This window comes from Paenibacillus sp. GCM10027629 (assembly GCF_042676425.1).
Taxonomy (GTDB): Bacteria; Bacillota; Bacilli; order Paenibacillales; family Paenibacillaceae; genus Paenibacillus_K; species Paenibacillus_K terrigena.
The window spans coordinates 2,105,781-2,152,456 of the sequence record NZ_JBHTGZ010000009.1 but is presented as its reverse complement, the minus strand read 5'-3'; the positions used below and the strand labels follow the sequence as shown (position 1 = coordinate 2,152,456).

Annotated in this window: 36 protein-coding genes and 1 pseudogene; 29 read left to right on the top strand and 8 right to left on the bottom strand. The window is 43.7% G+C overall.

What is annotated here, in order from left to right; genetic code table 11:
- The 6 genes from ACFQZR_RS19470 to ACFQZR_RS19445 form a co-directional block, all read left to right on the top strand.
- Positions 1-453 (top strand): hypothetical protein (locus ACFQZR_RS19470; RefSeq protein ID WP_379348776.1); only part of this gene is annotated, 453 nt, incomplete at its 5' end.
- A gap of 437 nt (positions 454-890) precedes the next feature.
- Positions 891-1,058: a hypothetical protein gene (locus ACFQZR_RS19465; protein WP_379348774.1), complete on the top strand. Its 168-nt coding sequence runs from the start codon at positions 891-893 to the stop codon at positions 1,056-1,058.
- 252 nt (positions 1,059-1,310) lie between these two features.
- A complete protein-coding gene (locus tag ACFQZR_RS19460) occupies positions 1,311-2,393 on the top strand; it encodes a nucleotidyltransferase domain-containing protein (RefSeq protein ID WP_379348772.1) in 1,083 nt (360 codons plus the stop codon).
- A 57-nt stretch (positions 2,394-2,450) separates the two neighbouring features.
- Positions 2,451-3,239 (top strand): class I SAM-dependent methyltransferase, encoded by a 789-nt coding sequence (locus tag ACFQZR_RS19455; protein WP_379348770.1) that lies wholly within the window; start codon positions 2,451-2,453, stop codon positions 3,237-3,239.
- Positions 3,240-3,790: 551 nt separating this feature from the next.
- Entirely contained in the window at positions 3,791-4,648 is an 858-nt protein-coding gene (locus tag ACFQZR_RS19450; RefSeq protein WP_379348768.1) for a copper amine oxidase N-terminal domain-containing protein, read from the top strand.
- A gap of 408 nt (positions 4,649-5,056) precedes the next feature.
- The gene (locus ACFQZR_RS19445; protein ID WP_379348766.1) at positions 5,057-5,569 is read left to right on the top strand and encodes a DUF3231 family protein; all 513 of its coding nucleotides are present in this window, start codon (positions 5,057-5,059) and stop codon (positions 5,567-5,569) included.
- A 220-nt stretch (positions 5,570-5,789) separates the two neighbouring features.
- Here the strand turns inward: ACFQZR_RS19445 and ACFQZR_RS19440 are convergent, their stop codons facing one another.
- Both ACFQZR_RS19440 and ACFQZR_RS19435 read right to left on the bottom strand, forming a co-directional pair.
- Positions 5,790-7,139, bottom strand: coding sequence for a sensor histidine kinase (locus tag ACFQZR_RS19440; RefSeq protein ID WP_379348764.1), 1,350 nt, complete (start codon positions 7,137-7,139; stop codon positions 5,790-5,792).
- On the bottom strand, positions 7,129-7,827 hold the full coding sequence (locus ACFQZR_RS19435) for a response regulator (RefSeq protein ID WP_379348762.1): 699 nt from the start codon (positions 7,825-7,827) through the stop codon (positions 7,129-7,131). The genes ACFQZR_RS19440 and ACFQZR_RS19435 overlap by 11 nt, the downstream gene beginning before the upstream one ends.
- A 144-nt stretch (positions 7,828-7,971) precedes the next feature.
- Here ACFQZR_RS19435 and ACFQZR_RS19430 point away from each other — a divergent pair, with 144 nt between their 5' ends.
- Positions 7,972-8,508 (top strand): hypothetical protein, encoded by a 537-nt coding sequence (locus tag ACFQZR_RS19430; RefSeq protein ID WP_379348760.1) that lies wholly within the window; start codon positions 7,972-7,974, stop codon positions 8,506-8,508.
- 30 nt (positions 8,509-8,538) lie between these two features.
- Entirely contained in the window at positions 8,539-10,659 is a 2,121-nt protein-coding gene (locus ACFQZR_RS19425) for a multicopper oxidase family protein (RefSeq protein ID WP_379348758.1), read from the top strand.
- 149 nt (positions 10,660-10,808) lie between these two features.
- Here ACFQZR_RS19425 and ACFQZR_RS19420 read toward each other — a convergent pair whose 3' ends face one another.
- Positions 10,809-11,558: a MerR family DNA-binding transcriptional regulator gene (locus tag ACFQZR_RS19420; RefSeq protein WP_379348756.1), complete on the bottom strand. Its 750-nt coding sequence runs from the start codon at positions 11,556-11,558 to the stop codon at positions 10,809-10,811.
- 166 nt (positions 11,559-11,724) lie between these two features.
- Between ACFQZR_RS19420 and ACFQZR_RS19415 the strand changes: the two genes are divergently transcribed.
- From ACFQZR_RS19415 to ACFQZR_RS19390, 6 genes are all read left to right on the top strand, one after another.
- The gene (locus tag ACFQZR_RS19415; protein ID WP_379348754.1) at positions 11,725-12,219 is read left to right on the top strand and encodes a DUF6022 family protein; all 495 of its coding nucleotides are present in this window, start codon (positions 11,725-11,727) and stop codon (positions 12,217-12,219) included.
- 281 nt (positions 12,220-12,500) lie between these two features.
- Positions 12,501-12,809: a PadR family transcriptional regulator gene (locus ACFQZR_RS19410; protein ID WP_379348940.1), complete on the top strand. Its 309-nt coding sequence runs from the start codon at positions 12,501-12,503 to the stop codon at positions 12,807-12,809.
- Positions 12,806-13,153 (top strand): DUF1048 domain-containing protein, encoded by a 348-nt coding sequence (locus ACFQZR_RS19405; protein ID WP_379348752.1) that lies wholly within the window; start codon positions 12,806-12,808, stop codon positions 13,151-13,153. Before ACFQZR_RS19410 ends, ACFQZR_RS19405 begins: the two co-directional genes overlap by 4 nt.
- 12 nt (positions 13,154-13,165) lie before the next feature.
- Positions 13,166-13,516, top strand: coding sequence for a DUF1048 domain-containing protein (locus ACFQZR_RS19400; protein WP_152394222.1), 351 nt, complete (start codon positions 13,166-13,168; stop codon positions 13,514-13,516).
- Between the two features lie 15 nt (positions 13,517-13,531).
- A complete protein-coding gene (locus tag ACFQZR_RS19395) occupies positions 13,532-14,290 on the top strand; it encodes an ABC transporter ATP-binding protein (protein WP_379348749.1) in 759 nt (252 codons plus the stop codon).
- Positions 14,291-15,061: an ABC transporter permease gene (locus ACFQZR_RS19390; protein ID WP_379348747.1), complete on the top strand. Its 771-nt coding sequence runs from the start codon at positions 14,291-14,293 to the stop codon at positions 15,059-15,061.
- A 146-nt stretch (positions 15,062-15,207) separates the two neighbouring features.
- Here ACFQZR_RS19390 and ACFQZR_RS19385 read toward each other — a convergent pair whose 3' ends face one another.
- Positions 15,208-15,948, bottom strand: coding sequence for a glycosyltransferase family 2 protein (locus ACFQZR_RS19385; protein ID WP_379348745.1), 741 nt, complete (start codon positions 15,946-15,948; stop codon positions 15,208-15,210).
- 257 nt (positions 15,949-16,205) lie between these two features.
- Between ACFQZR_RS19385 and ACFQZR_RS19380 the strand changes: the two genes are divergently transcribed.
- From ACFQZR_RS19380 to ACFQZR_RS19360, 5 genes are all read left to right on the top strand, one after another.
- Positions 16,206-18,830 carry a glycoside hydrolase family 3 protein gene (locus ACFQZR_RS19380; protein ID WP_379348743.1) on the top strand — a complete coding sequence of 875 codons (2,625 nt, stop codon included), beginning with the start codon at positions 16,206-16,208 and terminating at the stop codon, positions 18,828-18,830.
- A gap of 135 nt (positions 18,831-18,965) precedes the next feature.
- Entirely contained in the window at positions 18,966-19,520 is a 555-nt protein-coding gene (locus tag ACFQZR_RS19375) for a cupin domain-containing protein (protein ID WP_379348741.1), read from the top strand.
- 406 nt (positions 19,521-19,926) lie between these two features.
- Positions 19,927-20,301, top strand: coding sequence for a RidA family protein (locus ACFQZR_RS19370; protein ID WP_379348739.1), 375 nt, complete (start codon positions 19,927-19,929; stop codon positions 20,299-20,301).
- A 54-nt stretch (positions 20,302-20,355) separates the two neighbouring features.
- The gene (locus tag ACFQZR_RS19365) at positions 20,356-21,708 is read left to right on the top strand and encodes a D-serine ammonia-lyase (RefSeq protein WP_379348737.1); all 1,353 of its coding nucleotides are present in this window, start codon (positions 20,356-20,358) and stop codon (positions 21,706-21,708) included.
- Positions 21,709-21,740: 32 nt separating this feature from the next.
- Positions 21,741-23,078: a GntT/GntP/DsdX family permease gene (locus ACFQZR_RS19360; RefSeq protein ID WP_379348735.1), complete on the top strand. Its 1,338-nt coding sequence runs from the start codon at positions 21,741-21,743 to the stop codon at positions 23,076-23,078.
- A 193-nt stretch (positions 23,079-23,271) separates the two neighbouring features.
- Here ACFQZR_RS19360 and ACFQZR_RS19355 read toward each other — a convergent pair whose 3' ends face one another.
- Positions 23,272-24,156, bottom strand: a complete 885-nt coding sequence (locus ACFQZR_RS19355; protein ID WP_379348733.1) for a helix-turn-helix domain-containing protein — start codon at positions 24,154-24,156, stop codon at positions 23,272-23,274.
- Between the two features lie 195 nt (positions 24,157-24,351).
- Between ACFQZR_RS19355 and ACFQZR_RS19350 the strand changes: the two genes are divergently transcribed.
- The 5 genes from ACFQZR_RS19350 (at position 24,352) to ACFQZR_RS19330 (ending at position 36,072) form a co-directional block, all read left to right on the top strand.
- Positions 24,352-25,485, top strand: coding sequence for a fatty acid desaturase family protein (locus ACFQZR_RS19350; protein WP_379348731.1), 1,134 nt, complete (start codon positions 24,352-24,354; stop codon positions 25,483-25,485).
- Positions 25,475-25,795 (top strand): MocE family 2Fe-2S type ferredoxin, encoded by a 321-nt coding sequence (locus ACFQZR_RS19345; protein WP_379348729.1) that lies wholly within the window; start codon positions 25,475-25,477, stop codon positions 25,793-25,795. Before ACFQZR_RS19350 ends, ACFQZR_RS19345 begins: the two co-directional genes overlap by 11 nt.
- Positions 25,796-26,009: 214 nt before the next feature.
- Positions 26,010-26,831 carry an aldose epimerase family protein gene (locus ACFQZR_RS19340; RefSeq protein ID WP_379348727.1) on the top strand — a complete coding sequence of 274 codons (822 nt, stop codon included), beginning with the start codon at positions 26,010-26,012 and terminating at the stop codon, positions 26,829-26,831.
- 491 nt (positions 26,832-27,322) lie between these two features.
- Positions 27,323-35,320, top strand: coding sequence for a discoidin domain-containing protein (locus ACFQZR_RS19335; protein ID WP_379348725.1), 7,998 nt, complete (start codon positions 27,323-27,325; stop codon positions 35,318-35,320).
- Positions 35,321-35,688: 368 nt separating this feature from the next.
- A complete protein-coding gene (locus tag ACFQZR_RS19330; RefSeq protein WP_379348723.1) occupies positions 35,689-36,072 on the top strand; it encodes a dockerin type I domain-containing protein in 384 nt (127 codons plus the stop codon).
- A gap of 207 nt (positions 36,073-36,279) precedes the next feature.
- Here ACFQZR_RS19330 and ACFQZR_RS19325 read toward each other — a convergent pair whose 3' ends face one another.
- From ACFQZR_RS19325 to ACFQZR_RS19315, 3 genes are all read right to left on the bottom strand, one after another.
- Positions 36,280-37,833 (bottom strand): ABC transporter substrate-binding protein, encoded by a 1,554-nt coding sequence (locus ACFQZR_RS19325; RefSeq protein ID WP_379348721.1) that lies wholly within the window; start codon positions 37,831-37,833, stop codon positions 36,280-36,282.
- A gap of 65 nt (positions 37,834-37,898) precedes the next feature.
- Positions 37,899-38,780, bottom strand: a complete 882-nt coding sequence (locus ACFQZR_RS19320) for a carbohydrate ABC transporter permease (protein ID WP_379348719.1) — start codon at positions 38,778-38,780, stop codon at positions 37,899-37,901.
- 19 nt (positions 38,781-38,799) lie between these two features.
- A complete protein-coding gene (locus tag ACFQZR_RS19315; protein WP_379348717.1) occupies positions 38,800-39,717 on the bottom strand; it encodes an ABC transporter permease in 918 nt (305 codons plus the stop codon).
- A 385-nt stretch (positions 39,718-40,102) separates the two neighbouring features.
- Between ACFQZR_RS19315 and ACFQZR_RS19310 the strand changes: the two genes are divergently transcribed.
- The 5 genes and pseudogenes from ACFQZR_RS19310 to ACFQZR_RS19290 form a co-directional block, all read left to right on the top strand.
- Positions 40,103-42,217 carry an AraC family transcriptional regulator gene (locus ACFQZR_RS19310; RefSeq protein ID WP_379348715.1) on the top strand — a complete coding sequence of 705 codons (2,115 nt, stop codon included), beginning with the start codon at positions 40,103-40,105 and terminating at the stop codon, positions 42,215-42,217.
- A gap of 224 nt (positions 42,218-42,441) precedes the next feature.
- Positions 42,442-43,341 carry an aldo/keto reductase gene (locus ACFQZR_RS19305; protein ID WP_379348713.1) on the top strand — a complete coding sequence of 300 codons (900 nt, stop codon included), beginning with the start codon at positions 42,442-42,444 and terminating at the stop codon, positions 43,339-43,341.
- Between the two features lie 33 nt (positions 43,342-43,374).
- Positions 43,375-45,309 carry a DUF8034 domain-containing protein gene (locus ACFQZR_RS19300; RefSeq protein ID WP_379348711.1) on the top strand — a complete coding sequence of 645 codons (1,935 nt, stop codon included), beginning with the start codon at positions 43,375-43,377 and terminating at the stop codon, positions 45,307-45,309.
- The gene (locus ACFQZR_RS19295; protein WP_379348709.1) at positions 45,306-46,148 is read left to right on the top strand and encodes an amidohydrolase family protein; all 843 of its coding nucleotides are present in this window, start codon (positions 45,306-45,308) and stop codon (positions 46,146-46,148) included. The genes ACFQZR_RS19300 and ACFQZR_RS19295 overlap by 4 nt, the downstream gene beginning before the upstream one ends.
- Positions 46,149-46,152: 4 nt before the next feature.
- A pseudogene (locus tag ACFQZR_RS19290) lies at positions 46,153-46,676 on the top strand (SDR family NAD(P)-dependent oxidoreductase); the annotation flags it as partial.

Below are 46,676 nucleotides of genomic sequence, written 5' to 3'. Positions count from 1 at the left end.
TGGAATATTCAGTATATGAATTGGGATTTCTCTCATCTGAAGCCTGGCACGTTATATGATGTCTACGTGAAGGTTAAGGTGAAGCATGCAGCATCCAATCCGTCAGGCGATGCTTTCAAAATAGGTGTTTACGATATCACAGATCAGAATTTTACGATTTCGGAGCAAACGATCACTGCGTCGGAAACGGAGGATAACGTATGGACGGATGTGAAGATCGGCATGTTCAAGCCGAACGCCTCTGTAAACTGGTTAAGCTTTTATGTATCGGGAACCGCCAATCTAACGCAAATATCGGATATTTATGTTGACGCTTTCATATTTATAGAACATGAAACTTATACGATTGAGGACAATCTCTTCTTTAAATTTAACGATGCGGCTGCAGTTGTCGACCCTATGGCGGTCGATAATAGCAATTGTAATAGCAGTAATATCTTTGACCTCGAGTAGTAATTCAGCTTTCGGCAATGGAACATTACCTAAATCAAATACAACTTTTCTGCAAGAAGCCTTATTTACAGAACTTCATCCAAAAATAATGAGCATTCTAACGGAAAAGTATCATACTGATTTTATTTTCGATAAGCCCGAATACTCCCCCTCGCGAAATCGGATGTACGTGAATTCATGATACAAGGAAATGTGACCAACCGTACTAAGGCTGATACTGTTCAGATTACATTTAAGAACGACAGAACAAATGGCTATAAGGTGGTTGGCTTTACTGTTATTCTCTCGAAAAAAAGTAACTGGAACTAAATTCGTTTGTTGAACTAACGGGACACGATAGCTCAATAAAAGGAACAATCACATTGCCAACGACGAATCGTAATATTCTTCTAACTGGCTTTGCAACTTATTGATTTATTAAATAAGGAGTGAGGCACGTGAAATATTCAAAAGCCGAGTTTATTTTTCCGGAAGAATTGCTTCGTATCATTCAAGAATACGTTCAAGGCGAATTGGTTTATATCCCAAAACCCAAAGAGGCACACTTAAAATGGGGCGAGAAAACACTCAGCAAGAGTATGGTCTCTTCAAAACGCCGAGATTAAATCCCTATTCCGCAATGGAGTCAGCATAAGGGAGTTGGCGGATCGGTATTTCTTGTCCTGCGAAAGCATAAAGAAAATTATTTATAAAAGAACTAATGAAATCCGCTATATCGTCATATCGACGGTTTAGCGGATTTTGTGCAAAGATGAATTAATTCAACTTATACATAGCAACCGCACCTCTAAATCGATAGACTCTAGTTGAGGTTTTTGTGATGAAGGACGGCCGGCTCATACGAAGGGGTGTAACGAATGAACGAAATCATAAAGAAGAAGCTGCTGGACAAAAATGAACTGCTGATCAACATGGTGATCGAACGCTCAAGAAGAGATTTTCTAGACGATATCGCAATTATTGGGCTTACTGGTTCGTTTAGCACCGGGGACTTTCACGAGAAGAGCGATCTTGATTTAATTATCATTAATAATACAGAAAGGGGATGGGGAATATCCGATTGCTTCATCTTAGATGACGTTGGATATGACATCTATTGCACGCCATGGGATACAAGAATACACGCGCAATCCACCTTAGAGAGTCCCAACGTATCGAGCCTAACCGAGCTCAAAATTCTCTATTATGCAAAGCCTGAGGATTTGGAGAAATTGACCGACTTAAGGCAAAAAGCTCTTGATGCGCTTGCGGAGCCGATAGGAGAAGCGTGTCTTAATCGAGCAAAAAAATGGATCGATCTGGCTAAGCAAGCATACAGCGATACGATGCTGGGTGAAGATATCGGTTCAGTGCGACATGCATCTGCTGGCGTTCTGTACAATCTGGTCAATGCCTTGGTCAGCATGAATAATACTTGCATCAAACGAGGAATCAAGCGATATTTGGAAGAAATACGCTCGTATCGCTATGTTCCGGATGATCTCCAATCCTTATACATGTCAGTCATCGAAGCTCATACCATTGAAGATATCCGAATTGCATCTTTTAATATGTTGAATAGCGTTACGAGGTTACATAGTAAGATGTGTGATAACTTCATTGTTAAACCTGCTCCGACTTTTGATAATCTGAGGGGAACTTACGAAGAATTGTGGTGCAACTACCGCAATAAAATCTTGAACAGTGTTAAAACGAACGATGCCTCCTATGCCTTTCTTTCGGCCTTTGGAGCACAAGGATATCTTGATGAAATGGCTGCGGAGAAAGGAACCAAGAAATTTGATCTCATGCAGTACTATGATGCAAGTGATTTACCAGTAATTAAAGAGAAGTTCCTTGAAATGATGGATGAATATGTAGTCGAATATGGTAAGGTCGGCAGAGAAGTCGAACGTTTTACAACCTTCGAGCAATTATATGCCCATTATATGAATCATTGATCTTATATCCCAGTTCGTAATAAGTCCGCTTTTCGGCAAGATATGGAGGTTTGATTAGTGGAATCTACACAACAAAATAAAAAAGCATGGAACAACGGTACTTACGAATCTTGGGTTAATAGGTTTGGAACGCCGAAGGAAGCTATTGAGAAAATAAAGCAAGACCCCATAAAGAGAGTCGGAACGGCTTTCAAATTCATGGGTGAAAACATTGAGGGTAGGAGCATAATCAATTTACTTGGCTCAAACGGAAATAAAGCAGTAGCGTTAGCACTTTTAGGAGCAAATGTAACGGTTGTTGATTTCTCTTCTGAAAACGAGCGTTATGCAACAGAATTAGCTAATCATGCAGGTGTTGAATTAAAATACATCGTCTCAGATGTACTGAATTTACCTTCAGATGATTTAACAAATCAATATGACCTTGTATTTATTGAATTTGGCATCCTTCACTATTTCACTGATATATACCCTTTATTTATTTTGGTTCATAGCCTTCTTAATGATGGAGGAATGATGATTTTGCAAGACTTTCACCCTGTATCCACTAAGCTGATAACCTCAAAGGGAACAACAGCAAACATTAGGAAACATAAGGTTACAGGTGACTATTTTGATACATCGCTTATTGAAAAAGATGTATCCCATTCTAAGTATTCAGATTCGGAACATATCGATGAAACTTCTCACAAGGTTTATCTACGTAATTGGACACTTGGCGAAATCGTCACATCCATTGCGAGAGAAGGCTTAACGATTAAAGTGCTGGAGGAACTCCCCAATCTTTCTTCCGAGGTGTTCGACAAAGGGATACCTAAAACATTTACAATAGTAGCGAAAAAATAAGGATAACCCATATGAATAGAAAATAAGTTCTAATAAGAAACCACTCCATTATTGAAGTGCCCCCAATTGTTAGATGGTGTCTAACTTTATGGGGTCACTTCATATCAGGAGTGGCTTTGCTTTATACGTGGATGTATATTTTGTGATCGAATCGATGTTTGTGCTTGGATGCACTACGGTGAACCGTATTACAAATAGTGGTAAAGCGGAGAGTCGAATTAATGGCGAGTTTAAAATAGTAAAAAGGATAATACCGGAGGGCAATAAAGTAAATCCGGTCTTATCTTTGTAACAATCATTCAGCTAACGGACAATTTGCACAACAAAATCATCAATTTTTGCGTATTAGTTTTGTGGAAGAATATGGTAGCGGTAATTTTTTGGGATTTTATGTGCGGAGTATAGAAAAATGGTGCAGTTAGGAAGCTTATCATTTAATTCATTATGGCAGTTGTCGTGATGAGTGGTCTCGTAATTAACGGTAAGGAAGTATCAGCATGCGATTTTAAGCGCACGTTTCAAAATCTTTATATATGAGGAGAATTCACCCAATGAAAAAAATTATTCTTAGCACTGCACTAGCTCTATGCCTCATTGCTGCATCGTCGCCTGCTTATGCGGCAGAGAGTCATCCGATTATCATGGATGGCGTAGCAATTACATCCGATGTACAGCCTGAGATGAAGAACGGTCGGACAATGGTGCCTTTACGCGTGATCAGCGAAAATCTGGGGGCTACCGTTGATTGGTCGGGATCGGAAGTGACGATTACGAGAAATGACATGATAGTAACGTTGCAACTGAACAGCAGCACCGCAGTGAAAGATGGAAAGACACTGCAGTTGGATGCGCAGCCGTACATTCACAATAATCGCACCTTCGTTCCGCTTCGCTTTCTAGCGGAAACATTCGGCTGTACAGTCTATTACAGCAACGGTACGGTTACGGTCGATGCCGCGCCCTTGATGATCAATGGCGTGAAAGTGACAACATTGCAGTATGAATACCACATGATAATAGGCGGCTACAGGCAGCAGTTCAGTGGCAAGCGTTATAACGAAGAGGTTTATGCGCTCTTTGAGTCGAATAAAGGTGCCAAGGTGGATGCTCCGACGAATTATGGGTGGCATGACAATTATGATATTCTTGGGTGGTATACGAAAATCGGGCAATATGATTTTCTAGATACTGCAGGAAAAAGTGCCCAACGATTTGATCCTTATATTTTGAGTGGTCCATCTGGACTCAACGGATTTACGGAAGAACAGTTGGCAGACTATCCGAAAGAGCTACTTTTTGACGCTGTGGAGGGGCAATGGTATAAGTTCAGCGAGACTGCGCTGGAATCCATTGCTAAATTGATGGAGACAGCTGAACAAAACGGTTTGATGAAGAGTACGGAAATGTAAATGGTACTGGGGAAGCGTACAGTTATCGCTCCGGTCATTGAACTAACGGGACACGATAGCTCAATAAAAAAGTTGGCCGTAGATAAGCTACTGGCCAACTTTTTTGTAACCTCTTTAGGTAGTCGTCAAGAGCTTTCCCATACAACCGCACATATAACTTCTTCCTTCTAGGAAAACATTTTTTCATTTCTCCGTTCTCTTTTCTTGGTTTTGCCCCTACTTAATCAAAATTTATGAATACTTACAATTAGTATGGTTATCATATTGTAGGGCATGCAACGATTCCTTTTAAGGGTTATAACAAGAGTAAATCGTTGTATTGTCTTGCTCTCGCTTTCTCGCCAAACAATTCCCCTGTATTTGTTAGGCGACTTGTTTGTACAAAAAACAACAAAAGGAGTTAGATTAATGGGTATTCTAAGTGGAAATCCAAAAGATGAACCAATGCATTTCGGTGAAATCTATAATGTATGGATGGCTTCTGTAGCAGCGCGCGGCGCTGTGTCTTGCTACCAAGCATTCTCTTATCATGCTGGGGACAAAGATCTTAAAAAAATATTGGAAGATCTCATCAATCAAGCAGAGCTGGAAATCAAAGAATGTGATAAATTACTTACTGATAACGGAATTGCGCCTGCACCTGTTTTGCCTGATAGACCACCAGCTAAACTTGAAGATATTCCAGTTGGTGCAAGATTCACTGACCCAGAAATTGCAGCGAAGATAGCGGCTGACTCTTCTTTGGGTATTGTTGCTTGTAGTACAGTAATGGGGCAATCAATTAGAGAAGACATTGGCGCTTTATTTGCCAAATATCATCTCACCAAAACTGCCTTAGGCGGTCGTATTCTACAAATGAACAAAGAAAAAGGTTGGCTTATTCCTCCTCCTTTACAAATCAAAAGACCAGAAGATCAATAGTAACCTTACTAACACCGAACAATAATCCCTAGGGAGTGTTGTTCGGTGCTGCTTTGGGAGTAATAACGAGTTGTAATTCATTTGCTATTGAGCTAACGGGACACGATAGTTCAATCATGATACGACGGCAGCCGGCCAAAATGTCTAAGCCTGCCGCTGTTTCTATATTCGAATCAGTCTATCTTGAGATAACTTCATTTCATCATCTGATAGTGCCACGTTAGCGGCATGGCACGTCGCATATCGGCAAATAGACGGTGAAGACCGAACCTTCACCCATCACGCTTTGCACCTCAATCCAGCTCCGGTGAGCAAGGAGGTTTTGCCGCGCGATCGCGAGTCCAAGACCGGTCCCGCCACTCGGACGAGCCCTGGAATGATCCGCTCTATAAAATCGGTTGAAGATATGGGTCAAATCCTCTTCGGATATGCCAACTCCACTGTCTTCAACTCGGATACGGGCATATGGCTGGAGTTGGTCTGGCAGGTGTACTGTTTCCACAAGGACTCGGATTTGTCCACCAGGATTCGTATAGTAGATGGCATTCGTCAGGATGTTGTACAGCGCTTGAAGAATGCGGGATTTTTCCACCGAAACGAGAATAACCTCCTCTTCGGCGTACATGGACAGCTGTATTTGCTTATCCTCCACCATAAACCGGGTCTTCGTCGTTAAATTCTCTAGCAGCGCAACCAGGTTCTCCGTTCGCGGACGCAGCTCCGTCATGCCGGCTTCAAGCCTGGACAATTCCAGTACATCATGAACCAAACGCGACAACCGCAATACTTCATCGTGAATTGAAGCTTGCTTAGCTGCAGAGAGGGAGACTCCCGTCTCATGAGCCAGCTCCAATTCACCTTGAATGATCATAAGTGGAGTTTTCAATTCATGAGCGACATCGGACATCAGCTGCTTTCGGGTTCGTTCCGCGTCGGCTAGCGAATCGTTCATCTCTCGAAGAGCCCTGGAAATCGCTCCGAATTCATCTTTCCTTTGTTCGGGAAAGACTGCTGCAGCGTCACCTTTTTTGATAATCTCGATCCCTTTAATAATTTTGCGAATAGGGCTTGTCAGTCTCCATGACAATAAAAAGATAGTCAGCAGAGCCGCAATGCAGGTGAAAAGCAGAGAAGCTAGGCCGATATTGGGCAGCATGCCGTACCACATCGTTTTAAACTCATAGATCTTGTACTGCCTATCGTTCATCACGTACAGTCTGCCGATCCTCCGGTCCTCCTCGTTAAGCGCGAGCATGTAGCCGTCGCTGCGAAGTTCGTCCGCGCTTAATTTTCCTTGCTGATACAAGGATTTTCCATCCGTGGACAAAACGATTTCGGCAAAGGAGCCGGAATATTCAAACCTTGCGCTGCCGACATTTTCCCAAGAATCACCGTGATTCCTGTAATAGTGTTCGAACTCCTTCCTCAATGATTCAAAAGTATCTTTTTTCTCAAGATAAGCAAAGTCGCGGGAAATGTAAAACTGAACATGTATGACGGCAAGCAGAAAAAGCATGATAAATACGATTAAAACGCTCATCGACAGGATCAGCTTGGTTCTAATTTTCATGTTCCGCTCCGAAACGGTAGCCGAATCCGTAGACCGTTTGAATGTAGTCGGTGGTCCGACAGTCGCTCTCGATCTTCTTGCGAAGCTTGCTGATATGGGAATCCACTGTCCGTTCGTCGACGATAAACTCTTCCTCGAAAGCGTGCTGCAGAAGCTGCATTCGGCTGTATACCCGCCCAGGCTTTGACGCCAGCAGGTGCAGGAGCTTGAATTCGGTCGGCGTGAGATGCAGCTCCTCAACCCCTTTAAATACCTGCAGACTTTCCTCGTGAATCGCAAGATCGCCTCTTCGCAGTACGCTGCCGTGCCCTTCAGTATCGTTTCTGTTCATACGTCTCAATAATGAGCGGATGCGTGCGGAAAGCTCCCTCAAGCTGAAAGGCTTCGTCAGATAATCGTCCGCTCCCATTTCGAGGCCGACGATTTTGTCGGTTTCCTCGGATTTGGCCGTGACCATGATGATACCGGGAGAACCTATCTGTCTGAGTTGTCGGCACGTGTCAAGTCCGTTCATATGGGGAAGCATCCAGTCTAGGATAACGATATCCGGTTTATGTTTAGTATAAAGCTGCAAGGCAGTTTTGCCGTCCATCGCTGTCAGGACATCGTATCCTTCGGATTGAAGAAACGATTCCATGAGTGATGCGATTTTGATTTCATCCTCTACGATCAGAACCTTGATTCCCATTTCCATGCCCCCAGACCTATCCATTCTTATTTCCACTTTATAGGATATTGGTAGCCCCCACAACCTGTAAATAGTTTCACCACAAGTTCGCAACATTTCGCTGGTAGTATAGCTAACAAAGAAACCGTTAGGGAGGATTTGAATATGATTTACAAATTGTCTATCAAGAAAAAGCAGTTGATCATCGTCATCCATGTACTTTCGGTGGTCTGCTGGCTTGGCGGAGCGATGTGCATGCTGCTGCTCGGCACGTATATGTTGAACGCAGAGAACGGCGAGCAGTTATATTACACCTTAGACAATATGCATTTGATCGATGTCGTCTTTATCCGGTACACGGCGCTTGTTGCGCTGCTCACCGGTATTGTATTGTCCGTCTGGACAAATTGGGGGCTATTCAAGCATTATTGGATCTTGATCAAGCTGATCCTTACCCTATCGTTGATTGGTTTCGGCATCGAGTATATGGGGGACTGGTTATCACATATCGTTCGCATTGCCAAACAGGAGAGATTCGATGCGCTAAGTGACGCAGCCTTTCTGAATTCAAGTTATTCATTAATTGGAGGTGCCATTGCCAATATCGTCTCGTTGATCTTTATGACGGCGATCTCTTATTTCAAACCGTTCGGTAAAATAAACAATAAGGTTCAGAAATCGAAACCGGGGGCGGCAGTCTGACGAATCATCTGATCACGAGGAGTGGAAACCATGTTCGAAACCATAGCCAGCATCATTTTAACGGTCAGTATGACCCTGTTTTGGGGGATCGCGAGCATTGCAGCAGCAGGCCTTCCCTACTCTAAGAGCAACCAAAGCTTGAAAAATAGAATAAACTTCTCGATCTGGACGGGAGGCGCGGCGCTTCTTCTGAGTGCAATGTGGTACGCGACGATCATCGGCCAACTCGTTATGAGTGGCTGTCTGTTTGCGGAGGGCACGATCAAAACGCTCATACCGTTGACATTGGTTCCTCAATTGTATTTGGCGGTAACGATATTACCTCGGTTAAAAAGTTTGCGGGAATCCGGAGGGGAACCGCCGACGCAGGCAGCGCTGCGCACTGTGGCTCATCCTTCCGTACCGCTATCCTTTTATGCGGCAGCGCTTGCCTCCGTCATTTCTGCCTTCAGCACCGTCTTTGCCCAGCCGATCCTACCCAGCCCGTTTGAGATCGCTCAACGATTCATGCTGGTTGCGCTCATTTTGCTTGTGCCTGCGATTTTTGCAAGAAGAAGGTACCTTAAGGTTATACGGGGAGAGCAGCTTCAGTGCGGGTTTGTCGTTAGGCTGCTAAACCTCGCTGTTGCGGGTATTCTCACAGCCGTGGTAGCCATCGCCATCCTCGTATCAAATGTGCTGGTAGGAGTCAATGCCTCCAAACTGCCGGAAGCATCTGACATGATGAATCATGAAAGGATTGACGAAGGGGGCGGCTCGGCTACCCAGATATCCGGATACTCCGATCATCATAATCATCAACAGCATTATGTGAATAATCAAACCGGTACAGTTGAAGTGGCCGCTCTGACAGGAAATATTTCGGATCCTGCCGATGTGAAATTTGAGCTGGTGGCACAGCGGAAGAAGATAACGCTTGCTTCCGGAGCCGTCATCGATGCCTGGACATTTAACGGAGAAATCGCTCCCGAGCTCAGGGTGAAGCATGGCGATATGGTCGAAGTGAAGCTGATCAATAAAGATATCGATAGTGGGGCTACCATTCATTGGCATGGCTATAACGTGCCGAATGCGATGGATGGCGTTCCGGGGATGACCCAAAATGTCGTGAAACCGGGACAGTCGTTCACTTACAAATTTCGGGCCGATCAGGAAGGGACTTACTGGTTCCACTCTCATCAGCAAGCCGCCGAGCAAGTGGTGAAAGGGCTTTTCGGTACGCTGATCGTTGAACCTAAACAGGACGCCGAAACCTTTGATGAACAGTTTACCGTTATCAACCATCGTTGGATGACCGACCAAGGATATAAACATGCAATCGGAAAACATGACGTATTGCAGTGGAAGCAGGTGAAACCGGGAAAGAGAGTGAAGCTGAGAATCATTAATACGCATAACCAATCACAAAAATACCTTCTGCAAGGGACAGAATTCCGGATCGCAAGCATTGACGGGATACGGATTCAAGACCCGCAGCCATTGTCCGATCAAACGGCGTATCGGCTTGGTTCGGGCGGAAGATATGACGTGGTCTTCACGATGCCGGATCACCCGGTCTTCTTTAAACTTGGCGATTACAAAAACGTAAGCAATCCGGGTATCACTTTTTACACCGAGACCCCTCCGGAGAAACCGATCTTCAAAGCGGAATCGGCTTTGTTTGACCCGTCCGATTACGGTAAGCCCGTCGCAAACGACGTAACTGCAGCTACGTTAAAATTCGATCGGGAGTTCCAAATGATTCTCGGAAACGAGATGGGCTTTTATAACGGCAAGTTTCATTTTCTATGGACGATCAATGGAGAGGTTTACCCCCGGGTGCCGACTCTCGTCGTCAAAGAAGGTGATAAAGTCAAAACGACGTTTGTGAATAAAAGTTTGACTGAGCATCCGATGCACCTGCACGGGCATCATATGACGGTTTTGAAGAAAAACGGCGTGAAGGTAAAGACCCCATGGCTTACCGATACGTTAAGTGTACTTCCCGGCGAATCGTATGAGGTCGCATTTATCGCGAACAATCCGGGTATGTGGATGGACCACTGCCATAACCTCGATCATGCTGCAACCGGCATGATTTTGCATCTCATGTACGACAATGTGCGTTCTTCATATGAAGTAGGGACGAGGTCTGGAAACTTGCCTGATTAGAAAACAGGATACGAGAAACAACTACATGACGAGGATACTGTGTAAACGATCGGTAGCCTCGTTACGCTAACTAGAAAGATAGTTTAACAAATGGACAAATGGTGGTATTTCCATTTCACGGATAAAGAGTATTCTGCTCCGGGTTAGATCTAATCGTCGGGTCCATTCGGGCGCGGTTGAATGGTCCTAGCTCCGTCGAAGATCGAGGCTTTTGTAAACTGAATTAATTGGTGTAAATAGGATATCCCACACATCTGGAATTCGATGATCTTATCTAGATAAGTCCTGACATTCTCAGCCACATGCATGACCCCCTGCAGATCCGTATGTTCGGCCGCGGCGATGGATTGCTTAAAATTCACGGTATCTTCTGAATACACGGAGCTTTGTAGCACTTGAATCAACCTGATTTTTAGCAAATGAGATCCACTGTATCGACGATATCGGTTGTCAGGATCCCGATCCGCCGTTACATATCCTGCTTGCTCCCAGTAGCGGATCGCCGATTTGGGAACCTGCGTCAGTTCGGATGCTTCGTTGATGGTGAACGGCTCCTCGGCATACGGAGATTTATTTTCGTTAGCGTATATCCGAATATCCTGGATTAACCTCTCTAATTTCTCTTTTTCCTCGTACAAAGCGACTTCTTTTTCCCTGATGATCCACATTGCATCTTGCGGTTTGTCCTGATGGAGACAACGAAGCACGTCGGCCGTCACTTCCATTCCGAATGCCGGGGCCATGGCTTGGATACACGACAGATAGGCTGCGTGCTGGTCCGTATAAATACGGTAGCCATTTGATGATCGTTCAGCTGGAGGTATTAGGCCTTTAGCCTCGTAAGTCCTTATAGTACTGGCGCTAATCATGAATTTCGCCGCCATTTTTTTTGGGCGCATCGTCAACTCTCCATCTCTCTCCTCATTACAATAGATCAAGATTAAACATGCTTATAAGGTTTTCTATAAAAATAGTTGGTATTCCTTCTCTTATTTTTGCTTAACCTTCGAATTTGCTTCCAAGTTGTACAATGGAATTGAAATGAAGAGAAGGAGGCGTTTGCTTGTGAAGAAAGGATTCCCGATTTTCCGGCAAGACATGGTGATCGAAGAAATAAGTGAGGTGGCCAACAGTTATATCGAGTCCGAGTGGAGGTCGATGTACGAATCCATGCATGAACAATTGACGGCTGCTTTTATTGAAATCGAAGATGCGGCCTATGGTCTTTATTTGGATCAGCTTATGCCGTTCATATTCGAACAGCTGGAAGATGCCGGTTTCAGCGCTATGGAGAAGCTCGAAGAGAATGATTTCGTTATCGCCAAGCGCTTGATTTTCCGAAACTCCCTTGAAAAATGGGGTACGGAAGACAACAGATCGAGAATATTTTGGAACGTAATCCATGACAAGAAAGGCAACCCGATCGGCACCATACTCACGGAAATTCCCCACTCCCATCTGAAATTCGACATACCTTCGGCACCGGTCATTTACTCGCTGCGGGAGAGTCTCAAGGGGCGGATAGTGCAAGGAATCAGGCGAATTAAGGAATCCTGCTGAGTTCATTAGAATAGAGATGTAGAGATGTATATCTCGGAAGGATGGATTTGTTAAGCTAACGGGATACTATAGCTTAATAAATAACTAAAACACGGCTGCCGGCATAGATCGGCAGCCGCGTTGCGTTAACGGACAGGATAGTTGAAAATATAAAATCAGTGTTAGAAATAACGCTATTGACAATTCAGCTACTGCGTGTTACTTTATAGTAGTAGTAAGTAATACTGCATACCAGTCGTACAGAATAGTAAAGGGTGATTGTGTTGGAAAACTTAACGGAAATGCTCAAAGGCGTGCTTGAGGGCTGTGTCCTAGAAATAATAAGCCGCGAAGAAACCTATGGCTATGAAATCACGCGGACACTGAACGCCCTTGGCTTCGCAGATGTTGTGGAGGGAACGGTGTACACCATCCTCATCCGGCTTGAAAAAAACAAGTTGGTGGAGATCACCAAGAAGCCCTCCGAAATGGGACCGCCGCGAAAGTTTTTCGCGATCAATGACGCGGGGCGCGAGGAACTGCAGAGGTTCTGGGAAAAATGGGGGTTCGTATCATCAAAAATTAACGAGTTAAAGGAGAAAAAACAATGAATTTTTGGGAAAAAATCACTGGCAGTGACATGACTAAAGAATTCAAATCTTTTGAATCGCGAGTCAAAAAGCTACCGCCTGATTATCAAGCGGCATGGAAAAAAATTAATGCCAATCTTTGGCCGCACTCAGATTTCACCGGTCGCAACCTCATGCCAATTTTTGACGGTGTGCTTGGCCTGCTTGAAGAAGCGGCGGCGGACGGTCAGAGTGTCCAAGAGGTATTGGGTGACGATATCAAAGGCTTCTGTTCGGCGCTGGCCGGCGAAGAAGGGGCAAAGTCTTATCGCGACAAGTGGCGCGAGCAACTCAACAATAATATCGCTAAAAAACTAGGTAAATAGGAGGAGGATAAAATGAGAATTCGAGATATCATCGAAGGCAAAAAAGAGTGGCGAGCGCACGTGGCGCGAGTCAAAGCGCTCCCGCGAGATTATCAGATTGTTTATAAAGAGATTCAAAAATATCTCTTTAAGGTTGGCCCTGTTGAACTAACCGAAGGTACGGATTTGCTATCGGGGATTGTCGATCTTTTTGAAGAGGGCGCGGCCTTGGGGAAAGGCGTGCTCGATGTGACGGGTAGTGACGTTGCAGCTTTCTGCGACGATCTAATCAAAGATTCCAAAACTTACGCTGACATCTATCAAGAATCTGTTAACCAAGAAGTTAGCAAGGCCATGAAAAAGGTTACGGATAAAAAAAAGTAAAAGGGGGATCGCGGGATGAAAAAAGCAATTGAAGTGAAAGGTCTGCGAAAGTCTTTCAAGAACACAGAAGTCCTAAAGGGCGTCGATTTTGAAGTGAAGCAGGGTGAGATCTTCGCCCTGCTTGGCTCCAACGGCGCGGGCAAGACGACGATTGTTAGAATCCTTACCACGCTGCTCAAACAGGACGGAGGCACCGCCGCTGTAAACGGCTTTGACGTCGCTTCAAAGCCGGACCATGTGCGGCAGTCGATTAGTTTGACCGGGCAATTTGCAGCGGTTGACGAGATATTGACCGGGCGGGAAAATCTGATCATGATTGCCAAGCTGCGGCATCTGGATCATCCGCGTCAAGTTGCGGACGATTTGCTGAAACGTTTCGGCTTAACTGACGCGGCCGACCGTAAGCCATCTACTTATTCAGGTGGTATGCGCCGTAGGCTCGACATCGCCTTGAGCCTTGTGGGCAAACCGCAGATCATTTTCCTCGACGAGCCAACCACCGGGCTTGATCCCGAGGCACGTATCGAGGTTTGGAAGATTGTAAAGGAGCTTGCCAACGGCGGCACGACAGTATTCTTGACCACGCAGTATTTAGAGGAAGCCGAGCAGCTTGCCGACCAAATTGCCATTCTGCACGAGGGCAGGATTATCATCAGCGGTACGCTCGCGGAACTGAAAAAGCTGTTTCCATCCGCAAAGGTGGAGTATGTTGAAAAACAGCCGACATTGGAGGAAATATTCCTCGCAATCATCGGTAAAAAGGAGGCCATGTAAATGGAGACGGCAAAAAACCATTTTTTCAGCGACATGAGCGTGATGCTCGGACGTTCCATGCGCCATATTTTCCGCAGTATGGACACCATCTTCACGGTCTGCATCACTCCAATTGCAATGATGCTGCTGTTCGTCTATGTGTTCGGCGGTGCAATCCAAACCGGTACAGATAACTATGTGAACTACCTGTTGCCTGGTATACTGCTTATGGCTATTGCCAGCGGTGTGGCATACGTGGCTTACCGCCTGTTCTTGGATAAGCAGCGGGGCATCATTGAGCGTTTTCACTCCATGCCGATTGCGCGTTCCACCGTGCTGTGGGGGCACGTGCTGACCTCGGTGGTATCCAACGTCATTTCTGTTGTCGTCATCATACTCGTAGCGCTCATTATGGGCTTTCGCTCGCCTGCAGGGGTACTGTCTTGGCTTGCCGTAGCCGGTATACTTGTACTGTTTACGCTGGCTTTGACTTGGATCGCGGCCATTGCCGGACTGTCCGCAAAAACGGTGGAGGGAGCAAGCGCCTTCTCCTATCCTTTAATCTTCCTGCCGTTTATCAGCTCGGCTTTTGTACCGACCGAGTCGATGCCGAGAGCCGTTCGCGCTTTTGCCGAGAACCAGCCGGTGACGTCTATCGTAGAGGCAATCCGTGCACTATTGTCAAATCAACCGGTAGGCAATGATATCTGGATCGCTTTAGCGTGGTGCTTAGGGATAATGATCGTCGCATATCTATTTGCGATGCGCGCATACAAGCGGAATGCAGCTTAATGTTTGTATGCATTATAATGAAAGTGTTCAATAAAAGTAAGGAGCATTAAAGATAATTAGGGAGCAGACTGCCACGGGTGGCCTGTTCTCTTTTTTATTGAAGTAGGTGTCGAATCGTGGATGCCGTTAAGCTACAGGAGTCCTTTTTAATCCCGTCGTGTAGCAATTTTCCTGAATTGATCTATTTTCGCAATAATGTGCCCCCCCTTTAGTAAATAGTTATCACTCCCTTTCCATGTATGAGTTTTTTTATTTTTTCTTCTAATTTGCACATAATTATACGGATTAGACGCATATATTCTATACCCTTTAGCCCGACATCTACTTAGAAATGAGACGTCTTCTCCTAATGACACATGGGGAAATCGTACGTGGTCAAAAACACTTCTTTTAAATAAGATGGTCCCTCCCGCAATGAAACGAACGAACTTATTCTGTTGCTTGGGAAAGCGAAGGATGAGCATCTTTCTTGCTTCAAGATACGCTAAATATGCCCTTTTTCCCACAACATCAGCGTTTGATCGGTGTAAAGCCTTCATTTGTCCGGCTAAATAAAAAGGTGAATAGAAATCGTCATCATCAAACTTTGAGATAAACGGGTATTTCGTTTTACTTACAGCATAATTAAGGCAACTACCTAAAGATTCTTTTTCAGGAATCTTATACACGGAGACATTTTTATATTTCTGAGTAATTTTTCGGTATTTAGCTAAGTTCATGCTATCTTTATTCAAGATAATAATTAATTCTTTTACCGGGTGAAGCTGATTCTTGTAATTTTTAAGAATATTATTAAAGAAATGTGGGCGGTTAGTGCTTGTTATAATAGATATCCCTTGTAACCAATTTGAAGCCTCGAGCAACTCCCTCACCTCCAAGTCAATCAATTACGTTATATGTTCAACTGAACAACAATTCCTGTTTGTTTGTTCCTGTATATAAAAAGTATTCTAACGAACGCGACGGAACTTTTCCTACAAAATGAGACAAATGTCCGGCGCCCGACCATTGAGCTTGAGTAGAAAAAATAAATTCTATTAACTTTGTTCATTCGATAGACAAAGTGTTCTCATGAAAGTATAATGTTACCGAAATCATGAAAATGAAAGTGTCATGCACTTAGAAAGATAAAAAGGAGATTACTATGAGCACAAGAAAAGACTTACAACATTACCCTTATATGAATGCAAGCTTGTCTATTGAAGAAAGAGTTGCGGACCTTATATCGAGAATGTCACTTGAAGAAAAGGTAAGACAGCTTGATATTTATTCGGGAAATGAAATTTCCGATTCCGTAGAAGGCTTAAATGCAGATGCGCTTAACTACGAAAAAATGGAGAAGGTATCTGCCGGTATTGGAATCGGATGCATCCAAAACCGAAATTCCAAAGCAGAGACAGCCAATAAAATTCAGGAGTATATCATTCAAAATACTAGATGGGGGATTCCAGTACTCTTCAGCGAAGAGGGACTTCACGGTTTTGGATGGACAGGCTGTACAGTGCTCCCTCAGCAGGTTGCACTCGCATCAACATTTGAGCCTGAACTCGGATATAAACAAGCGAGAGTCATCGCTTCTGAGGCGCGCAGCTTTGGTATCCATGAGGTTTGGGCACCGGTTCTCGACCTTGCCAGGGAAATCCGATGGGGACGAGTGGAAGAAGGATACGGAGAGGATCCTTATCTGGGGTCTCTGTTCGCGGAGAACATGGTAAGAGGGCTTCAAACGGATGACCTCACAAGACCCGATGCCGTGGTGTCGGAACCAAAACACTTTACAGGATACGGTGCACCTAGGGGAGGACACAATTGTGCTCCGGCAATGATGGGGCATCATGATAATGCAGCTTTCTGTCTGCCTGTATTTGAGGCTGCTTTCCAAGCGGGTGCCATGAATACGATGTGTTCCTATAACTCCATTGACGGCACTCCTGTGGCTAGTGACCATTCGCTGCTTACCGGTGTACTCCGCGACCAGTGGGGCATGAAGGGCTTCGTAAGAGCGGACATGACTGCTGTCTCCATGCTGCATACTTGTCACTATGTTGCCGAGAGCAAACGGGAAGCGATCAAGATGGGCCTTGAAGCCGGTGTTGATATGCAGCTTTACGACTTTCCGCATGATATCTACCAGGACAGCATCATTGACCTTGTAAAATCAGGTGAGGTGGACGAGAAGGTTGTAGACACAGCCGCAGGACGTGTCCTTACCGTTAAATTTGCAGTAGGGCTCTTTGAAAATTCATATACGGATATCGAACTTTCTTCGAAAGTTGTCCACTGTGAGGAGCACGTGCAGACGGCACTCGAAGTTGCGAGAAAGTCGATCACTCTGTTGAAAAACAGCAAAAATACGCTTCCCCTCAAAAAAGACATCGGCAAGATTGCAGTGATCGGACCAAGCGCGGATGTTCCTCGTTACGGAGATTACAGCAGCCCTGTTGTGCCTGAGCATGCTGTTACGCTTTTGCAGGGTATCAAAAACATCGTTTCGGACAAGACTGAAGTGATTTATGCCAAAGGCTGTGAGATTCTGGAGTCCGACCTTATGCCGATTCCGGACAGATGGCTTAAGGACAAAGCCGGCAATGACGGTCTTTTGGGTGAGTATTACAACTCTCTTTCGTTCGAGGGAGAACCTGCTTGCGTGCGGAATGACCGGCTGATCAACTTCAACTGGATTTACACAAAACCTGCTGACGGCGTAAACGCGGATAACTTCACCGTTCGCTGGACAGGCAAAATTAAACCGGACGCTACCGTGAATGGTTACATTGGCCTCAGCAGCATGGACAGCATGCGTCTTTGGGTAGATGGCAAGTTGATTGTTGACGGTTGGGGAGAGCATGACGCCAATCAAATGGTGGCGTTCCAATTCGTCCAAGGCGAGGAGTACGACGTTAAGGTTGAGTATCTCAACGATTCACGTGGCGTAAGGGTCATCCTCGGTTACAGCCTTGGCAACAACGATATGGACGCAGCGGTGAGAGCGGCGCAAGAGGCGGATGTTGCCATCGTTGCGGTGGGTGACAATGAGCAGACGAGTGGTGAAAACCTGGACCGAGCGGACCTGAATCTTCCGGGAAGACAACTTGAACTCGTGAAGAAAATTTATGAAACCGGAACGCCTGTTGTTCTTGTCCTCCAAAATGGACGTCCGATGTCGATCACATGGGAGGCAGAGCATCTGCATGCGATTGTAGAGGCATGGTTTGTCGGCGAGCAGGGCGGAAATGCCATGGCAGAGGTGATATTTGGAGATGTCAATCCTGCAGGCCGCATTCCGATGTCTTTCCCGAGATCAGTAGGCCAGCTGCCTGTATTCTATAATCGCAGACCGTTCTACGGACATAAATATGTTGAAATGGACTGGCTTCCGTTGTACCCATTCGGGTATGGCCTGAGTTACACGACATTTGCGTATTCAGATATTGATATTTCCGCACAGGAGATTGCTCCGGATGGGGAAGTAAACGTATCGTTTAGCGTAACCAATACGGGAACTGTCGCAGGGGAGGAAGTTGTCCAGCTCTATATCCGAGATGAATTCAGCAGCACGGTCAGACCGTGCAAGGAGCTCGCGGGCTTTAAGCGAATTCATCTTGAACCAGGCGAAACCAAGCGCATCACGCTGACGCTGGGTTATCGACAACTCCGGACACTGACCAGAAACTATGAATGGGTTGTGGAACCGGGTAAATTCGAGGTGATGGTCGGACCTAACTCGGACGAAGCTCCGTTGACAGGAGCGTTTTACGTTCGGAAATAAATTTGTAAGAGTTATTACTGAGTAGCCAAACTTTAATATTTCTAAGGTTTATGATATCTTTATATTTATAGGCTATTAAGCTTAGGAACGGCATATTAATTAAATTTGAGGTATTTTTAAGAGGTATGATGAATTATGGATAATCTAGAATTAGGTAAAACAATCGCAAAAATTCGCAAAAGCAAGAATTATACGATTAAACAGTTATCAGAATTAACGAATGTAACTTCATCCATGTTAAGCCAAATTGAAAGGGGACTTTCCAGTCCGTCACTGAACACGCTGCGTGTAATTGCCGATGCGTTAGAAATTCCTTTATTTAGTTTGTTTACCGAATTTGTGCCAACCAAAAATTTAATTACTCGAGCAAATTCCCGAAAAAAAGTCATTATTCCATCATCGAACAATTGGGAATATTCATTATTGTCTCCGGATTTAAGCGGCTCAATTGAGATGGTTCTCATGAAATTACCGCCTGAATCCCAGTCTGCCGAAAAACCTATGAGACATATTGGTGAAGAGGTCGCTTATGTATTGGCGGGTGAGGTCGTATTATTTATTGGGGACGATGTGGAGACTTTATATCATGGGGACAGTGTAAAAATACCACCTGGAATGCAACATAAGTGGGAAAATAAATCGGATCAAGACGCAACCGTTATTTTTGCTATTACGCCTCCGACATTTTAGAAAACTGAATATGAGAAAACCTCTATCGAGGCCTTTCGAAGATGAGCGACCGCGTTTAAAGGTCGGTTTTATCGCCAAATAGAATTTTCTAGTTTCGAGACGTCGAAACTTTTATAAATTCTATTGTGGACATAGACCGTTTCTGTATTTGCAAGTGTATTTTACACTGGTAAATACGGAAGCGGTTTTTTTTACCAAAAAAATCGATAAATATTACGCTTGAATTAATAAACGTGAAGTGCTAATATTCATCTATAGTTAATTTATTAAATCTGATTTAACTTTTAGGCTTCCGATGAGAAATATCGTTAACAATGGAGGTGCCCATATATTAATACACTGCAATTAGAACTGCAATTAGATATTAATGGGAATGTTACCTCAAAACAAGGAGATGGAATTTTTTATGAAACAAACAATTATGACTGATAAAGCTCCCGCTGCAATTGGACCTTATTCGCAAGCAATTGTAAGCGCTTCACGTTTGTATGCATCTGGTCAACTTGGAATTGATTCCCAGACAGGTGAAATGAATAATGATTTTGCAATACAGGCAAAACAAGTGATGGAGAACATCGCCGCAATTTTGAACGAAGCAGGATATGATTTCGATGACATTGTAAAAACGACTATTTTTGTGACCGATCTTGCCAACTTCACTTGTCTGAATGAAATCTACGGCTCTTATTTCAAGTCAACCAAACCCGCACGTTCCTGCTTCCAGGTTGCAGGTCTTCCTATGGGAGCCAAAGTTGAAATCGAATTCATCGCAGAAAAATAAAATTAAAATCACCTAATGGATTTAAAATATATCCATTTTAGTACGGAGGTAACCATGACTAACTTAATTGCTGGAAAAACGATCGAAGAATGGAAAAATGAATTACCACTACTGCAAAACATCATTGATACTAAGGAAGTTTTCTGGGTAAACCCGCAGCTTGAGAGCTGCAGCAACCGAATTATTAACACGGAAATAGGGATCGCTGATATCGAAGATGCAGAACAACGGCTGCTTCGCTTCGCCCCTTATTTAGCAACAGTATTTCCGGAGACTAAGGAAAAAAACGGAATCATCGAATCCGAATTAGTCAACATCCCTAAAATGCAGCAGCAGTTAGCGGAAATGTTCAATCAGGACATAGCGGGATCTGTATATCTTAAATGTGACAGTCACCTGCCCATCTCCGGTTCTGTAAAGGCTCGCGGAGGAATTTACGAAATATTAGCAGTAGCCGAAGAAATCGCTTTTAAACACGGCATGCTGTCAATAAATGATGACTACTCCATTCTGGCAGATGAAAAATTCCGGACGCTATTCTCGAATTATTCGATTGTGGTCGGATCAACCGGTAATCTAGGTCTTAGTATTGGTATTATGAGTGCCCAATTAGGCTTCAAAGTTGTTGTGCATATGTCTACGGACGCGAAAGAATGGAAAAAAGATTTATTACGGCAAAAAGGCGCAATCGTCGTTGAACACAATAGTGACTATGGGAAAGCAGTAGAAGCAGGCAGACAAGAGTCCCAGAAAGATCCCAATAGCCACTTCGTTGATGATGAAAATTCTAAAACGTTATTCCTTGGTTATGCCGTAGCAGCTAAACGGCTCCAAAAGCAGCTCAATGACATGAAGATTCCAGTCGATCAGGATCATCCGCTATTCGTATATCTACCTTGCGGTGTAGGCGGCGCTCCTGGCGGAATTACATTCGGATTGCGGACAGTATTTGGAGACAATGTTCATTGCTTCTTTGCAGAGCCAACCCATTCACCGGCCATGTTGCTAGGTTTAATGACACGTAAGCATAGCGAGGTATCCGCTCAGGAATTTGGCGTTGATAATATTACTGCAGCAGATGGGCTTGCCGTAGGGAGACCATCTGGCTTTGTGGGCAAAGCACTAGAGAAAGATATTAGCGGTGTCTTCACTGTTCAAGACGATTGCCTGTATCGGATTCTTAGAAAGCTAGCCGACTCAGAAGGAATATTCTTAGAACCATCGGCCGTTGCAGGATTTATCGGACCGGTTCAACTGAACGCTTCTTCCATGGGACAAGATTATTTGAAAATTAATCACCTTGAACAGAAGATGCAAAATGCCACGCACATTCTTTGGGCTACTGGCGGTGGCATGGTTCCGAAAGATGTTATGGATGATTTCTACCGTAAAGGCGCAATGAGCTAATTTACTCTATAGTATAGGGAGAGGTTAAGACAATGGACACTGCAACAATGATGATGCTAGTATTGGCCGCATCTATAGCAATTCTCATCTTTCTCATTCTTAAAGTTAAAATACATCCCTTTCTATCCTTAATTTTAGTGTGTATATTTGTGGGAGTTGCTACAGGTATGCCTCTTCCTAAGATTGCTACTTCCATTGAAAACGGTATGGCTGGAACATTAGGTTTTCTGGCCACCGTTATCGGTTTTGGTACAATTTTAGGCAAAATGTTGGAAGTATCTGGCGGCGCGGAGCGCCTTGCACGAACCTTACTAGAAACAATGGGAGAAAAAAGAGCTCCTTGGGCAATGACAATTGTCGGGTTAATTTGCGGCATCCCCGTATTTTTTGAAGTAGGATTTGTTTTACTGTTTCCTTTGGTTTTCATCGTTGCCAAACAAGCTAAGATGTCGTTACTCCGTGTAGGAATTCCTTTGGCAGTATCGCTGATGGTCGTTCACTCGATGGTGCCTCCACATCCGGCAGCGTTTGCAATTACTACAAGTTTGGGGGCTGATGTAGGTAAGGTCATTCTGTATGCTCTTCTTGTAGGAACGCCTACGGCCATTTTAGCGGGTCCAATTTGGGCCAAGTTTATTAGTAAGAAGTGCAAGACTGGGGTAATAAAAGAATCAGAGCCGAGTGCTGCAACACCATCTGAGAATCTTCCAGGCTTCGGCATTACCCTATTTACGATCTTATTGCCTCTAATCATTATGGTAGGAAAAACGGTTGGTACAATGTTTCTCGCAAAAGATTCTGCGTTATTGCCTATTGTTAATTTCTTAGGTAATCCAATTATCGCACTTCTCATTTCGGTATTTGTAGCTTATTATACGTTAGGTCTTTCTCGTGGTTTAAAAATGAAAAACCTGTTAACGCTTACAGAACAATGTTTTGGACCGATTGCCGGTATCTTGCTGATTATTGGCGGCGGTGGAGCATTTAATCAGATCTTAGTTGACAGTGGGTTAGGTAATGAATTGTCTAAGGTTTTGATGTCGCTAAATATGAACATCGTTATTCTTGCTTGGCTCATAGCTTGGCTCATGCACCTTGCGATCGGTTCCGCTACGGTGGCCATGATTAGTACTGCAGGCATGGTGGCACCTATGCTGGCTGCTTATCCTGGTGTGAGTCCGGAAATTATCGTTCTCGCCATTGGTTCCGGAGCGATTGGATGGTGCCATGTCAACGATTCGAGTTTCTGGTTCGTCAAAGAATATTTAGGATTATCGTTACCGGATATGTTTAAGAGCTTCACTGCAGCCTGCCTAATTGCATCATTTGTTTCTCTAGGCGGTATACTACTTTTAAATCTTGTAATTTAATAAAATATCACCATCCTGGACATTCGTCATGGAGAGATACAAAGGTACTTAAATTACATGCTTCCAACGGCATGAAATTTAAGTGCCTTTTTCATCTCTATCTACTTGCGAAATTGCAAAGTACGGGGAAACTATCAGTCGGATTATGGAGCAGTTTGCAGCGGACAAAAGGGGCATTAACATTCTAATACTGTTACTGATCCGGCGTATCTTTAAATAGAGTGCTGCAGAACTGGCTTAAGCTCATTCCTGTCTTGCGTTTAAAGATTTTTCCGAATGCATGAATGTTGGTGTAACCGACTCTATTGGCGATCTCTCCGAAAGCTAGCCCAGATTGCAACGCCAATTCCTTAGCTTTTTCAAGACGGATCCAAACGAGATATTGCATCGGAGTCATTCCAAATGTACTACGAAATTGAATGATGATATAGTTGCGGCTCCATCCTGATAACTTTTCAAGTTCTTGATGCTCAAAGCCTTCTTGCAGATGGCTGGAAATATAATTGCGAATGAGAATGAGTTTGGCTTTGTTGGCGTCTTCTTTCTTAGAAGACCTGACTACCAACTCTTTTTTTTGTGCGGATAGTTGAAGTAATATCTGGGTAAGCAAACTTTGGCAGTGGAAATGGTCCGTTACATCCGGCATCCGGTAATGATGGACAAGCTCTGTTATTTTTTGTTCCAGCGTGTGATTCTGGTAATTTCCTGTATAATGTGATCCAGTTTCGCTATCCGAGTCAACAAGTTGCTGAATCGGAAAACCCGAGTTTCCAAAATGGAACACAATCGAAATACAAATATAGGGATGATCAGGACGTGTGCTGACATGATGAGGCTCGTTTGGTCTGTGGAACAATAAGTCTCCACGTCGAGTCACATATTCACGCCCGTTAATATGATAGTCCGCAATCCCTTCAATTACATATTGCAACTGAAATTGTTTAAGTACCCGAGGCTTGAGCTTCCATCCTTTAGGAGCGTGGAATATATGGGCTAACGTAATATAGGGGGGAAAGTAGTATTGTTTCAACTGCTCCAATGTATCGCTTGGCTCCATAAAATAAAGCTTTTTTGACATGATGGCCTCCAGATGTGAGGTTGTTTTGATTTTTATTATACGATTATTCAACATGGATAAATAGTGTGATTTTGGTTACAACTTTGTTGTCTCGGGCTAAATACTTACGGAGTAAAGCTCAGTAAAATATAAACATGGAATGGGTAAGACTGGAGATACCGATTGTAATATAACGTGAACAAGGAGGAGAGAACGATGTCTACAACAAAAATGAAAAGAGATTACAGTCTCACCGGACCTGAGAATAAACGGGCACAGGAGAGAGGGCTGGTTTCGTCAGAATGGTACGAATCACCAATCCCGCGTCAGAAAATGAAGGAGCTGATGAAGCGAAAAGACGGACCTGCGATCCGCGATACCCTCATCTGGTTCGGGTTGCTGATAGGTTCTGGTGTTTTGGCTTATTATTCATGGGGTACTTGGTGGGCGATACCGACGTTTTTCTTATATGGCACCTTATACACATCTCCTGGTGACTCACGCTGGCACGAGTGTGGGCACGGAACTGCTTTTAAGACACCATGGATGAACGAGGTTATTTATCAGATCGCTTCTTTCATGGTTCTGCGATCGGCTACGCCTTGGCGCTGGAGTCATTCCCGTCATCATAGCGATACGATTATTGTAGGACGAGATCCGGAAATTTTTACTGAGAGACCTCCTGTCTGGAAGGTTATTTTCATGGAAGTTCTTCATCTATACGGGGGACCGAAGGAGCTCAAGAGATTTCTTTTGCATTGCATCGGTAAAGTGGACGCAACTGAAAATGAATATATTCCTAAGTCCGAGCGCCCGAAAACATATCTGGAAGCTCGTTTTTACTTGATAATTTTGTTGTCGGTGATAGGTTTGTCCATTTATATGCATAGTTTCCTGCCCCTCATGTTTGTTGGACTGCCAACCTTTTACGGACCACTTTTGACGCTCCTTTTCGGTCTGACACAGCATTTGGGTCTATACGAGGATGTGCTTGACCACCGATTGAATTCACGGACGATGTATTTAAATCCTTTCTTCAGATTTCTTTATTGGAATATGAACTATCATATCGAACATCATATGTTCCCGATGGTCCCTTACCATGCATTGCCGGCATTACATAAAGAGATGCAAGCAGATTGTCCGCAGCCATGCCGCAGTTTAGGTACAGCGCTCAAAGAAGTATTCGTTGCGCTTATTAAACAGAGGAAGGACCCGTCGTTCACGATTATTAAGCCTTTGCCAAGTACCGCACGTCCTTATAAGTACAGCCCGGTAGGAAGCACAAATGCAGTAGAAGGAATAGGATCAAGTTCAACAATGACTGGAGGATTTACACATGGAACTTAAAGAATGGATTGAGGCATGCGCTGCCGATGAAATTGAGGAAGAGGACGTTATCCGTTTTGACTATAACGACCGAACTTTTGCTATTTATCGCACGGATAAAGATGAGTTCTTCGCATCGGATGGTTATTGTACTCATGAAAAGTTTCATCTGTCGAACGGGCTCGTCATGGGCAATACGATTGAATGCCCAAAACATAACGGTCGGTTCGATATAGTGACAGGTCAAGCGAAACGTGCACCGGTTTGTGTAGATTTAAAAATGTACCCTGTTAAAGTAGAGGCAGGAAAAGTGTACATCAAGGTCGATTAGAGGGGGATCCATATGGCACAATCGGGTATGGTAACGTGAGATTGAAAACACTTCTTCAAGCGTAAGCAGGCCTTGAAACGGATCAAAGGGGCGGATTGGTATAGACAACGATTTAGCTGTGGATGTTTACCAGGGGAAATATAAGAGCTATAGTTCTATTGTTATCGAAAGTGAACGAGTAAGGATTGAATTATTGCCTGAGTTGGGTGCGAAATTGGTTTCGATTCTTTACAAGCCAACAGGGAAGGAATGGCTGCTCGATTCAGGTAAACGACCTCTGCAACAGCCAGAATATGGGTCTACCTTCACCGATTGGGATATGAGCGGATGGGATGAATGCTTTCCCACGATTATTACATGTTCTTCGGGAGTGGATCAGGATATCAGCCTGCCTGACCATGGCGAACTATGGTCGCTTCCATGGGCACATACCATCGAGAACAATACGGTTGTTTGCTCAATCAAGAGTCCAAAGCTTCCTTACCGATTTACAAGGCGAATTTCATTCCAAGCTGCGGATCGAATCCGGATGGATTATCGTGCTGAGAATGAGGGAGAGCATCCGATCCATTTTTTATGGGTACCGCATCCTCAATTCGCAATAACGGAACCGACACGAATCCTTCTTCCAGAAAACATCAGACAAATGCTGTGCGTATTTGCAGGCTACACGCTAACGGTAGGAGAAACGTATGCATGGAACGATGTATCACTTCTTTCCCCACTCATTACGGGAGATGCGAGAAAGTTTTATTACGATGGAATAGTGCCTGAAGGATGGTCAGGGCTGTATGGCGAAGATAGCGGCAACTATTTGATTGTATCTATTCCGACGGACAAAGTGCCATTTTTAGGCGTTTGGATTGATGAAGGCATGTATAATGACCGTGCTACCTGTGCTTTGGAGCCTAGCATTGGCTACTACGATTCACTAGAAACGGCGCTGAGTAATGCAACAGCGCAAATGATACCGGCAAAAAGTTCCTACGAGTGGCATTTAGATCTTAATCTTGGATCAGAAAACCATCATAAATAAAAATTGCTTATCGGAAAAATATAAAGATTGAATTTTATAACCATGATTGGCTTCATGCCTTTCAAGGTTTCTTTTTTTGGAGGGGGGTAGCTCATTTAACTGGCAGTTATGAGAGTAACTTAGGAAAAGTGTAATTGCGTTCTTTTCAATGTGGGGATATATCTGTTGGGAACTGGATACCGTGGTTTCTAGTCGAGGCAAAAGCAAAAAACTGGTTTAAGAACTAATCAATAAAATTAGAACAATGAGTTTTGCTTAAAGGGGAACTAATCAATCCTTTAAGAACTTCTTCTACTCCAAAAGCCTATTAAGATAGAACTTATAGACGACCACTTGTCAGACCCAGATACTTAGCACCAGCGCGCCGTCAACCATAACAAAAAAGGAGGTGTCCCTTTCGATAAAAATGTAATTAGATCCTCTTCTTGTAAGCGATTTCAGGGGTGACGTTTTAATAATCATAATAACTATTAGGAAGGAATGGTAATGGGATGCTAAATAGCAGAACAGTTTCTGCATTTCTTGCATTTTGCATGATATTTTCAGTGTTTACTTGTACAATTCCAGTCTCGGCTGCAGAAACACCCACTAAAGTTGAGTTGAATTATAAAGATTTGGAAATTAATCTTGCAAATACTTATGACACACCATTATATGTAAGTGTTGGTTATTACACCGAGCCAAGTGCAAATGGAAAGGTTACTTGGAAAAGTAGTAATGAAGCAGTGGCTACAGTTGACCAAACTGGCAGAGTTAAGCCGATAAGTGAAGGTACAACGGTAATTACCGCCATACACAAAGATTATCCCAGCGCTCCCGTAACATGCAATGTTACAGTGTATTCAACCCATTCACAGACATATTATTATGTGTCGCCAAATGGTTCAGATGCAGCAACGGGTACGGAAACAGAACCATTTGCGACCATCCAAAAAGCAAGAGATACGATAAGGGCACTCCCTGAAATTCCGAAGGGTGGAGTTACGGTTATTCTGGAAGATGGCAAATACTTTACGCCAGAAACGATCTTGTTCACTCCGAAGGACAGCGGAACCAGAGATAATCCTATTATTTATAAAGCACGTCATGCCGGAAAAGCTATTATCACAGGTGAAGTTCCTATTACAGGGTGGAATAAAGCTCCTGATTCTGATGAGTTATCTCCTCTTGCTAAAGGAAAGGTATATGTGGCTGATGTGGGAACCGGATGGAGATTCCATGACCTCTATGTAAATGGTGAGCGTCAGCAGGTTTCAAGAGCCTACAACACTGACTCGTGGCGTAATTGGCCTATATTTTACGGAAGAGGTCCGATATCCTATGATCCGGTAAAGGGGACTCGTGTAGTATTTGGAAATGGTGAGCTTGATGGTCTTGATGGAAAAGAGGATATTGAGGTAGCGTTGCTTCCAGTAATGTACTGGAATAGTATTCCACTGCTAAAATATATTGATGCAAAGAATAAAACAGCATATTTGCAATCAAAGGTACCATCAAACTTTTGGCCGGATCATTTTGGCACCAATGAAGGTTACTATAATATATTGAATGCGCTTAAATATCTTGATGAGCCAGGTGAGTGGAGTGTAGACAGTCAAGCAGGCAAGGTGTATTACTGGCCAAAAGATGAAAAAAGCATAAATACAGATCATATAGTCGCACCGAAGCCTTATGAGCTTATAAAGCTTCAAGGGGACGGCGTGGATCAAAATTTCGAGAACCTTGTTAAATACATTACCTTTGATGGACTTAATTTCCAATATACAGATAGACTCCCGGAGACGGAGTTTCCGGATGACTGGATTATCCGGAATGCTGAAAATCCGGATGCTGCATTATATTTTGACGGTACAGAAAACTGTAAGATTGTAAATTCTGAAATCAAGCATTCAGGTTCATATGGCATCATGATTAATCATTATGGGCAAAGAAACGAGATCCTTCACAATCAGTTGAGTGATCTAGGCAGCGGCGGAATTCAGCTTTTTGGTTATGGCGTGGGAACTACGGATGTAAACAAAAACAATATCGTGATGTTTAACTCCGTATTCAAAATGGGTGTTGCACCATACCAGCATTCTCCAGGACTCAGTCTGTTTGGAAGCGGACTTAACACACTGGCATACAACTATATAGCCGGTGCCCCATATGCCGGAATTTCCATCGTAGGAACAGATGAGAATTCAGTCAGCGCAACGAACCCTGATACTCGTGCGGCATACGATTTGTTCGGGAATAGGAGAAATCAGTATGGGATAAGGTTTGAGGAGCTTAAGAAGCTTCCTGCTTCGGAGAAAGACGGCAAAAACGGAGAGTATTTCTCCATTGGTACGCTGGCTGAGAAATATCAGCACTCTGTTAGAAACGTAGCGGAGTATAACATACTTGATGACTATTCACAATCAATGGATGATGGCGGCGCACTTTATTCATGGTATAGCGGTCTTGGAAATGTATACGCCTACAATATTTTAAAGGAACAGCTTCAGGGTCAGAGAACATGGGTTTTCAGGCTCTACATGGATGATCGCGCTTTAGGGTTTACACTTGAAAAAAACCTGACTAGCGGGTATTTTGGAGCAACAATTAACAAGTCTTTCGCACCGTATGATAATAGATGGATAGATAATGGGTATGCCGTTTTCCCTGCTGTACCGACAGGCTACGATGCCCAACGCAAGAAAATTCTTGATGATGTTCAGAGAATGGCCGGCGGTTTTAAACTGCCTGATTCGGCTAATCCAATCATTTTGACGCCTGTTAACGGGAGTACTCAATCGCCGGTGCCTACAACGTTTCACTGGAGTCAGAATGAAAACGCTTCATTGTACAAACTAGAGATTGCGAAAGATGCCGACTTTAAACAAATCGTGAAAACGATCGAAACAAGCGCGACAGTTGCTTCAACTAGCGAATTGGATTTTAATACACAATATTATTGTCGTGTAACCACTCGGGAATACTTACAGCCTTCAAGAACAAGTGAAATTGTGTCATTTAAAACAGATGGTCAAAAGTCGCCGACAGATATTCCGCAAGGGATAAAAATAACAAATAATATTGGCGCGGTATTAGTTCAGTGGACTCCTATCCTTAACACAGCAGTCAATGTGTACCGAAAAGGCGTGAATGATCAGGCCTATGTACAAGTAGCCCAAAATATTTCTGGGAATGGATATCTGGACAGCAGTGTTGAAGGGAAAAAAACCTACTCTTATATCATTGCAGCCGTTAACCCAGCCGGCGAGGGACCTCAAAGCGAACCGGTGAACATTACGACTGGAGAAAGAGAGGTACTGTTTGAAGATACTTTTGACACAGTAATTAGCGATCTTTGGATAGATGCCTCCGGGAACAAAGTGAAAAATATACCAGGAGCTGCAACGGTACAAGGTGGAAAGTGGATCCCGGCTGGCAACTGGAAGGAATATTACGTCGGAATCGGCAATAAACAGTGGAGTGATTATGCCGTAGAAGCAGATATAACCTTTGATGGGCTCCAGCCAGGGGCAGAGAGCTATTCAGGTTTCGGTCTGATTACTAGGGCAAATAATGCAGGAAAAGTCCAGTTCTATCAGTCTGTTATTCGTTCTAATGATAATAAAATTGAATTCGTAAAAAAAGACGGCAATAATTGGACTACTTATGCTAGCAAAGCAACAGCGAACAAGCCTGTTGCCGGCACAGTGTACAAAATGAGAGTGGAGAATTTAGGCGATATTAAACGCACGTACCTGAACGGAGTTCTGGTTAGCGAAACGACAGATAACTCTTATGCAAGCGGCGGTATAGGGATTGGATATGGCAAGGATTATATAAAGGTCGATAATGTTCGAGTAATAAAAAATGTACAGCCTAAAGAGTATACAGTAACAATCAATCAAGGAGCGAATGGCAACATCGCTTCGAATACGGTGGGCGGAAAAGTAACAGCAGGAGCAGACGTTGAGTTTACATTTACACCTGCTAACGGCTACAAGGTAAAGAGAGCTACAGTAAACGGAGCAAATGTAGCATTAGTAGACAACAAGTACACAGTAACCAACATACAGGCAGATATTACGGTGACAGCAGAATTTGAATCGAACAATCCGAGTGTGATGCTCGAAAATTACTATGTTTCTATCTCAGGAAGCGACCTTACAGGCGACGGTTCAATTGAAAAGCCTTTTGCAACAATTGAAAAAGCTAAACATGCTGTAAAAGCCAACCTTGCAGCAGGGTTAACCAAGGATGTGCATGTCTACGTAAGAGGTGGAACATATTATTTAGCTGATGCGATAAAGCTTGATGAAACAGATTCTGGCAACAATGGATTTAAGGTTATTTATACAAGCTTTAATAATGAAAATGTAAGTATAGTCGGGGGCAAACCGGTAACGGGATGGACAGATACTGGTAGCAACGGTATCTACAAAGCTGATATCACAGGAAGTAACAATTTCTGGGCTCTATTTGACAATGGCAGGCGTCTTACCAATGCATATGAAACGAATTGGAAGAATGTCGCAGTGGCTGATAAAAGTCATTTGCAGGCAAAATACGGTAATAGCACCAGTTGGTTTGGTGAAGTGTTAAAAGTAAAAACCCTTAGTGGATCGTCTGTTTCAACAGATGTTCCAGTGGGCGCATGGAGTGGTAATCTAGAATATTTACAGGGTGCCAAGGAATATATCGATAAACCCGGAGAATGGGCTATTTCAGACAATACACTTTACTATAAGCCTCTTGACGGTACAAATTTGACCGGTCACGAGATCATTGCACCTACAACCGACAGGATATTCTACCTACAGGGAACAGAAGGAAACCGTGTAAAGAACATTGTTATTCAAGGCATGAATATGGGAATGAATGATTTCGGCCCAAATCTTATTGCACATGCTGGTCGTGGTACTAATAATGATCAGACAGCCGAATATCCTGACAATCTCAAAGGACTTGTTGATCTTGATTATACGGAGAATATTCAGATTCGTGATTCTAAATTGACAAATGCCGGTTACATGGGCGTTGTCATCAATCATTATGGTCAGAACAACACTGTATATGGCAATTATATTGAGGATACGGGCTATGCAGGCATTTTCCTTATTGGTGAGAATCCGGGAAGTTTGAAATATTTTAATAAAAATAATGTGATATCCAACAATGAAATTAAAAATGTAGGCAAATTTGTTGGGCATGGCTCGGGCATCTATTTGATGAACAGCGGAGAGAATCAGATTACCCATAACAACATTTCGGGCGTTCCGCGTTATGGCATCTCCATGAAAGGTATCCGTTACGGCGTTTTTGCAGCAAACGGCATTACTGGTGTTCCGTTTGAGGATCACTATAAGTACAATCAGACAACAAGAAATTATATAGGTTACAATACGATTTACAACACAGGGTCGAGATCTGGTGATGGTGGCGGTGTCGAATCATGGGGCATTGGAAGAGATAACCACATTGACCATAACATTATTTATAATGCATATAGGGGGGTGCCATCTGCTGGTTGGAGAGGTCACAGCATTTTTATGGATGATGGATCACACCATGAAATGGCGACCAATAACATCGTATATGATGAGAATGCAGTTTCTACAAATGCGGGTATGATGATGAAGAGTATAGGAAGTTATGTATCAAACAACGTATTAGACGTAGGCTATCAGACTAACGGGGCAGTAGACATTGAACCATATATTGAACCAGCCGACCGCATGGTTTTTGAGAAGAATATTATATATAACGATACCCCCGGATCACTGAATGCAAACGGTACGTGGAACAGCGCCGGAAATGGCAGCAGGGTCATGTTTAAAATCAATGATGCTTCAACTAGCATGAAAGCGCTTGAATCTATGGCAAATATGAACAAGAACGTATATTTCAATAAGGTAGGCGAATCAACCTTCCTGGTTTTGGGTCAATCCCTAAGTCTTGAACAGTGGAAGTCAGCTTCCAACAATACAGGTAAATATGATAAGGATAGCATACTAGCAGATCCAAATTTCAAGGACACGGCAAACAGGGACTATCGGCTGAATGCTGATTCTCCTGCATTTGCACAGGGAATTCGTTCTATTGAGTCAAGCAAGATAGGACTTCTTCCTGATTATAAATTTGCAAGCAATGATAATGTCAAAACTTTGTTTATAACTGCAACGAATAACACGCAGGCAGCGGCAGCGCTTCCAGTTGGAAAAACCGTTCAGCTGGCGGTTTCCGCAAGAACTGAAAAGGGCTATGCACTTGATAAACTGACGGGCGTAACATTCTCAAGCAACAATCCGGATGCAGTTACTGTCTCCGCGAATGGTCTTGCAACGGCCATCGGCAACGATACGGCAATTATTACTGCAAGCTACGGAGGAAAGACGGATAGATATACAATTTATGCAGGCGATACTCCAAATACGATCGAAGCAGAGGATATTGCGCTTGCGATTTCAAAAAATGAAGCCGCTCTAGTAAATCCAATGATCAGAACGGCAGGCGGTAAGACTTTAGGCGATGTGGACATCGTTTATAGTGCAGTAGATCCTTCAATTGCTACAGTTGATGCAAGCGGAAGAGTAGAGGCTAAGAAAAATGGTTCTACTGCAATCGTTATTACGGCCAATGTTTCGGGTGAGACACTTACGAAACAGATCACTGTGAAGGTATTGTCCAAAAAACTTGTGAGCATATCAACACCTGAGTTCATATCAGCGCCCATCGGAGCGGCCAAGACAGCGGAAGCTCTTGGCTTGCCGAAAGTATCTCTTGTAACCGATGAAGGTAATGTAGATGCAATTGTAACTTGGGATTTAAGCGGCATTAGCTACGATCCGGCTATTAAGACGGTGCAGTCTTTCACGGTACCAGGAATCGTAACTCTGCCTGCTTCAGTCTCAAACCCAAACAATGTGTCATTGACAACGAGTATTAGCGTAATTGTAAATAAGCTTCCTCAGTCGCAAATGACGGCAACGGCAACAAGCCAGGAAACGGTCAGCGAAAATAATGCGGCATCGATGGCGATTGACGGAAACCCGACGACGTTCTGGCATACCAAGTGGGACAAATCCAATCCTCTCCCGCAATCGATTATCCTAAACCTTGGAGGAACAAACAATATTAATAAGGTTACGGTATTGCCAAGACCAAATGGCGGGAACGGAAATATTACAGGCTACAATGTATATGTGAGTACGGATGGAACGACCTTTACCAAGGTTGCAAGCGGAAACTGGGCAAACGACACTACAGAGAAAACCGCGATATTTGAATCAACTAATGCTTCATATGTCAAGTTTGAAGCTACAGCTGGCGTCAATGGATGGGCATCGGCTGCAGAGATCAATGTTTATTTGGCTCCGCCAGCAGTGCCGACGCTTGTTGGAATCACGTCGCCAGCAAATATCACAGGGGTGGCGAATGGTACAGCAAATACGGCGGAAGCCCTTGGCTTACCTGTTACAGTTGAAATGGTTACGGATAGAGGAAGTGTGAATGCGAATGTTACATGGAATGTAGGGGCTTCAAGCTATAATCCAACGCTAAAAACGGAACAAACCTTCACTGTTACTGGCACGGTTGCTTTGCCGGAAAATGTGGCGAATCCGAACAATATTGCGTTGTCAACTAGCATTCAAGTTACCGTTAATGCAACGGCATCGTCGAATTCGATGCAGGTGGTATTATCGGGTAACGCCAATATTCAATCCGGCGCTTCATTTGATTTAACTTACGGTTTGCAGCATGTGACGGGCGCGATTTATGCGCAGGAGCTGACCCTCACCTATGATCCTGCGAAACTGGACTTTGTATCCGCGGAATCCATGAAGGACGGCTTCACAATCGTGGATCAAGACCGTAAGACAGGTCAAGTTCACTTGGTAGCGGCTAGTTTAGGCGAAGGGAAAGGTGTTACAACGGATGGTCCGCTGCTGGCGTTGCGTATGCAAGCGAAATCCCAGTTACAAAATGCTGCAGTGACGATTACAATCACCAATATGACCGTCGCTGATCGGATGGGCGCGGAAACTAAACTCCCTAATGCATCCCACAGTATCCAGATCATCGCAGCAGTCACGAAGGAGGAACTGATAGCCCTGATCAACGAGGCGCAGGCCGCACATGAGGCTGCAGCGGAGGGCACAAGTCCGGGACAATATCCGATTGGCTCCAAAGAGGTGCTCCAAACTGCGATCGATAATGCTAAAGCCGTAGCGCATGATGAACATGCTACGCAGCAGCAAGTCGATCAAGCAATGGTTGACCTCAGTACAGCTCTTCAGGCGTTCAAAGACTCGGTCGTGAAGCGGATGCTCGAGGATCTTAACGGGGACGGCAAGATTTCCATTGGCGACTTGGCAATCGCGGCTCAATCTTATGGCAGAACTTCTACTGATTCGAACTGGAATCAAGTGAAGCATGCGGATCTCAACGGCGACGGGAAAATTGACATTGTCGACTTGACGATGGTGGCAAGCAAAATACTCAATATTAGTTAGCTATTGTGCATTATCGTCGCGAAAAAACTGGTTCGTCATCACTCTACGGCGAGTTCATACCTGAACTCGCTTTAGAGTTGAGAGAAAGCTCGTACAAACCCCGTCCCCCGAGCAGACATTGGAGAAGCGGAGAGCGGAAGGACACTCATTAGTCTGCTTCAAGACGATCTAACGCTCGAAATGATACGATTTGTATCCAATTACTGCTCTATTTGGCAATATTATTATAGGAGGTTTAAAGATGCCAACTATGCAATTAGCCCGATATCGTTGGTTTTCACTTGGGTCTGCGCTGCTTCTTTTCTGTTCTCTTATTTCGACTTTATTATATTCCAATCAAGCTTATGCAGCGACTCAAGCCACATTTTATGTTTCACCAACTGGCAACGATAATAATCCAGGGACGCTCTCTGCACCGTGGATCCAAGACGGTGCTTCAGGCAGCGATCGATAAGTCTAAAGTGGTAGTAAGCGATGAGCATGCGACGCAGCAGCAAGTTGATCAAGCGATGGCGGAGCTCAGCACAGCGCTTCAGAAGTTTAAGGATTCGGTTGTGAAGCGTGTGGCAGAGGACCTCAACGGTGATGGCAAGATTTCCGTAGGAGACTTGGCGATTGTAGCTAATTATTATGGTGGTGCTTCCTCTGATCCGAACTGGAGTCAAGTGAAGCATGCAGACATCAATGAGGACGGTAAGATTGATATCGTTGATCTGTCGACGATCGCTAAGAAAATTCTCGAAACGATCTAATATAGCAGAAGGTGATAGAAGAGGATGGCGATGCTGTCCTCTTTCTCATTTAGTAATCGTTATTGTCCTTTCGACTTTTCATAACGATATTTGGTTTGATGATGTCTGAGTTCTGCTCCACGGACCCGGTTTTTACTTTAAGGCATGATAAATCCCTGCCCTAAGTGATAAACTTTAGGCAGGGATAGAGTTAAATAGCGTTATTTATTATTTCGTAGCTTTCCAAGCATCAACTTGTGTTTGCATCTCAGCAATAATCTTTTCTGAACCAGCTGTCTTCATTTTACTTAAAAATTCGTTGTATTTCTCTTCGGAAGAAACGCCAAGTTCAATAGCTCTGAAGTACTCGTCGTAAACTGCGCTTACTTTGGCAATTTCAGATTTGACCGGTTCAGCATTGAATGTGAATCCAAGCAATTTCGAAGGTTCGGCGGCTTCATTCATTTTTTTCGTATCTTCCCAAATGGTTTTAGGCATTCCTTTTTCTATATTTGCGAGGAAGTTCGTAGCAAACATCCACGGTACTTGCGGATTATATGCTTTTTGATTTTCGCCTGGAATCATAAATCCGTCAGCATCAATTTTAAAGTGTTTATCTTTCATACCAAAGTTCAACAGATTATAAAGGTCTTTATCCGTATTCAGAAGTTCAAGAACCATCATCGCTCTTTCCGGGTTTTTCGAATTTCTGTTGATACCTTGCATCGTTGCCGTAATTCCGCTCGTTGTAAGATGGGCTGATCCTGCAGGGGCATCAACCATTGGATAGCCAGCTTGAGCCGTATCACCGATATTGCCGCCCGGTTTGTAGGCTCCACCGATATTCATTGCCCATTTGCCGGCTTTAGCATCTACCCATTCATCCTTCTTCTGAGAAATACGTTCTTTGGAGTTCATTAAGCCTTTCGCATTCCAGTCTCTCATCACCGCTGCAAATTTCTTAGCTTGAGGCGTTTCGAACTGATTTATGACCTTCAAGGTCTCATCATCAAAATCAACAGCGCCTGGAATGTTAAAACCAGAAATGTAGTCAAGATTAAACGTGTCGCCAAACTCATTAAATGATGTTATAAACGCTTTAGTTGGATCGTCATTATGGACGCTTGTAAGATACGGTTCTAACAAGTTTAAGGTATCCACATTAATTTTTCCGTTAATCGAGCTTAGATCCAGCTTGTATTTATCGGCTAGGTCTTTTGGAAACCTCATAGAAGGGGTTCTGGCCGAAATTTGTTGATTGACAAATCCATAAATTTTACCTTTTACTTTTGTTGCCTCCCAGAACGATTCTGGAACTGCTGCGTATGATTTTGGAGCATACTTGATTAACAAATCATCGAGAGGCAATAAGGCGCCTTTGGATACATTTTGCGTATAGTTATTAATCCAGCTTGCGGTAAATGCGATGTCGTAAGGTTCTCCTGAGGCAATTACCACTTGCATCTTTTGATCGTAATCACCAAAAGAAAACGGTTTGAAATCTACAGTCGCATTGATTTTGGATTTCAAGATTTTATTTACTTCTTCGAAAACTAGATCTTGATCAGGTTGTGGGAAGTTTCCTGGGAAATACCAGGTCAGTTTTACTTCAGGCAGTTCTGATGAAGATTCAGCAACCTTATCTGTCTCTGCTGGTTTTGCTGCTTGACTTCCTGTTTCTTGCGTTGAATTACTGCCGCATGCTGTAATCAACATACTGAGAACGAGAAGTACACTGCATGCAACAATACTTGTTTTTCCTAATTTCAAACCTTTTAACATTTTGTATCCTCCCTTTTTATTGTCATATTGCTATATTCTTAAAATGGATGCAATCCATATTTAAGCTACCCTTTTACTGCACCAACCGTAAGACCTTTCACGAAATGTTTCTGGAAGAATGGGAATACAGCAAGCATAGGACCTGCGGCCAGTATAGCCATAGCCATTCGAGCGGATTCTGATGGAAGTACGGCATTGTTCATTCCAGGAGGCATCATATTGCTCGCGCTCGTAAGATATTGAATGTTATTCATCATTCTATAAAGCATATATTGAAGTGGAACGAGGCTTTCTTTCTCAATATACAGTAAGCTTAGCCACCAATCATTCCAATACTGCAGCAGCGTAAATAACGCGACAGTGGCAAGCCCGGGTTTGGCAAGAGGGAGAATCATCTGAAAAAAGATTCGAAATTCACTTGCGCCATCGATCATACAGGATTCAATAATGGTATAAGGAATCTTTTGCATAAAGGAACGAAGAAGTAGGATGAACCATGGAACTGCTAAATACGGGAGAATCAATACCCAGATCGTATTTTTGAGGTGCAGATAATTACTAATTAAGATATAGGTTGGAACGAGACCGCCATTAAACAGCATGGTGAAAAAGACATAAAAGCTTAGTGAGTTTCTAAACTTATAATCACCACGGGACAACGAATATGAAATGCCGGACATCACAAGAACGGAAAGGAATGTGCCGAAGAGACTCACAAACAGCGAGACCATGAAAGAATTAATTAACTGAATCGGTTGATATAAAATATAAGCATAAGCGGTAAAATCGATTTTTCTCGGAATTAAGCTATATCCATTTTTGACAATATCCGTCTCATTACTGAAAGAAACCGAGATGATAGATATTAAGGGAATGATACAGGCAAGACTAAACAAGATAAATAAGATGTGAATCATGATCTGAGGCAGTGTTTTCTTTAGTGGCATGTGCTCATCTCCAATATAACTAAAATAATTTATTATCTTCATCTATTTTTTTAACGATGAAATTACTGATCAATACGACAATGAAACCCATTAAGGACTGAAATAAACCGACAGCGGACGACATCCCGATATCCCCTGAGACTTTCAACATCCGATATACATAAGTATCAATAACCTGGGTGACAGGGAATAGCTGACCGATCTCTCTTGGAACGAAGAAGAATAGGCCAAAATCGGAATAAAAGATTTTCCCAATCGATAATAGCGTCATTATAGTAATTAAAGGCATGAGCAGTGGGATCGTAATATTTCGAATGATTTGAAACTTGGATGCGCCGTCGATCGCAGCGGCTTCGAAGTAATCTTGGGATATGCCTAATATTCCAGCGTAAAAAATAATGCTAATATAACCAAGGCCCTTCCATATGTTGATGAATGTTAAAAGATAAGGCCAAATCGAGGTCTGGGTATAAAAGTCAAATGACTCAAAACCTAATCTTTCAAGGAACGATGTAATGATGCCATGTGGTCCTATGAAGGAGTACGCCATATAGGCTACAATGATCCACGAAAAGAAATAGGGGAAGAAGAAGGTGGTTTGATACGCTTTTATCCATTTTCTGCTGACGACTTCATTTAATAGAATGGCAAATAGGACGGAAAGGCAAGTGCCGACTACAATAAATATTAGATTATAAGAAAGTGTATTTCTTACCACGGTCCAGGCATCGCTGGAGGTGAAGAAAAATTTGAAATTATCGAAGCCAACCCAAGGACTCTTAAATGGCCCATCAATATAGTTGACGTTTTTGAAAGCGATAAAAATTCCGGCCATAGGGATGTAAGCGAAGACGAAAATGGTTAATATCGCCGGAAACGCTAACAGGGATAATTGTATATTTTTTTTACTGTGCCGAGACTTTAGGATGTTTTTCAATTCGATTCAGACTCCTTTAATCAGATTTTTGTATTCCGTTGTATAGTACGGACCTCTGGATTTATCGTATCCATCCAATCAGCATTAAACAATTTCTTATCTTTTTGATAAGTTCTGTTTGGAGTTAAATGCGAGTTCTCAATTAAAGATTTTGTTCTTAAATCAACAAAACGGCCCTTTTTGATATGAAGTGGATTCATTTTATTTAAAATTTATGGTAATCTTTGGGCAGGAGGAGTTGCCGAATATGCTCAAAAAGTTCATAATTAAAAATCCCTTTCAGCTGTTCCTGACCATACTATTACCTTTTCTGCTAAGCACTGTATTGTTACTCTTCGTACAATCCTCGTTCTTAAATAGGAACTTTGAAAGCTATGCACTGAATATGGTATATAATCAACAAAAAAACGACTTGCAGAATACAAGTCGAAATGTAAGCGTTATCGCGCAATCAGCTAAATCGGTAGCCACCACCGCATTTTTTGATAGTACGATTAAAGATCTCTTATACTCGGATGTGAATTCCGAAGAATATATGAAATATCAGCTCAAATTGGAGTCCTATAAAAATATTTATCCCTTCCTGCAATCCATTTATATTTATAATGGAGATCATGTTCACGCTGTACCCAACAAAAAATTTGTTTATGACCGCTCGTCCTTTGAGGATAAAGGATTATTTCCGATTTTGGATGACATTCAGAATAATAAATCCCACAGTATCGTGCTGCGACAAATTCCTAATATTCTTTATGGAATCTCTTCGAATGCCAAAAAGGATATTTTTGTTTATTCCTATCTTTTTTTTGACTCGCAAGTTCAAAGTGGCAAGGTTAGCGAAGCTATTATTCTTAATATTTCGGAAGAGTCGATTAGACAAAGTATCACCTCATCCGATCATAAAAATGATAACCGCATTTTCATTATTGACCATGAGGGGAAGCTATTGTCGAACGATGGTAAACAGTCCTTGTTAAGTAATTTAAGTGGAAATGATTATATCCAAAACATTCTCAAGTCAAAGGAACAAAGCGGAAACTTGCGAATGAATGTTAATGGTGTTGACTCATTCATTACTTATGCGAACACCGATGCATTTAACTGGATGTTACTCAGTATTACGCCATATCAAAATATTGTTCAAGGTGTTGAACAGATGAAGCAAAAAACATATCTCCTTGTATTTTGTTTCATTATTGGAAGTATTTTATTGTCGGTTTATTTATCTCGCAGACTGTATAAGCCGGTTATGTTAGTGATTCAAAATTATAACTTGTTGGAATCCGAGAAGAGAAATGATTTTTATTATCGGAAACAAAACTTTTTACGGAAAATGGTGTATTCAAACGATATATTGCCCTTTGAGATCCTCAAGAATCGTTTGCAAATGTATCATGTAGAACTTGATCCTGCGGATTCGTTCCTGCTCTTGTTAATCAAAATCGATCACTTTTCGGATTTTTGCTCAAAATTTGGTCTGACGGATCGGGGATTGTTAAAATTCGGTTTGATCAATATTATTTCGGAGCTGCTATCTAGCACCTATAAACATGAATGTATAGAAATCGAAGAAAATCAAATTCTTGTTTGGATGAGTTACAATGCGTTGGAATCCCCTTTTAAGGATGAGCAGTTAATTTCTTTAGTAAAAGAAATTCAACAAAATGCAGAAAAATTTCTGCAAATATCGATTTCGATTACGTTTAGCGAGCCATTCGAAACATTAAATCCGATTAACTTTCACTACTTGAAGACACTTGATTTATCGGAGTACAGACTGATTTTAGGTCATAAAACCCTAATTTTTTTTGACAGCCTGGATATTAAGACGGATGAATTTAAATACCCGCAGGATCAAGACAAGGAACTAATAGAAACAATAATTCGAGGCCAATATGCTGAAGCGAAACAGGTGCTGTCCGATGTTATCCAATCTGCATCGAGGTATAGTTATACAGTACTAAATTCAGTGCTCATCCGATTGCTGTTATCGATTCGCCACGCGATTGAAATCGTAGAATCCAATCAATCGATCAAGGTGCATTTCAATTTTAATACGTATTTAGCTAATCTTCAAAAGCTGGAAACATTGGAACAGATTCAATTCGACTTTTATGAACTGTTCGACAATCTCTCCTCAGAGTTGGAGTCTAAAAAAGACAACAAATATATTAAATTGCTTGATGACGTGAATCAGATGATTCATGATGAGTTTGCAAATCCAACGCTATCATTAGATGTACTTTCCGAGAAGGTTAATCTTTCTTCTCCTTATTTAGGGAAACTATATAAAAAACATCGTCTAATCTCTGTAAATGATTATATTAATCATATCCGACTTTCTTATGCAATCAAGCTGATAGCAGAATCAGACGAGACCATTAACGAGATCATGGGGAAATCCGGTTTTTTAACCAGGAGTCATTTTTTTACGCAATTTAAAAAAGCCTACGGCGTTACACCTAATCAGTATCGAAGTAACGCCAAAGTTCGTGAATGAGTTGAAAGGACACGTGGTTTGCTCGCGTGTCCTTTCTTTTGGTTAAGAGAGCTTTAAGAACAAATGAATGAAATGAGAACTTAAAGTTTGCTCAGAACAGAACTAATTAATCTATTAAGAAATTGTATTCCTATGGTGACCCGCTACGATTGAATTATTGGTGTGCTTGCAGTCTTTGTTGCAACCCATACTGAAAATTATTTCGAAAGAGTGAGGAGAATATCATGGAATATACCATATTCGGAAAAACGGGGCTGAAAGTATCTAAGCTTGGCTTAGGGGGAGCTCCGCTTGCAGGAGATTTTGGCAAGACAGATGAAAGCGAAGTGCAGCGGTTAATTCATGAAGCTATGGATTCTGGCATCAACTTTATTGACACTGCGCCCAAATATGGCAGTGGGGAGTCGGAACATCGTATCGGAAAGGCAATTACTGGACGCAGAGATCAAGTTGTTCTTGCATCCAAAGCGACCCGGTTTGATATGAGCTATGATTACAACACAACGATTCGTTCCGTGGAAGAAAGTCTGCAAAGGCTCCGTACGGATTGGATCGATATTTTGCAAATACACGATGTGGAAACGCAGTCCAATGAGCTGATTGTAAATGAGACCATACCGGCACTAGAGAAGCTGCGACAGGATGGGAAAATCCGTTATCTCGGCGTGACGACGCGGAATTTGCCTTTGCTAATGCAATATATGAAGACCGAGAGATTTGATTCGATTCAATTTTACGCGCGGTATATGCTCATTGATCATACGGCAAAGGATGAGGTTATGCCGCTTGCCAAGGAGATGAATATGGGTGTCATTAACGGAAGCGTCCTAGGCTTAGGAATGCTTGCGGATGCTCCAGCTCATTTTCTAGAAGAGGATGTTCGATTGAAGTCTTTAAACCGGATTGAGCAATTAGCTTTTTTACGGAAGACAGAGCCGAAGGGACTGATTGAGCCCGCCATGCGGTTCAGTTTGAGTAACCCAGATATTCATGTCACGCTGACGGGGACCGCTTCACTCACTTCACTTCGAACTAATCTGTCTTTCTGTGATGGAAAGGGGCTAGAGCCCGAGGATTTGCGAAAGGTATATGCAATGTTTCAAGGGCAGCCGTTGTTTGAATAAAGGATCTGTACTAATTGGAAGGAGATCAGCGCAATGACTTCATCTCATATTTACGAATCACCTGTGAATGTTCGTGCCTCGGAGCGGGTCGCTCCACCACAATGGGCATTGCAGGAGCAGCTGCTTTTTGAAACGTTGAACAAGGCAGCCAAAGAGTTCGTCGAGCGGTACACGCATCCTGACGGTACGCTCATTTGGTTCGAGCATTGGCCTGGCATGGATGGATCGGATGATCCCTATGAAGGGTTTATGAACTTGGCGCTTTTGTATGTGCTCGGAGGCAGCAGTGAACTGCATGAGATATCCCGCAAAATATGGGAGGGCATTACTTGGCAGTGGACAGAATACGGCCAAATTCATCGGGAGTTTGATGCCTATTACGATTGGATGCATCATGGCGAAGGTTATTTGTACTTATATTTTCTTGGTCTGGCAGGACCCGCGACGCTTAAGGATCGGCAGCGCGCCAGCAAATTTGCGGCGATGTATACGGGAGACGACCCGAAAGCGCCGAACTACGATAAGGAACGCAAGCTTATCCGATCGCCATTGACAGGCAGCCGCGGTCCGAGGTTTGAGGTATCAGAAGAGGATTGGAGCACGCATCGCGGCATTTTGGATGATTATTTGGCGCCTTACGAAGATATTCCGGGCGTCGATTTTGCAAGCGGCAAATGTCCGTGGTCGAACGATGAGGTCTATCAGCAGCTCCTAGCCATGATGAACGAGCGGATGAATCGCGGCGATGTGCCGCTGAACTTGAATGCGACGGGATTGATCACGCATGCGTTTCTACATACCGGAGACGAGAAGCTGCGGAGCTGGATCATCGAATACGTGAACGCCTGGCAGAAGCGGGCCCGATTAAACGGCGGCATCATACCTGACAATATCGGACTTACAGGGCAAATCGGGGAGTACAACGACGGCAAATGGTGGGGAGGCTACTACGGCTGGCGATGGCCTCACGGCTTCATGACGATCATCGAGCCGCTGACGAATGCCTGCATGAATAAGGTATTGCTCACAGGCGATATGAGTGGGCTGCAGCTGGCACGGGAGCAGCTCGATCGCAACTGGGAGCTGCGCCAAGAGAAGAACGGTAAATGGCTCGTACCGTTCAAGCATTTCGATAGCGGTTGGACCGATTACCGGGAGGCGCTGCCGAAATATCCGATCTATCTGTGGTCGATGTCGATGGCGGAGGAAGATGCGGAACGCGTTGAGCGCATCCCGAAAGACCATGACTGGAATGAGGTCATTGTGCCGAGGTTCTCCGGCAGAGATCCAAGAACCGGGCGGGAGACGAAGCATTACATTGGCAATACGCAGCCGTGGTATCAGTATATCCGCGGGCACAACCCGGATTATCCGCAGAAGATTCTAAGCGCCAATTACGAAATGATAGGCAACCAGCTTACCAAGATGCGCTCTTCAGAAGGCGATCCGTATCAATGGACCGAGCATTACAGCGAAGGGATCTATTCAGCCATTCACATTTGGCAGGAGATGTGCCCGTTATATTTCGAAGGCCTTGTACAGTTGACGTTGGGCGGTCCGATGCATATCTCGCATGGGGGTCTACAGCATGGCTGCGTCCGTTATTTTGACGCTGCGGCGAAGCGTCCTGGACTGCCGCCGGGCGTGTCTGCTCTGGTGGAGAAGCTGACACCGGATTCCGCAACGGTCCAATTGGTGAACACGAGTCTGTTCGATGATCGAGAGGTCATCATACAGGCTGGCGTATTTGGTGAACATCGATTCTTAGATGGAGAGATCATCGATCCTTCGGGCGATCTAACCGGAACGATTACGGTTGAGGGGAAATGGCTGCACGTATCGCTGCCTGAGGGAACCGGTATCACCTTGAGGCTAGCGATGGAGCGGTTTGTTCATTCTCCATCGTATGATATGCCTTGGCCAGGTATAGATAAGCAGACCACAATACAGGGGCGGACCGAAACATGATCATTGATGCCCATCAACATTATTGGCAACTTCAGCGTGGCGATTACGGCTGGCTGACGCCGGACACCGGACCGGTATTATATCAAGATTATATGCCGGAACAGTTAAACTTGGAGCTGCAGCAACGCGGCGTTATGGGGACGATCGTCGTTCAAGCGGCGCCGACGATCGAAGAGACGGAATTTTTGCTCGATTTATGTGAACAAGAGGAGACATTGTTGGGTGTTGTTGGATGGCTGGATGTGAACGGATCGGATTTTGAACAGCATTACTTACGCTTTCGTACCAAGCAACATTTTGTCGGTATTCGCCCAACCTTCCCTGCTGCACCTGATGGGGATTGGAGCCGTTATCCACAATTGCTCCGCAATCTTGCGCTGCTCGCTGAAGACGGCTTTCCGGTCGATTTGCTCATTCGGCCGGCGGACCTTCCTGCAATGGCGAAGCTAGTGAAAAATGTGCCTAAGCTGAAGGCCGTCATCAATCATTTAGCGGTTCCAGATATCAAGAACAATCAGATGGAGCCTTGGGCAACAGGATTGGAAGCGATTGCCCGGTTTGAGCATGTCACCTGCAAGTTATCAGGATTAGCAACAGGATCGGGCGGCAGAAGGCAGGCGCCAGAAGTTGCCCCATACGTTAAACATGCGATTGATGTGTTCGGGACGGAGCGCCTCATGTTCGGCAGCGATTGGCCGGTCTGCTTACAGGCGGGCAGCTTTACGGATATGCTCGGAATGGTCGGCGCTGCCTTACCGTTTGACATGACTGAGGCTCAAATCGAGGCTATTTTTGGCGGGAATGCCGTTCGGACGTATCGGTTGCAAATGAAGGAGTGAAGATATGCGTTTACAAGATAAAGTAACACTGATCACAGGTGCCGGCTCTGGCATTGGAAGAAGCACGGCATTGCTGTTCGCGAGCGAAGGAGCGTCCGTTATTGTCAACGACGTAGACGAGGCCAAAGGCCGGGAAACGGTAAGCGAAATTACAGAAAAAGGCGGCGTGGCGCTGTTCATCCAAGCCGATGTTACCCAGCCGGGAGCGGTCAAAGTGATGGTAGAAGCAGCGATTGCTGAATTCGGCCGTATCGATGTGTTATTCAACAATGCGGGTATCAGCGGCGTCGGCGCGCTGCACGAAATCGAGCCGGATACATGGGACCGGATCATGAGCATTAATGTCAAAGGCGTATTTTTGCCCTCGAAATATGTGCTGCCCTACATGATGGAGCGCAGAACGGGCTCGATTATCAACATGTCGTCGTGTGTTGCTGAGATGGGACTTGCCCGCAGAGCTTCTTATGGTGCAACGAAAGGCGCGGTACTCGCCTTAACCAAATCCATGCAGGTCGATTATGCGGCATA

Coding starts and splice junctions, on each gene's coding strand:
- ACFQZR_RS19460 (WP_379348772.1), top strand. CDS start 1,311: ATGAACGAAATCATAAAGAAGAAGCTGCTGGACAAAAATGAACTGCTG.
- ACFQZR_RS19450 (WP_379348768.1), top strand. CDS start 3,791: ATGAAAAAAATTATTCTTAGCACTGCACTAGCTCTATGCCTCATTGCT.
- ACFQZR_RS19445 (WP_379348766.1), top strand. CDS start 5,057: ATGGGTATTCTAAGTGGAAATCCAAAAGATGAACCAATGCATTTCGGT.
- ACFQZR_RS19440 (WP_379348764.1), bottom strand. CDS start 7,139: ATGAAAATTAGAACCAAGCTGATCCTGTCGATGAGCGTTTTAATCGTA.
- ACFQZR_RS19435 (WP_379348762.1), bottom strand. CDS start 7,827: ATGGGAATCAAGGTTCTGATCGTAGAGGATGAAATCAAAATCGCATCA.
- ACFQZR_RS19430 (WP_379348760.1), top strand. CDS start 7,972: ATGATTTACAAATTGTCTATCAAGAAAAAGCAGTTGATCATCGTCATC.
- ACFQZR_RS19425 (WP_379348758.1), top strand. CDS start 8,539: ATGTTCGAAACCATAGCCAGCATCATTTTAACGGTCAGTATGACCCTG.
- ACFQZR_RS19420 (WP_379348756.1), bottom strand. CDS start 11,558: ATGCGCCCAAAAAAAATGGCGGCGAAATTCATGATTAGCGCCAGTACT.
- ACFQZR_RS19410 (WP_379348940.1), top strand. CDS start 12,501: ATGCTCAAAGGCGTGCTTGAGGGCTGTGTCCTAGAAATAATAAGCCGC.
- ACFQZR_RS19405 (WP_379348752.1), top strand. CDS start 12,806: ATGAATTTTTGGGAAAAAATCACTGGCAGTGACATGACTAAAGAATTC.
- ACFQZR_RS19400 (WP_152394222.1), top strand. CDS start 13,166: ATGAGAATTCGAGATATCATCGAAGGCAAAAAAGAGTGGCGAGCGCAC.
- ACFQZR_RS19395 (WP_379348749.1), top strand. CDS start 13,532: ATGAAAAAAGCAATTGAAGTGAAAGGTCTGCGAAAGTCTTTCAAGAAC.
- ACFQZR_RS19390 (WP_379348747.1), top strand. CDS start 14,291: ATGGAGACGGCAAAAAACCATTTTTTCAGCGACATGAGCGTGATGCTC.
- ACFQZR_RS19380 (WP_379348743.1), top strand. CDS start 16,206: ATGAGCACAAGAAAAGACTTACAACATTACCCTTATATGAATGCAAGC.
- ACFQZR_RS19375 (WP_379348741.1), top strand. CDS start 18,966: ATGGATAATCTAGAATTAGGTAAAACAATCGCAAAAATTCGCAAAAGC.
- ACFQZR_RS19370 (WP_379348739.1), top strand. CDS start 19,927: ATGAAACAAACAATTATGACTGATAAAGCTCCCGCTGCAATTGGACCT.
- ACFQZR_RS19365 (WP_379348737.1), top strand. CDS start 20,356: ATGACTAACTTAATTGCTGGAAAAACGATCGAAGAATGGAAAAATGAA.
- ACFQZR_RS19360 (WP_379348735.1), top strand. CDS start 21,741: ATGGACACTGCAACAATGATGATGCTAGTATTGGCCGCATCTATAGCA.
- ACFQZR_RS19355 (WP_379348733.1), bottom strand. CDS start 24,156: ATGTCAAAAAAGCTTTATTTTATGGAGCCAAGCGATACATTGGAGCAG.
- ACFQZR_RS19350 (WP_379348731.1), top strand. CDS start 24,352: ATGTCTACAACAAAAATGAAAAGAGATTACAGTCTCACCGGACCTGAG.
- ACFQZR_RS19345 (WP_379348729.1), top strand. CDS start 25,475: ATGGAACTTAAAGAATGGATTGAGGCATGCGCTGCCGATGAAATTGAG.
- ACFQZR_RS19335 (WP_379348725.1), top strand. CDS start 27,323: ATGCTAAATAGCAGAACAGTTTCTGCATTTCTTGCATTTTGCATGATA.
- ACFQZR_RS19330 (WP_379348723.1), top strand. CDS start 35,689: ATGTTTCACCAACTGGCAACGATAATAATCCAGGGACGCTCTCTGCAC.
- ACFQZR_RS19325 (WP_379348721.1), bottom strand. CDS start 37,833: ATGTTAAAAGGTTTGAAATTAGGAAAAACAAGTATTGTTGCATGCAGT.
- ACFQZR_RS19320 (WP_379348719.1), bottom strand. CDS start 38,780: ATGCCACTAAAGAAAACACTGCCTCAGATCATGATTCACATCTTATTT.
- ACFQZR_RS19310 (WP_379348715.1), top strand. CDS start 40,103: ATGGTATATAATCAACAAAAAAACGACTTGCAGAATACAAGTCGAAAT.
- ACFQZR_RS19305 (WP_379348713.1), top strand. CDS start 42,442: ATGGAATATACCATATTCGGAAAAACGGGGCTGAAAGTATCTAAGCTT.
- ACFQZR_RS19300 (WP_379348711.1), top strand. CDS start 43,375: ATGACTTCATCTCATATTTACGAATCACCTGTGAATGTTCGTGCCTCG.
- ACFQZR_RS19295 (WP_379348709.1), top strand. CDS start 45,306: ATGATCATTGATGCCCATCAACATTATTGGCAACTTCAGCGTGGCGAT.